This window comes from Streptomyces pinistramenti (assembly GCF_020564935.1).
Taxonomy (GTDB): domain Bacteria; phylum Actinomycetota; class Actinomycetes; order Streptomycetales; family Streptomycetaceae; genus Streptomyces; species Streptomyces pinistramenti.
In genome coordinates, this window is sequence record NZ_JAJCXB010000027.1 from 1 (window position 1) to 56,893 (window position 56,893).

Below are 56,893 nucleotides of genomic sequence, written 5' to 3' on the forward strand. Positions count from 1 at the left end.
GGCGGTAGCGGTGGCGGGGGCGGCGGGGGCGGTTCCGCGGGGCAGTACTACTCGTGCACGTTCAACGTGACCCCCGGCCAGAAGCTTCAGGTCAAGATCGGTTCGTCGTCGGGAAACGGAGAGCCAGGAGGCGGCGGCGCGGCTGGTGCGGGTGGCGACCCCGGGTCACTTTTCGTCAGTGGGGGCCCCGGCGCGGCAGGCGATGGGGGCGGCAACGCCGGCACGTCCTACGTCAGCAGCGGAGGGCCGACCTCGGTAATCGTCGGAGGACTCAGCCGCTACTTGGGGGCATACGCGGGAAGTCCTGGCGGTGGCACCGTCGGCTCGTCGGAGGCCAAGGGCGGCAGCAGCGGCGGCGGGGGCGGGGGCGGGGAGAACGGCAAGGTCGGCCAGAGCGGAGGCGCCGGAGGGCAGGGTGGCCAGCCGGGCTCGGGCGGAAGCGGCGGCGAGGGCGGCTATGGCGGCGGTAACGAAGGCCCATCCCGAGGGGGCCGGTGCCGGGGCGGAACCGACAGGGGGACCGGCGCCTCCGGGACCAGCGGCGTGGCCGGGGATTCCGGAAGGGGTGGTGGCCAGGGTGTGACCGGCGGCCGGGGGCTCGTCAACAGCGGTGGCAAGGGCGAGGCCGGGGGAGGCGGCGGTGGGGGCGGAGCCGGAGGCACGGCCGGAACGCGGCCGGCCGGTGTCGTCACGCCACCCGAAGGCGTCGCCCTCGGAGGCACAGGAGGCGTCGGCGGCAACGGCGGCAGCGGCGGAAGCGGTGGCGACGGCGACACCCCCGGCGGCAATGACCAGACTCCCGGCGACGCAGGAACCACCGGAACCTCCGGCCAACCCGGAGCCCCCGGAGGACCCGGCTACGCCCTGATCAGGTGGTAACCAGCCGCACCTGCACCTTCCAAGGGGTCCGGCCCCACCGCACTTCCACCAGAACTTCGAAGCCGTGCCCCCAGCACACAGGAGAAAGAGCCCTGTCACGACATCGCATGGCGAACGTTGCTTGATGCGGCACCAGGGCGTGTCCGCAACGCCCTGTCGTCCGCACGCTTCGGGGTGCCGTCCCGCTCACCCCTCCTCGCTCAGCCCCGCCAGCACCTCCTTCGCCAGGTCCGTCACGGCTGCCGTCGCCCGGCGCTGCAACCCCGGTCCGAAGGTCACGCGGGTGGCGCCCAGGGTGCCCAGTTCGCGGGGGGCGGGGCCGTCGGGAGTGGCCAACGCGTTGACGGGGAGGCCGATTTCGGCGGACAGGGCGGCCAGCAGCTCGGGCGGGGCGAAGATCGGGTAGACGCAGTCGGCGCCCGCCTGTGCGTACAGGCGGCCGCGGCGTACCGCTTCCCGCGTGCCTTCGGCGCCGTGCAGAAAGGTGTCGATCCGGGCGTTGATCACCAGCGCGTCGCCCGCCTCGGCCCGTACCTGTGCCAGCAGGTCGGCCTGTTCCTGCGCGTCACGGAGGGTGCCGGACGCGTGGTCGGTGTCCTCCAGGTTGCAGCCCACCGCGCCCGCGTCCGCGAGCCGGTCCGTCAACTCGCGTGCGGACAGCCCGTATCCGGCCTCCACGTCCGCCGATACGGGGACGTCCACGGCCCGCGCGATCCGGCGGACGGCGGCGAACATCTCGTCCGGCGGCGTCTGCCCGTCCTCGTAGCCGAGGGAGGCCGCGATCCCCGCGCTGGGGGTGGCGAGCGCGGGGAAACCGGCGTCGGCGAACACCTTCGCGGCGGCCGCGTCCCAGGGGCCCGGCAGGACCAGCGGCAGCCGCGGGCCGTGGTGCAGGGCGCGCAGCGCGGCGGCGCCGCTCATGAGGCCGCGTCCGCGGACGGGGCGGCCGTGCCGGGCAGAAGGCCGCCGATGGGGGTTCTCGCCGCGACATTCAGCCGGTTCCAGGAGTTCATCATGGTGATCACGGCGATGAGGTGGGCCAGCGCGGTGTCGTCGAAGTGGGCGGCGGCGCGGTCGTAGACGGCGTCGGGGACGAAGCCGTCGGTGAGGACGGTGACGGCTTCGGTGAGGGCGAGGGCGGCCCGTTCCTGCTCGGTGTAGTAACCGGTGGCTTCCTCCCAGGCGTCGAGGAGGCGGATGCGTTCCTCGGTCTCACCTGCTGCGCGGGCGTCCCTGGTGTGCATGTCGAGGCAGAAGGCGCAGTGGTTGAGCTGTGAGGTGCGGATCTGGAGCAGTTCGACGAGTGCCGGGTCGAGGTTCTTCTTGGCGGCCTTGGTGAGGGCCAGCATCGGGGCGTAGAGGTCGGGCGCCGCCGTCAGGAGGGAAAGCCGTGCGGTCGTCATGCTCACACCTGCCCCGGGGTCCGCCGGGTGGTCACGCCGAAGCGGTTCCAGGCGTTGATGGTGGTGATCACGGCGATGAGGTGGGCCAGCGCGGTGTCGTCGAAGTGGGCGGCGGCGCGGTCGTAGACGGCGTCGGGGACGAAGCCGTCGGTGAGGACGGTGACGGCTTCGGTGAGGGCGAGGGCGGCCCGTTCCTGCTCGGTGTAGTAACCGGTCGCTTCCTCCCAGGCGTTGAGGAGATAGATGCGCTCCTCGGTCTCGCCTTCCTCGCGGGCGTCCCTGGTGTGCATGTCGAGGCAGAACGCGCAGTGGTTGAGCTGCGAGGCACGGATCTGGACCAGCCCGACGAGCGCCGGGTCGAGGCCCTTCCTGGCCGCCGCGTCCAGCGCGATCATGGCCTTGAAGACGTCGGGTGCCTGCTGGGCCCAGTGCATCCGGGGGCCGCTGTGGGACGTGTCGGGCGCGGTGGGCGCCGATGAAGATGAAGTGGTCAAGGTCGTCATGAAGACGACGCTACGGCCCCAGTGGCGCAACTGTATGGTCCACTTCCATGGACGAATCCTGGGCCACTTTCGGGCGCGACCTCCATCTGGACCTCACCGGCCCCGGCGGGCTGCGGGCCGCCCTGACCCGCGCCCTGCGCGAGGCGGTACGCACCGGGCGGCTCGCCCCCGGCACCCGCCTGCCGTCCACCCGCTCACTCGCCGCCGACCTCGGCATCGCCCGCAACACCGTCGCCGAGACCTACGCCGACCTGGTCGCCGAGGGCTGGCTCAGCGCCCGCCAGGGCTCCGGCACCCACGTCGCCGACCGCGCCCTGCCGCGCGCCGTCCCCGCCCGCCGCACCCCGGGGCCCGGCCGCCGCGCCGCCCCGCGCTTCGACCTCACCCCCGGCACCCCGGACGTCTCCGCCTTCCCCCGCACCGCCTGGCTGGCCGCCGCCCGCCGCGCCCTGACCGCCGCACCCCACGAGGCATTCGGCTACGGCACCGCCCGCGGCCGCCCCGAACTGCGCGCCGTACTCGCCGACTACCTCGCCCGCGCCCGCGGCGTCCGCGCCGACCCCGAACGCATCGTCGTCTGCGCCGGATTCATGCAGGGCCTCGCGCTGGTCAGCCGGGCCCTGCGGGCGTCCGGCGGCGGGCCGGGCAGGACCGCAGGGCGACGCGGCGCGGCGGACCGCGGGCCCGGCACCACACCCGACGGCCCGCGGCCCGGCGGCGGCGCGGTGGCCACCGAGTCGTACGGCCTCGACTTCCACCGCCACGTCATCGGCCGCGCCGGACTGCGCACCGTCCCGCTCACCGTTGACGCACACGGCGCCCGCACCGCCGAACTGGCCGGCCTGGACGACGTCGGAGCGGCGCTGCTCACCCCCGCCCACCAGTTCCCCACCGGCGTGCCGCTGCACCCCGGCCGCCGGACCGAAGCCCTCAACTGGGCAGCCGAAAAAGGCGCGTTCATCCTGGAGGACGACTACGACGGCGAGTTCCGCTACGACCGGCAACAGGTCGGCGCACTCCAGGGGCTCGACCCCGACCGGGTCGTCTACATGGGCACGTCGAGCAAGAGCCTGGCGCCCGCCCTGCGGCTGTCGTGGATGGTGCTCCCCGACCGGCTCGTCGACCCGGTGCTCGCCGTCAAGAGCACCGGCGACTGGCAGTCCGGATCCCTGGACCAGCTCACCCTCGCCGAGTTCCTCTCCTCCGGCGCCTACGACCGCCATCTGCGCGGCATGCGGCTGCGCTACCGGCGCCGCCGCGACGCCCTGGTGGCCGCCCTCGCCGCCCACGCCCCGCACGTACGGGTCTCCGGCATCGCCGCAGGACTCCATGCCGTGCTCGAACTCCCGCCCGGCACCGAGCAGTCCATCGTCGAGGCCGCCCGCTGGCAGGGCCTGGCACTGGAGGGACTGAGCCGCTTCCGCGACCCGGCGGCCACCGAGCCCGCCCGCGACGGCCTGGTCGTGGCCTACGGGCGGCCGCCCGACCACTCCTTCGCCGGAGTCCTGGACGCACTGCTGCGGGCGCTGCCGCCACAACCGGCGGCGGGCTGAGGGCGGTTGGGGCGGCCGCCCGTTCCCGTCCTCGCGTGCAGGAGGCCGGGGGCTGTTCTCCTGACCGTTCGCCCGCGCCCCCGGCCCGGCGGTGGGAGACTGCCGCGATGACGACGACACATCTGATCGCGGTCGCGGGCAGCAGCCCGGGAGTCGGGAAGTCGACGCTCTGCACCGCCCTGGCCGGCCGGCTCGCCGCCACCGGCGCTGCGGTCGACCACTTCGAGGAGGCCGACATCCTCACCCGGCCCGCCTTCCGCCCGGTGGCCGACGAGTTCGCCGGCGGCAGCGGCTCGGTACGGCCCGCGACGCTGCTCGACGCCACCCGCGAGTACGTCGCCCAGGCCCGCGCGGACGGGACGGATGTCCTGGTGACGGACGCGCTGATCCCCTTCGTGCCCTCCCTGGTCGCCTGGGGCCACCGCGAGCCGGAGATCGCCGCCTTCGTGGCCGAGCTGGCCGGGGCGCTCGACCCCGCCCGGGTCAGCGTCCTCTACCTGCGCGACGACCCCGAGGCGGCGCTGCGCCGGGCCGTCGAGCGCGAGGGCCCGGCGTGGGCGGACTGGTACGTCGGCAAGCTCGGCGGCTCGCCCGGCACCCGCGCCGTCGACAGCCTCCGGGCCGCCGCCCGGCACCTGCGCGAGGAAGCCGCGCTGACTCTCGGGCTGCTCGCGGCGACCCCGTGGGACGTCCAGGTCGTGGACGTCGCGGGCCGCGGCCCGGACGAGGTGGCGGCGACCGCCTGCGCCCGGCTCGGCCTCGCCTGACCCGGCCCCTCCGGACCGCGCAGATCACGCTGCGGGCCTCCGCAAGCGGCCCCGCTCCGCACACCCCGCCGGATAGACTCGGTGCGCGTACCGCGACTGGCGTACGGGGAATCGACCCCGAGGGAGCGGTGCGCGGCGCTATCACGAGGTGTCGCCCCGCCTGGGCACCCCGGGAGCACGACCGGACCCGACCGATCGCCCCGGAGGACGCCATGACGCTGCCCCTTTCCCACCCCGCCCTACAGGCAACGGACCCCGAACTCGCCGCCCTGGTGGGCGCCGAGGAACGCCTCCAGGCCGACACGCTGCGGCTGATCCCCAGCGAGAACTACGTATCGGACGCCGTGCTGGAAGCCTCCGGCACCGTCCTCCAGAACAAGTACAGCGAGGGCTATCCCGGCCGCCGCTACTACGAAGGCCAGCAGCAGATCGACCGCGTCGAGACGCTGGCCGTGCAGCGTGCCAAGGCCGTCTTCGGCGTCGAGCACGCCAACGTCCAGCCGTACTCCGGATCGCCCGCCAACCTCGCCGCGTACCTCGCCTTCGCCGAGCCGGGCGACACGGTGCTGGGCATGGCGCTGCCGATGGGCGGCCACCTCACGCACGGCTGGGGCGTCTCGGCGACCGGCCGGTGGTTCCGCGGCGTGCAGTACGGCGTACGGCCCGGCACCGGTCTCACCGACCTCGACGAGGTGCGCGACCTCGCCCTCAAGGAACGCCCGAAGATCATCTTCTGCGGCGGTACGGCCGTCCCGCGCACCATCGACTTCGCCGCCTTCGGCGAGATCGCCCGCGAGGCGGGCGCCGTCCTGGTCGCCGACATCGCGCACATCGCCGGTCTTGTCGCGGGCGGCGCGCACCCGTCCCCCGTACCGCACGCCGACGTCATCTCCACCACCACCCACAAGACCCTGCGCGGCCCACGCGGCGCCATGCTGATGTCCCGCACCGCCCACGCCAAGGCCCTCGACAAGGCCGTCTTCCCCGGCCTCCAGGGCGGCCCGCACAACCACACCACCGCCGCCATCGCGGTCGCCCTGCACGAGGCGGCCACCCCGGCCTTCCGCAGCTACGCGCACGCCGTCGTCGCCAACGCCAAGGCCCTCGCCGACGCCCTGCTCGCCCGCGGCTTCGACCTGGTGTCCGGCGGCACCGACAACCACCTGGTGCTGATCGACCTGACGTCCAAGGACGTACCGGGCAAGACCGCTGCCAAGGCCCTGGACCGGGCCGGCATCGTCGTCAACCACAACACCGTCCCGTTCGACCCGCGCAAGCCGTTCGACCCGTCCGGCATCCGCATCGGCACCCCCTCGCTGACCTCCCGCGGCCTGGGCACGGACCGGATGCCGCTGGTCGCGGAGTGGATCGACCGCGGCGTACGGGCGGCGGGCGAGGGCGACGAGGAGGCCCTGGCCACGATCCGCACCGAGGTCGCCGAGCTGATGGCCGCCCACCCGGCACCGGGCCTCCCGGTGGGCTGACGCCGGGGCGGTGACGGCTGCGGCGGCGGGGGCGCGTCGGACGATCAAGCGGGGCCGGACGGCGCTCCGACGCGATCCCCGCGCGCGCCCCGGCGCTCCCGACTCCGCGCCCCCGCGCACCCGTTCCGGGGCCCCGGCGCTTCGGTTGCCCCGCCCCGTCGGCCACCTCGCGCAGGGCAGATTCCCGGACCTGAGACAATCAGTGGCATGGCTCTTGAACGCCCGCCCGTCGCCCACCACCGCCCTCAGGGGAATGGCTCCGCCATGCAGCGTCCTACGCGAGTACTTTCCGGAATCCAGCCCACCGCCGGCTCCTTCCACCTCGGGAACTACCTCGGCGCGGTCCGCCAGTGGGTGGCCCTCCAGGAATCGCACGACGCCTTCTACATGGTGGTCGACCTGCACGCGATCACCGTCCCGCAGGACCCCGCCGAGCTGCGGCAGAACACCCGCGTCGCGGTCGCCCAGCTGCTCGCGGCCGGTCTCGACCCGGAGCGCTGCACCCTCTTCGTGCAGAGCCATGTGCCCGAGCACGCGCAGCTCGGCTGGGTGATGAACTGCGTCACGGGCTTCGGCGAGGCGTCGCGGATGACCCAGTTCAAGGACAAGTCCGCCAAGCAGGGCCAGGACCGTACGACCGTCGGCCTGTTCACGTACCCGGTGCTGATGGTCGCCGACATCCTGCTCTACCAGGCCGACCAGGTCCCGGTGGGCGAGGACCAGCGCCAGCACCTGGAGCTGACCCGCGATCTGGCCGACCGCTTCAACACCCGGTTCGGCGACACCTTCACGATCCCGAACCCGTACATCGTCAAGGAGACCGCGAAGATCTTCGATCTTCAGGACCCGTCGGTCAAGATGAGCAAGTCGGCCTCGTCGCCGAAGGGCATCGTCGACCTCCTCGACGAGCCGAAGGTCACCGCGAAGAAGATCAAGAGCGCCGTGACGGACACCGACACCGTCATCCGCTTCGACCGCGAGGCCAAGCCCGGCGTCAGCAACCTCCTCACCATCCTCTCCACCCTCACCGGCACCGGCATCCCGCAGCTGGAGAAGGACTACGAGGGCAAGATGTACGGCGCCCTCAAGACCGACCTCGCCGAGGTGATGGTCGACTTCGTCACACCGTTCCGGGACCGCACGCGGGAATATCTCGACGACCCCGAGACGCTGGACTCGATCCTGGCCAAGGGCGCCGAGAAGGCCCGCGCGGTGGCCGCCGAGACCCTCGCCGCCACCTACGACCGGCTCGGATTCCTGCCGGCCAAGCACTGAGGCGACCGGCCGTCACCGGCCGCGCCGCCGCCCGAAGCCCCCGCTGTCGGGGGCCTTGGGGCCCGCGGTAACAGGACGGAGGGCGCTCCCGCGCGGGGTGCCCACACGTCACACTGAAGAACGGTGCGAGGTCTCGCGACAGAGCGCGGCGCACCACCGTCGTGCGGCCGCCCGCCAGGGGCCGCGCGGCGCCACCGAAGCACCCGGAGGGAGAACGCAGTGGGGACCGTAACGCTGGGCGTTTCGATCGCGGTCCCGGAGCCCTACGGCAGCTACCTCCAAAGGCAGCGCGAGGGCTTCGGGGACGTTGCCGCACACGGCATCCCCACCCACGTCACGCTGCTCCCGCCGACCGAGGTACCGAAGGACGCGCTGCCCGCCGTCGAGCGGCACCTCGCCCAGGTCGCGGCCTCCTGCCGCCCGTTCCCGCTCCGTCTGGAAGGCACCGACACCTTCCGGCCGCTGTCGCCCGTCGTCTTCGTGAAGGTCGTCGAGGGCGAGGCGGGCTGCGCCGCACTCCAGGCCCGCATCCGGGCCGCATCCGGACCGTGCGCCCGTGAGCTGCACTTCCCGTACCACCCGCACGTCACCGTCGCGCACGGCATCGACGAGGACGCGATGGACCGCGCCCAGGCCGGCCTGAAGGACTTCAGCGCCACCTGGACGATCGGCGGCTTCGCCCTCTACGAGCAGGGTGCCGACGCGGTGTGGCGTCTGGAGCGCGAGTACCCCTTCGGCCCGCAACAGGCGTCGGTACCCCGCCAGGCCGACCTCTCCCGGCCGCCCGCCCCGTCCTGCTGACGGACGGCGCCCGGCCCCGCGGCACACCTACAGCGACAGCTTGCGGAACGTCCTGCGCGGCACATGCCGCAACGCCGACATCACATAGCGCAGCACGCCCGGCACCCACACCATTTCGGCGCGCCGCCACAGGCCGGTCTCGACGGCCTCGGCGACCGCGTCCGGCGTCGTCGACAGCGGCCCGCCGACCGGCCCGAGCGTCAGCCTCGTCCGGACGAAACCGGGCCGGACGATCATGACGTGCACGCCCGAGCCGTGCAGGGAATCGCCGAGGCCCTGGGCGAAGGCGTCCAGGCCCGCCTTGCTCGACCCGTAGATGAAGTTCGAGCGCCTGGCCCGCTCGCCGGCCACCGATGACAGCACCACCAGCGAGCCGCGGCCCTGGCGGCGCAGCGCCTGCCCGCAGACCAGGGCGGCGGAGACGGCGCCGGTGTAGTTGGTCTGGGCGACCCGCACCGCGTGCGCCGGGTCGGCCTCGTCGCGCGGCTGGTCCCCGAGGACGCCGAAGGCCAGCAGCACCATGTCGATGGCGCCCTCGGCGAAGACCCTGCCGAGCGTCTCCTCGTGCCGCCCGGTGTCCAGCGCGTCGAACGCGACCGTACGGACGTGGGCGCCGAGGGCCCGCAGCCGGACCGCGGACTCCTCCAGGGCGGGCGACGGGCGGCCGGCCAGCCAGACGGTGCGGGTGCGGCGGGCGGCGAAGCGGAGGGCGGTGGCCAGCGCGATCTCGGAGGTGCCGCCGAGCACGAGCAGGGACCGCGGGTTGTCGAAGACGTCCTTCATGGCGGGGCTTCCTTCGCGGGGGAGGGGTGACACGGGGAATACGCGTCAACCGGGTCTGCGAGTGCGGTAGTTGGACGCGCCCCGGCGGCCGGCCGGCCGACGAGGGTTCTGGTGACACACCCGTGACCGTAATGTGTGAAGCCTCCCGATTCGCTCCCCTGTGGTGACGCCCGGCCGCCCCTCGCTGAAAAGGGTGATTATTGCGCTGTGCGGGCTATTTGTAGGGAAACTCGCCCGGCGGGCAGGGGAGTTGAGGGGCGAGGGGGTGGGCCACCCGCAGGGCCGAAGCGTCGGCCGATGCGGGAATCGGCACGGCGCCGGCTACCTCACGCCGATTCCCGGGTACGCGGAGGCTAGGGTTCCGGATCACTCGGGACACCGCCACACCGGACCGGACGCACGACGTAAGAGGGGAAGGCCATGGACTGGCTGAGCAGACTTCCGGTGATCGGACCGGCCGTGACCTGGCTGATGACCACACACCTCTGGCGCGCCTACGAGCGCATGCTGCGGGTGCACTGGACCCGGCTGGCCGCCGCGATCACCTTCACCAGCTTCGTCGCCCTCTTCCCGCTGCTCACCGTCGGCGCCGCGATCGGCGCGACAGTCCTCAGCGCGAGCCAACTGCACACCCTGGAAGGCAAGCTGGCCGAACAGATCCCCGGCATCTCCGGGCAGCTCGACCTGGCGGCCCTGGTCGACAACGCCGCCACCGTCGGTGTCATCGCCGGTGCCGCCCTGCTCTTCACCGGCATCGGCTGGGTCGAGGCGCTGCGCGACTGCCTGCGCGCCGTATGGGAGAAGTCCGACGAGGGCGGCAACTTCTTCCTCAGCAAACTCCGGGACGGCGCCCTGCTGCTCGGCCTCGGCGGCGTGGCCCTGCTCTCGGTCGCCTGCTCGGCCTTCGCCGCCTCCGCCGTCGGCAAGGTCGCCGACGCGCTGGGCCTCGCCGAGGGCGGCGCCGGCAGCGTGCTGCTCTCGGTCGCCGGCTTCTGCACCGCCGTCCTGGCCGACTTCCTGCTGCTGGCCTACGTGCTCACCAAACTGCCCGGCGTCGAACCCCCGCGCCGCGCCGTCGCCTTCGCGAGCCTGATCGGCGCGATCGGCTTCGAAGCGCTGAAGCTGCTGCTCAGCGGCTACCTTCAAGGCGTCGCATCGAAGAGCATGTACGGCGCCTTCGGCACCCCGATCGCCCTGCTCCTCTGGATCAACTTCACCGCGAAACTCCTGGTGTTCTGCTCCGCCTGGACGGCCACCCAGGACCGGGCGAGCGAGGGCCCGGAACGCGAGGCCCTGGAGGAGGCGGGGGAGGAGGCCCCGAAAAGGGAAGAACCGACGAGCGGAGGCGCCCACGCGGCCCCGCCGGAGCCGGGCAACGGGCGGGCGAACGGCCGCCGGACCACCGACGGCTGACCCTCCGAAGGCCCACCCCGGCGACCGGCGACCCGCCCCGCTCCGCCGCTCCCCGCGCTCAGCCCCGGGAGCCCCGGGAGCGGCGGCGCACCCCGAGGGCGACCAGGCCCAGCACGATCAGCAAACCGCCGGTGACCCCCACCGCGGTCCAGATGCCGCCCGAACCGTCACCGGATTCCAGCGCGGCCTGCGTCGTCCCCTTGCCCTGCTTCCCGCCGTCCGCGTCCTTGTCCGCCCCGACCGCCGTCGCGTCGCCCTCCTCGCTGCGCGGCCCGACGAGCCGGCCGACCGGCTCCACCTTGCCCGCGGCCGAGAAGCCCCAGTCGAAGAGCTGCGCGGTCTCCTTGTACGCCTCGTTGTGCTCCTTCTTCTCCGGGTTCATGACGGTGACCAGCAGCTTGCGGTCGCCGCGCTGCGCGAGACCGGTGAAGGTCGACCCGGCGTTCGTCGTCGAACCGTTCTTCACCCCGGCGATCCCCGGATACCGCTTGATGTCGTAGTCGCCGCTGAGCAGCCGGTTGGTGTTCTGGATGCCGAACGAGTCCCGTTTGCCGCCCTTGCCCTCGTCGCCCGGGAACTGCGCGCTCGCCGTCGAGCAGTACTCGCGGAAGTCGGGGTTCTGCAGCCCGGCACGGGCGAACAGGCTCAGGTCGTACGCGCTGGAGACCTGGCCCGGAGCGTCGTACCCGTCCGGCGTGACGACGTGCGTATCGGTGGCGTTCAGTTCCTTCGCGTGCTTCTGCATCTCGGCGACGGTCGCCTGCGTGCCGCCGTTCATCGCCGACAGCGTGTGCACCGCGTCGTTGCCCGACCGCAGGAACACCCCGAGCCACAGGTCGTGGACGGAGTAGGTGAGGTTCTCCTTTATGCCGACGAGGCTGCTGCCCGCGCCCATCCCCGCCAGGTCGGCCGGCTTGACCTTGTACTTCTCGGTCTTGGGGAACTTCGGCAGCACCGTATCGGCGAACAGCATCTTCAGCGTGCTGGCCGGCGGCAGCTGCCAGTGCGGATTCTTCGCCGCCAGCACCTCGCCGGAGCCCGCGTCGGACACGATCCACGAACGCGCCGTGATGCCGTGCGGCAGCTTCGGCGCCCCGTCCTTCAGCTGCACCTGGACGCCGGGCGCGCTCATCCGGCTTCCGCCGACGTGCGACATCTTGGCCGGCGGCGCGGGGGCCTTCGGCGGGGCCTCGCCCTCAACGGGCACCGCGTACGCGGTCCCGCCGGCCAGCACCACGGGCGGCACCACCAGAGCCGAGGCCGCGAGCACGGCAGCCACTCGGGCGGACAAAACCGTACGAAGGGGAGTAACTACCCGCGTCCGCCCGCCTGCTCGCGCAGGCGCGGACGCCGATGCGGACTCAGATGTGGACACGGAGGTGGACGCCGATGCGGAGGCGAATCGAGGCGTGGACGCGGGCGTGGATGCGTGGGAGGTCGTCGGCACGTCGGTGAACGTACCCGCACGCCGGCCGGTCATCGGCGGCACCCCACGGAAGAGTGCCCCTGCCGACCGCCGCCCGGATCCGCTGCCCATACTGGAACCCATGAAGCTCTCTCGCCCCGTGTCCTGGTTCCTGCTCGCCTTCGGGGTCTGGAGCTGGTTCATCTGGATCACTTTCGTCAAAAACCTCTGTCAGGACGGGAGCGGCCTCGCCTTCAACGACGCGGGTGACCCGACCGCCTACTTCTGGGTCCATCTGCTGCTCGCGGTGACGTCCTTTCTCTTGGGGACGGCGATCGGCGTGATCGGGTTCCGCGGCATCCGTGCGCTGCGCACCACTCCGCCCACCTCCTCCACCACGCCCCCCTCTTCCCCGTCCTCCACACCTCCCACTTCCCCCTCGTCCTGATCCCCGTACAGGGGGAGCCACAGCGCTCTTCCCCCTGCTCGCCCTACCCGTCCTGCCGACCCTGCTCGCCCTCCTGGCGCTCGGGCTGCCCGCCGGGGGCCACCGCTACCTGCGATGCCACCCGGCCCGCGACACTGTTCGCCGCCCGTACCGCAGCGCCCTCCCCTTCCAACAGGTGCTCGCCCGGCCCGGTTACCTCCGGCCCGCCAAGGTGCTCCATCTCACACCGGCACTCCTGAAGAGCCCGCCCGTCCGCGCCCTCATCCGCGCCGCACCCCACCGCGCGGCACCTGCCGCCGCCCGCCCCTCCACGTAAGGGAGTTGGGGATCCGTCCGCACCCGGGACGCGGGCGCCTGGGGCCCGCCCGTACGGCCCGGCACCCCGCCGGACGTGACGATCACCGAACTCGCGGCGCGGAGTGCATGGCAAGGAGAGAGGTTGCTGTGGCCCAGGTAACAATGCACCTACGAAACGTGTCGCGATCCGGCGCTAAATCGGACACATCGTGACTTTCGATCTTGCCATTGGGGGGATCGACTCCCTAGTCTTTGAATTATTTACGCCGCTCTTAACCGCGGGCTCGGGCAGGCCCGTACGAACGAGCGAACGGGGGAGTGAAGCAATGGGCGAACAATTCAAGGTCGACCTTGACGAGTTGGACGGCGTCGTGCGCCAGCTCAAGCATCTTCAGGGGGACATGGATGATCCCAGCCAGAAGATCAAATACAGCACGGCCATCCCGAAGTCGGCGTTCGGATCCGATTTTCTGGAGGCCACGGACATCAGCAAAGCGCACGACGAGATGCAGAGCTACATGACGGAGGTCATCACCGCCCTGCAGGATCTGATCAAGAACTTCGGCGAGAAGACCGAGCGGAGCCGGGGCGCGTACGAGGACCAGGAGCACGAGACCCGGTCCTCCATGACGGGGTGAGACCGGAGCGGGTGACGAAAGCCAGGAAGACGACTAAGGGGGAAGTCCGTGCCCGGCCCGATGGACCGTGACGGTAACAAGGCGTACGAGAAGCAGATCGACGAGAAGCACCGGTCGGAGCAGCTCCAGCAGTTCAAAGGGCACAAGCCGATCGAGAAGTCCGCATCGGACTTCCACCACCACGGGATCAACGCGCTCCGCAAAATGCTGGAGGGGGCCGACCCGCACGCGCTGGAGACCTCGGGGGACCACTGGCGCGGCTCGGCCGACCGGCTCGCGGGCCAGGACGGTCACGGCGGCATCCGCAAGTCGTTCCAGGACGCGGTGGACCACGCGTCGGCTCACTGGCGCGGCTCGGCCGCCGAGGCGTTCCGGCGGGAGGCAGGCAGGGTTCTGGAGAAGATCGACCGCACCTACGGCCATGCGCGGAACGTCGAGTCGATGCTCATCGGGAGCCGCGCGTCGGGCCCCAGGTCCGGCATCGCGTACAACCTGCGCGAGGCGCAGAAGACCATGTCGGGGATCAAGGACCCCGGCAAGGTCGAGAGCGCGTTCAACTCTTCGGGTGACGACACACAGTTCCACAAGGACATGGCCAATCCGAAGATGGACGCGAAGATGGCGCTCGAACTCAACCGGGACAAGCTCTCGTTGAGCAAGGAGCGCCAGGTCGAGGCCGTCATCGTGATGGAGGAGCTGGCGGCGCACTACCGCGCGCACAACGGACAGGTGGCACCGGGGCCGCCGCCCGGTGGCCCCGGCGACTGGCCAACGCGGCCGGATCCGTACTCGCCTCCGCCGCCGGTGAACATGCCGGTCGTGGGCGGCACGCATCCCAAGACATCCACACTCTCGCCGCACTCGCCGCTCTCGCGGCACAACGGTCAGGGCATCCAGCGCGATGAGCTCGGCAACATCAAGCCAGTCGCGCCGTCCGCCCGGACCGACCTCGACAGCGTCCAGGGCGGAACGCTGACACCGGCACACCCCGGCATCGGCGGGGGTACCGGCGGCGGTGGCAGCGGCTCGGGAAACAGCAATCCGGGTGGCGGCTCTGGGGTGTTCGTCCCGCCGGGTGCCATCGGCGGGCCCGGTGGCATGGGCGGAACGATGGGGCCCGGCCGCCGTGGCATCGGCGGCCGTACCGGAATGCCCGGGGGCGGCGCTGCCGGGCGCGGCGCACCGTCGCGTACGCCGGGCAAGCCGGGCGGTCCGGCAGGCGGGGCGAAGCAGGGCGGCTCCGCGCTGCACCGCAGCCGGGGCGGCACGCAGTCTCCGGCCGGCAAGACGGGCGGTGCAGGGATGCAGGGCGCAACGGGCAAGCGGGGCAAGGACGGTAAGGAGCGTCCCGGCAAGCAGCGGCCCGACTACCTTGTCGAGGATGAGGAGACCTGGACTCCGGAACGTAATGTGGCGCCTCGCGTGATCGAGTAGAACGGCGACATCGAGTAGAACGACGACGGAGTGCCGGCGCCCCGCCGGCCGAGGGGGTGCCCCGTGCAACCCGTACGGGACATCCCTTCAGGCGGCCGTATCCGCCCGGAACGGAAGTAGTGAGGAGCAAGGCATGAGGGTCACACGTACCCTGCGCGCGACCATCGGTGCTGCGCTGACGGGAGCGCTGTTCCTGACCACGGGCGGAATGGCCGCGGCGGACCAAGCAGTCGGTGAGCAGTGGCCGTTGACCGCCTTTGATGCGGCGAGTGTGCAGAAGCAGGCGACCGGCAAGGGCGTCACCGTCGCCGTTATCGATACCGGATTTTTCGCCGACAACCCCGACCTGACGGGCGTATTCCAGTCGGGCCACGAATTCCCCAACTCGGTGGGAAAATTCCCCGAGGCAAATCAGGGTGAAGATATTCGTACCCACGGAACCAGCATGGCCGCCCTCATTGCCGGGCACGGACACGGCCCTGGCGGGCAGGACGGGCTCAAGGGGCTGGCGCCCGATGCCAAGATTCTGCCCCTGACGGCGGACAAGAAGGCGCCGGACGCCACCCGTTATGCCGTCGATCACGGCGCCGATGTCATCAATATGTCGTTCGTCGCGGACAAGAACACACCGGACATGTGCGAATCGATCCACTACGCGATCGAAAAGGGCGTGGTGGTCGTGGCGGGTGTGGGCAACGACGGCCTGCCGGAGAAGCGGTACCCGGCCGCCTGCCCGGGTGCGATCGGCGTCGGCGCCATCGACGCATACGGAAAGTCCTGGGACGGCAGCAATTACAACTCCACCGTCGATCTGACCGCCCCCGGTGCCGACGTGCCGATCATGGGCGGCGACGGCACCCGCTACGGCAAAAGCAGCGGCACCTCCATCGCCACGGCCTACGCCTCCGCCACCGCGGCTCTTCTGCGGGAGAAGTACCCCGACCTCACACCGGGGCAGATCGCCAACCGGCTGGTGAAGACCGCCGGGCTGCCGGATTCGGTCAAGAGCCGGGGCCCCAAGCTCCCGGACGCGCATTACGGCTATGGCTACATCCAGCCGCTGGCCGCCCTGACCCACGAGATTCCCGCGGGGTCCAAGGAAGGGCCGCTCCCGATGCCGCAGGGCAAAGCGTCGGATCAGGCCGCGGCCCCGGGTGACGGGCAGGACCCCACCCCCCCCATGGGCGGCAAGCAGGCCATGCTGCTCTACGGCGGCATCGGGCTCGGTGTCGTCATCGTTGCCGGTGTCGTGATCGGCGTGGTGGCACTGGTGCGGCGCCGGAACGGCCGGGGGGGCCAGTCCTGGGGGTGAGCGGGAACGGGCCTCGGGCCTGACAACGGCAAAGAGGCGGGTTCGCGTGCGGCGGCCCGCCTTTTTCCATGTCAGGGGCGGGGCGGGGCGGCCCGGCCGGGGGAAACCCGGGCGACATGCCGCGCGCCCGCTGTTAGTTTTTTCCGCTATGGACCCCGTTGGCGAAAAAGAGATACGCGCGTCATTCGTGAACTGCTCGAAGGGCGAGGCGAGCCGGATCAGCCTCCCGGCGCGGATGACGGAGCTCCCCTGGGGGGACCTGGACTTTCTCGGGTGGCGTGACCCGGGTGCGCCGGACCGGGGCTACCTGGTGGCGCCGCGCGGGGACGGCCTGATGGGGGTCACGCTGCGGGTGCCGCAGGGCGTGCGGCGGAGTTTCACGAAGACGACGGTGTGTTCGGTCTGTATGACCGGGCACCCCGGCTCCGGCGTCAGCCTGCTCGCCGCGCGCCGCGCCGGGCCCGCCGGGCGTCAGGGGAACACCGTAGGGGCGTATTTCTGCGCCGACCTCGCGTGCTCGCTGTACGTACGCGGCAAGAAGCGGTCGCAGCTCGCCGCGCGGTACGAGGAGACGCTGCCGCTGGAGGACCGCATCGAGCGCCTTACGGGAAACCTGGAAGGGTTCCTGGACAAGGTGATGGAGAGGGAGCCGGCGCGGAGCTAGGGCGTGTGGATGAGGGAGTACGGATTCGGACCAACGGCGTCCAGGGGCGTCCGTGGTGCGTCCGGTATCCCGCTAGGGGGTGTTCTTCGCGTCCCGCCGTCCGGCTGGGGGATCCGGGGCCCTGTCCGTCGTCGGTAGCAGGAACTCGGCCAGGACGTCGGTGACTTCGCGGATCAGGGGGCGCAGCACGCGGAAGCGGGAGGCGGCGATGGCGCGGGCCACCAAGGGGGAGGTGCGTTCGACCAGGCGGCGGGTGCGGGCGCAGCCCGGGGAGCGGTCGTGGACCCAGAAGAGGACCACGCCCATCTGCTGGAGCCACAGCAACTGCGGTAGCTGGGCGGTGAGTTCGGGGTCCGCCGAGACCTTGGCGCCGGCCAGGACCTGGCGGTGCAGGGCGATGGCGGTGGCCCGCGGGCCCTGGGACTCGTCGGAGAACGGGCTGAGCGGGCTCGCCGGGTCGGCGGCGTTCTTGAAGAACTGTGCGGCGAACTCGTGGTACGGCGCGGCGATGTCGAGCCAGGTGAGCAGCACGCCGCTCAGCCGCCCCGCCAGATCCGTCTCGCGGGCCAGGACGTCCTCGACCGCCGCCGTGTGCTCCGCGGCGATGCGGTCGTAGAAGCCCTGGATGAGGTGTTCCTTGGAGGCGAAGTAGTAGTACGCGTTGCCCACGGAGACCCCGGCCTCCTGGGCGATGGCGCGCATGGTCGTCCGGTCGTAGCCGCGTTCCTGGAAGAGCCGCATCGCGGTCTCCAGGATCAGCGCCCGGGTCTGCTCGCTCTTGGCGGTGGGGCGGCCGGATTTCGCGGCGGGGGCGGACGGGGCGCCGGGGCCGGGCTTCGCGCCTGCCTCCGGCCCCGGCGCGGCCTCCGCCGGTGTCTTGCGCCGCGGCCGCTTCCGGGAGCCGGCCGGGCCCGGCGTCCGTTCCGCGCCCGCCGCCGTCTCGTCGCTCACGTCCGGTCCATGCCCCTGACCCGCCGGCGTCTCGTCGTTCACGTCCGCTCTACGCCCTCGTCCTGGTCCTCGTGCCGCCCATGCGCCCGCTCCCGTGCCTGCGGGCGGGCATGCCCCTGAGCCTAGAGGAGGGGCCCGGCACCGTGGTGGGCAGCAAGCCGTACGGGCGCGGGGAGCGGCCCTGTCGCCGGGCGCCGGGCTACAGGGACTGTTCAGCGAGGAAGCCGGTGATCAGGGCCGTCCACTCCTCGGGGCGCTCGACCATCGGGAGGTGACCGGTCGCGATCTCCGCGTACCGGGCGCCGGGGATGTGGTCCGCCAGGTAGCGGGACTGGGAGGGGTGGACCAGGGGGTCGAGGGTGGTGGCGATGACCAGGGCCGGTACCGCGATCTCGGGCAGGTCGGCGGTGGTGTCCACGGTCGCGACCAGTGCGGCCTGCTCGGCGGAGCCCGGCGGCGGGCCCGCCGGGTCGTCGTCGAGTGCGGCCGCCAGCGCGTCCGGGGGCAGTGCGTCGAGATGGTCGGGGGCGAAGGCGGCGAGCGTACGGGCCTGGGCGAAGCCCGTGTAGTCGCCGCGGTCCAGGAGGCGCAGCCACAGGTCGAGCCAGATGCGGATGCGCTGGTCGGGCCGGGCGAGGCCGGCGGTGAGCACCAGCCCGCGCACCCGCTCGGGGTGGCGTGCGGCGGCCCGTACGGAGACTGCCGTACCGAGCGAGTAGCCGACGAGGGTGAAGGTTTCCACGCCGGCCGCGACCGCCTCGGCGACGAGGGCGTCGGCGAGCGCGTCCAGGGACAGCGGGCCATCGGCGCGGGGGGTGGCGCCCGAGCCGGGGTAGTCGGGGGCGACGACGGTGTGACCGGAGTCGGCCAGCAGCGGTATCAGCGGGGCGAAGTTGTCGGCGATGCTGCCGGTGGCGCCGTGCGCGAGCAGGATGCCGGGGCCGGGCCCGTGGGGCGGTCCGGCTGCGGCCGGGGGGCGGGTGACCGATGTGGACAGCGGGGGGAGCGGCGAGATGGAGGGGGCCGGGGGTGCGGGAATGTGCGTCATGGGCGGCAGGTTGCCCCTTGACACCGGTGTCAAGGTCAAGTTGCAGGGCGCGCCCTCCCGATATTCGGGGGAATCCGGCGGAATCAGGAATGCAGGAGGGGCGCCGGGAGTGCTGTGGGAAGGGTGTGTCGTGCGGGGGGTTCAGCCGTGTGCGGGGGATGTGGCGGGGCTGTCCGCGGGAGCGGGAGGGCAGCGGCAGGAGGCATGGCGGATAGGGCAGTTGGCGAGCCGTACGGGTGTCAGCACGCGGTCGCTGCGCTACTACGAGCAGCAGGGGCTGCTGCGTGCCGAACGTGACGGGAACGGATACCGCCGCTATGGCCCGGAGGCCGCCGAGACGGTCCGGCGGATCCGTGAGCTGCTCGCCACCGGGCTGAGTACGGACACGATCCGTGAGCTGCTGCCGTGTGCGCAGGGCGGTCCCGGCCTGCAGGCGTGTGCCTTCTCCTGCGGGGTGGTGGAGGGACAGCTTGCGCGGCTGGACGCGGAGATCGCCGAACTCCTGCACCGTCGCGAGGCGTTGGGCCGGTACGCGGGTCTTATGCGCGAACGCCGCGCCCAGGACGAGGCGTTGGCGGCCCGCGCGCTCCGTTCGGCCTGAGAGACGCCGGAGGACCCGCCGCCGCGATCCGGGGAGTCCCCCGGGCCCAACCCCGCCCGCCGCCAACGGAATTCCCCGATCGTCGCCCGCGGGTTGCCGAAACCGGCCATGGAGTCGGATCCTCGTGTGCACCGTGCTCGGGGGAGTCGCGGGGGCCGGCGGCGGGTGGTTGGCGTGCTGCGAGTGCACTTCACGAGGCAGGATCTGGCGCGTACGCGACTGGCGGACGGTGCGGACCCGCTGTGGGAGACCGCGCTGAGCCTGCACAGTCTGCGGGGTTTCGGGGGCCGATCCGGCGCGGGATGCCTGGCGGCAGCATGCCGTACGGCACGGCCCAGGGCCGTTGCGGGCCCTGTTGCCCTGGTGCTGCGGCACGGCTACTTCCCGGACTTCCTTACCCCGTACGCCGGTTCGGAGGGTGTCGAGCCCGCGCTGCCGCCCGTGCTGGTGTATCCGGCGGGTGCGGACGCGGAAGGGCCCCGCCTCCGTACGTACGGAAGCGGGGCCCTCCGGGGCGTGCAGACCCGGATCGGTACCGGCATCGGCACCAGGACCGGGGCAGGATCAGAAGCGTCGCGTGATCAGCGCGCGCTTGACCTCCTGGATCGCCTTGGTGACCTCGATACCGCGCGGGCAGGCGTCCGTGCAGTTGAAGGTCGTACGGCAGCGCCAGACGCCGTCCTTGTCGTTGAGGATTTCGAGACGCTGCTCGCCACCCTCGTCACGGCTGTCGAAGATGAAGCGGTGCGCGTTGACGATCGCCGCCGGGCCGAAGTACTGGCCGTCGTTCCAGAACACCGGGCAGGAGGACGTGCAGGCGGCGCAGAGGATGCACTTCGTCGTGTCGTCGAAGCGCTCGCGGTCCTCGGCGGTCTGCCGCCGCTCACGGGTCGGCTCGTTGCCGTTCGTGATCAGGAAGGGCATCACGTCGCGGTACGCCTGGAAGAACGGCTCCATGTCCACGACCAGGTCCTTGAGGACCGTCAGGCCCTTGATGGCCTCGACCGTGATCGGCTTCTGCGGGTTGATGTCCTTGATCAGCGTCTTGCACGCCAGGCGGTTCTTGCCGTTGATGCGCATGGCGTCGGAACCGCAGATGCCGTGGGCGCAGGAACGGCGGAACGTCAGGGTGCCGTCCTGGTCCCACTTGATCTTGTGGAGGGCGTCCAGGACGCGCTCCTTGGGATCGATCTCCAGCTGGAAGTCCTGCCAGCTCGCCTCTTCCGAGACCTCCGGGTTGAACCGGCGGATCCGGAAGGTGGCGGTGATCATCTGCGAAGCGGTGTTCTCCGCCGCGTCCAGTGCCGCGGAGTGCTTCTCAAGCGTGGGGCTGCTCATCAGTACTTACGCTCCATCGGCTGGTAGCGGGTCTGCACGACCGGCTTGTAGTCGAGGCGGATCGACTCCGAGCCGTCTGCGCCCACCTCGCGGTACGCCATGGTGTGCCGCATGAAGTTGACGTCGTCGCGGTTGGGGTAGTCCTCGCGGTAGTGACCGCCGCGGGACTCCTTGCGGGCGAGTGCGGACACGGCCATGACCTCGGCCAGGTCGAGCAGGTTGCCCAGCTCGATGGCCTCCAGCAGGTCGGTGTTGAACCGCTTGCCCTTGTCCTGGACGGACACGTTCAGGTACCGCTCGCGCAGCTCGCCGATCTTCTCGACCGCGGTCTTGATCGTCTGCTCGGTGCGGAACACCATCACGTTGGCGTCCATGCACTCCTGGAGTTCCTTGCGGATCTCCGTGACCCGCTCGGTGCCGTTGGAGTCGCGCAGCCGCTCGACCTGGTCGATGACCTGCTGCGCCGGGTTCTCGGGCAGCTCGACGAAGTCGTGGTCGGCGGAGTACTCGGCCGCGGCGATGCCGGCCCGGCGCCCGAAGACGTTGATGTCCAGGAGCGAGTTGGTGCCCAGGCGGTTGGCGCCGTGCACGGAGACGCAGGCGACCTCGCCGGCGGCGTACAGGCCCGGCACGACGGTGTCGTTGTCGCGCAGCACCTCGCCCTCGACGTTGGTCGGGATGCCGCCCATGGCGTAGTGCGCGGTCGGCTGGATCGGGATCGGGTCCGTGTAGGGCTCGATGCCGAGGTACGTGCGCGCGAACTCGGTGATGTCGGGCAGCTTGGCGTCCAGCTGCTCCGGCGGCAGGTGCGTGAGGTCCAGGTAGACGTGGTCGCCTTCCGGACCGCAGCCGCGGCCTTCCCGGATCTCCGTGTAGATGGAGCGCGAGACGACGTCACGGGACGCGAGGTCCTTCATGACCGGCGCGTACTTCTCCATGAAGCGCTCGCCGTCCTTGTTGCGGAGGATGCCGCCCTCACCGCGGGCGCCCTCCGTCAGCAGGATGCCCATCCGCCAGATGCCGGTCGGGTGGAACTGGAAGAACTCCATGTCCTCCAGCGGCAGTCCGCGGCGGTAGGCCGCGGCCTGGCCGTCACCGGTCAGCGTGTGCGCGTTGGAGGTCACCTTGAAGAACTTGCCGGTGCCACCGGACGCGAAGATGATCGCCTTCGCCTGGAAGACGTGGATCTCGCCGGTCGCCAGCTCGTACGCGACGACGCCGGCCGACTTCTTCACGCCGTCGACGTCCTGGAGCAGCAGGTCCAGGACGTAGAACTCGTTGAAGAACTCCACACCCTCCTTGACGCAGTTCTGGTACAGCGTCTGGAGGATCATGTGGCCGGTGCGGTCCGACGCGTAGCAGGACCGGCGGACCGGGGCCTCGCCGTGGTTACGCGAGTGACCGCCGAAGCGGCGCTGGTCGATCGTGCCGTCCGGGGTGCGGTTGAACGGCAGGCCCATCTTCTCCAGGTCGAGGACGGAGTCGATGGCCTCCTTCGCGAGGATCTCGGCGGCGTCCTGGTCGACCAGGTAGTCGCCGCCCTTGATCGTGTCGAAGGTGTGCCACTCCCAGTTGTCCTCCTCGACGTTGGCGAGGGCGGCGGCCATGCCGCCCTGCGCCGCGCCGGTGTGGGAGCGGGTCGGGTAGAGCTTCGTCAGGACCGCGGTGCGGCTGCGCTTCGTCGACTCGATGGCCGCGCGCATGCCCGCGCCGCCGGCGCCGACGATGACGGTGTCGTACTTGTGGATCTTCATTGGTCGTTACCTCAGCCCCGGCTTCAGGCGATGTTCGGGTCGAAGGTGAAGATCACCAGCGTGCCCAGAAGGACGGTGAACACCGTGGCGGTGTAGAGCAGCATCTTCAGCCAGAAGCGGGTCGTGTCCCGCTGCGCGTAGTCGTTGATGACGGTGCGCAGGCCGTTGGCGCCGTGCAGCATGGCGAGCCACAGCATGCACAGGTCCCAGCCCTGCCAGAACGGCGAGGCCCAGCGGCCGGCCACGAAGGCGAAGCCGATCTTGGAGACGCCGCCGTCCAGCACGAGCTGGATCAGCAGGTGACCCAGGACGAGGACGACCAGCACGACGCCGGACAGCCGCATGAACAGCCAGCCGTACAGCTCGAAGTTGGTGCGCGTCGACTTCGGGGTCTTCTTGGTGCGCTTGCGCGGCGGCTCGATGACGGGCGCGGGGTTGTCCACGTCGTAAAGGCTGACGTCGTTCACGGTCGCACCTGCGGGGGAAGTTGTTTCAGCAGACATCTCGCGTCATCAGCTCCCGAACAGCGTGCGCAGGGTGTGCTGCAGCACGGGGTAGAAGGCACCGGCCATCAGCACGACCCAGACGCCCACGACGGTCCACAGCATCTGCTTCTGGTACTTCGGGCCCTTCGACCAGAAGTCCACCGCGATGACGCGAAGGCCGTTGAGCGCGTGGAAGAGGATTGCGGCGACGAGGCCGTACTCCAGCACGTTGACGATGGGTGTCTTGTAAGTCGCGACGACGTCGTCGTAGGCCTCGGGAGAGACCCTGACGAGAGCGGTGTCGAGGACGTGTACGAACAGGAAGAAGAAGATGAGGACGCCAGTGACTCGATGAGCCACCCAGGACCACATGCCTTCCCGGCCGCGGTACAGCGTTCCAGCCGGCACGGAAAAACCCTCCGGGAGCGGGGATTGGGGCCTGCCGGCTTCTCTGTCGGTCTGGCCCGGCCGGGTACGGTCCACCGGCCCTGGCCATCGTAGCGACGCGCTGTCGGTTCCTTACGCCGGGGCCCTTAGGTGTGATCAAACAGGCACCAACGGGCTATCACACAAGTGCGAATCAGGATGTTATGGACATTCGGCCGTAAGGCGTGACAGTCGGCCGCGGACCAGACGGCGCAGCTCGTCCGCGGTGACCGCGCGCTCCTCGTCCGGGTCGTTCCCCAGCCGGGTGCGGATACCGGCCAGCATCTGGTCCAGTCGCTCCTCGTCCTGGTAGTCGTCGAGGCAGATGACGAAGGCGTGCCGGAAGCGGCGCTCGTACTCGGCGTGCGCGGCGCGCAGGGCGGTGTGGGCGGCGAGGATGCCGGGGCCCGTGGCGACCGGCAGCGGCAGCGGGGTGGCCGACTCGGCGGCGAGCGCCTCGTCCAGATCGGCCGGGGTGAGGTCGTAACACGCCTCGTCGGACGCGGCGAGCAGCGCGCCCAGGTCGGGATAGGGCCGGTGCTCGGCGATCCGCGCGACCCACCTGCGGCTGCCGCAGCAGGACGGCAGCGCGGCCCTGGCGGCGTCCGGCGGCAGGGCGTTGAAGGCGACCGGTTCCGCGGTGTCCGAAAGTGGCGGGAGCGGGCCGGGGCTCTGCGAGGGTATGCCGCGCCGCGGAGCGTGGGACAGATGCAGCGTCGTCGGCCGGGCGGCCGGAATGTCGCCGGACAGCGTGGGCTCCTCGGACGGGACGGACGGGACGGGGGCGCGCCGGGTGGGTGCCGGGCGCGGGACCTGAGGTGCGTCGACGGGTGCGATGCGGACTGCTGACGGAAGCTGGACGGGCGGCGTACGGATCCCGGACGGGTACGGAAGCGGAGGTGGGAGCCGTGACGACTGGTGTGCGGCGCGCGGCCCCGGAGCGATTCCGGCGGTCCGGGAGCCCGGTGCGCGGGCTGCCGAACGGCGACGCCACCGTAACGACGAGCGTCGGGCACTGTCCGACGGATGCGCGGTTTTCACCCGGATGAGAGACGTTTCACGTGGGCGGTGGACGGCTGCCGGAGTGGTGATCCTGCGTTTCCGCAGCGTGCGCCGTCAATGCCGCGCACTTTCCATGTCTTCGCCCCGAAAAGTGAGGATTGCACGATGTTGAACCCGAGCCGGCCGAGGCGCCCCGAATGGCCGAAAGCGGCACCACGGGCCCAGCGGACCCCCACCCCGGTCCCGGACAAACCTTCAGGAACGGCGCGCACAACGCATTCCCCTCGATCCCGCGCCGCCCTCCCCGTCGCCCTGCTGGCCTCCGCGCTGACGCTGACCGGCTGCTCGAACGCCGCCGACGCCGATCCCCCCGGCAACACCGGATCCCCGCCGTCCGCCGCCCCCACCCCCACCTGGAAAGCGGTGACCGGCAAGCCCCGCACCATCCCCGCCGTACGGGACTTCCGACCGGCCGACGGGCGCGGCTGGCGGCCCTCCAAGGGTGCGCGGATCGTGGTGCCGGCCGGCGAGAAGAGCACCGTCGCCGACGAGGCCCGGCTGCTCGCGCAGGACCTCGGCGGCATCCCGGTGGTCTGGGGCAAGCAGACCGTACGGCCCGGCGACATCGAGCTGAAGCTCGCGGGCAAGGGCGGCAAGGCGCCCGAGCAGCTGCCGGACAACGCCCCGGCCCGCTCCACCGCGGACGAGGCGTACACCCTCACCGCCCGCAGCACCCGGCTCACCCTCAGCGCCCCCACCGACGCCGGCATCTTCCAGGGCACCAGGACCGTCAAGCAGGCCGTGCACGCCGCGGGCGGCCTGCCCGAGGGCACCATCGAGGACCGGCCGGACCGGCTGCAGCGCGGCATGCTGCTGGACAACGCCCGCAAGCCGTTCGACGCGCAGTGGATCGAGGCCAGGATCCGCGAGCTCGGCGACCTCAAACTCAACCAGCTCCAGCTGCACTTCTCCGACGACCAGGGCTTCCGCATCGAGAGCGACAGCCACCCGGAGATCGTCTCCAAGGACCACCTGACCAAGGCCCAGGTCCGTCACCTGCTGAAGGTGGCGCAGTCCCGGCACGTCACCGTCATCCCGGAGATCGACTCGCCAGGACACCTGGGCGCGGTGCTCGACAAGCACCCCGACCTCCAACTCCGCAACGCCCGGGGCACCGTGCTGCGCGGCGCCATCGACATCTCCAAGCCCGCCTCGGCCAAGCTCGTCGACGACCTGCTGCGCGAGTACGCCTCGCTGTTCGGCTCGCCCAAGGGCGCCCCCGCCTACTGGCACCTCGGCGGCGACGAGTACCAGGCGCTGATGGTCTCCGACCCCGCCGCCTCGTACCCAGGGCTCGCGCAGGCCGCGCGGAAGAAGTACGGGCCGCAGGGCACCATCGAGGACCTGGCGACCGGCTGGCTCAACGACCGTCAGAAGACGGTGGAGAAGGCCGGCAAGAACCGGATCGAGGCGTGGAACGACGGCTTCTTCCCGGACGCGAAGGTCAAGGCCGACAAGAACCGTACGGTCGGCTACTGGACCGGCAAGGAGATCGGCAAGCGCGACCCCGCGGAATTCCTGCGCGAGGGCCGCAACCTCGTGAACCTCAACGACGAGTACCTCTACTACGTCCTGGGCGAGCCCAACGAGTTCGTCTACCCGACCGGTGAACGCATCTACCGCAGCTGGACCCCGGCGGTGCTGCGCCACACCTCGCCCGTGAACGTCCCGAAGAGCATGACCGGGCCCGACCGGATCCAGGGCGCGCGGTTCGCGATCTGGTGCGACCTGGCCGGATCGCAGACCCCGGAGCAGATCGCGCGCGGGATCCGGATGCCGCTCGCGGCGCTGGCACAGAAGGTGTGGGATCCGCGGACCCCCGCGATGAGCTGGGCGGACTTCCGGACGCTGGCCGACAAGGTGTGAGCGGGCGGCGGCCCCGGACCAGGAAGGCGCGTGGGACGGCCGGGGCCGCCACCCCCCACAGGAGAGGCCCCGGCCGTCGTTCACGGAGGGGCCGGCGAGGGCCCCTATTCGATACAGCGCCGGACGGCCCGAAAGCGTCACAGGGGGTGTGGGCGGGGGCACCGCTCGTGGTCTGGACGGCGGCCGTGCCGGGCCCGTAACGTGCCACGGCCCGGCCCGGGTGCGGAGCCGATGACCAGGCGGGTTACCGTCAGCGGGAACATCCGGGTTACCGGCGGTTCCGGGGGCGCCGCGAGCTGCGGTGGGCCGCCCGGCGCCGTGGTGAGCGGGGAAGCAGTGAATCGGCAAGGACCGGGCAGCGGACGTTCCGCATGCGACAGGATGGATCCGTGCGAGGGGACGACATTCAGCCGGACGACAGCCGGCTGACCGTTGCCGTGCAAGCGGCACAGGACGGTGACGAAGCGGCGTTCCGCGTCGTCTACCGTGCCGTACATCCCCGACTTCTCGGATATGTACGGACGTTGGTGGGTGAAGCGGACGCGGAGGATGTCGCCTCCGAAGCCTGGCTGCAGATCACCCGCGATCTCGCCCGCTTCAGCGGAGACGCGGACCGGTTCCGCGGCTGGGCCGCCCGCATCGCCCGCAACCGTGCGCTCGACCACATACGGATGCGCGGCAGGCGCCCCGCGACCTGCGGCGACGAAAGCGAACTCGCCGATACGCCCGCCGCGTCCGACACCGCGGGCGAGGCACTCGAAGCCCTCGGCACCGGCCGCACCCTCGGGCTGATAGCCCGTCTCCCGCAGGACCAGGCCGAGGCCGTCGTGCTGCGGGTGGTGGTCGGACTCGACGCCAAGAGCACCGCCCAGGTCCTCGGCAAGCGGCCCGGCGCGGTACGGACCGCGGCCCACCGCGGACTGCGCAGGCTCGCCGAAATGCTCACCGGCGACCCCGGCACGGACGACGCCACGGAAGCGGCGGCCAACGGCGCGCAAGCGCCCTGCGACGGCCCGGCACCCGGCGCGAACGGCACCTCACCCGCCCCGCCCGGCGCCCCGGGCAACAGCACGGAACAGCGCGCAGGCACCCCGTCCGACCGGCCGGAACGCGGTCCGCGCGGGGGTGGTGGAACGATGGGCGGGGTGCCCGCACAGGGACGAAGACGCCGGGACGGCGTCGCGGAATCGTACGTACCCGGTGTGACGGAAACGGCCGCGCGAACGCAGAAGGACATGTGATGGCCGACGACCGGTACAGCTGGCTCGACGACGATGCCGCGGAGCGACTGCTGCGCGGCGAGCCGGTCGGCTCCACCGCGGGCGACGGCGCCAGGGAACTCGCACAGCTGCTGGACGCCGCGGCGGGCGCGGCCGGACCGGCAGCGTTGCCGGGGGAGGAAGCCGCACTCGCCGCCTTCCGCACGGCGCAGGCCGGGCCCGGCGGGGCCGGTACGCGGACGGCGGAGATCCGCACCGCTACCGGGGCCGGCCGGCCCGAACGCACCACATTCGCCCGCCCGTTCCGGCGCGCCCTGGTCGTGGCGCTGGCGGCCTGCGCCATCGGCGGGGTCGCCGTCGCCGCCGGTACGGGCGTGCTGCCCACGCCGTTCCGCGGCGGCGGCACGGACCCCGAGCCCGGAGCCAGCGTCTCCGCCGCGGTCACCCCCGGCACCCTGGAGAGCGAGGAGCCCGGCACGGTCCCCGAAGGCGGTACCCAGTCCCCGGAGACGACGCCCCCCGGCCAGGACCCGACCGACCCGGCGGCCTCGCAGTCACCCGACGTCCCGTCGGGCGGCACCTCGGGACCGCCCACCCCGGACCACACCCCAGGCGACGGCTCGGGCAAGGACGGCGCCACCGCGGGCTCGGGCAACGGCGGGCAGACCTCGGGCGAGGGCGGGGCCGACCGGCGTGCCTTCGTCGCGTCGCTCTGCCGCGACTACCAGGCGGGCAAGCGCGGCGAGATGGACCGCGACACCCTCCGGCGCCTCGAACGCGCCGCCGGCGGCCCGGCCAAGATCCACGCGTTCTGCCGCGCCTACCTCAAGAAGTACCCCGCCGGGTCCGGCTCGGGCAGCCACCCGGGCAACGGCCAGAACGGCGGCCAGAACGGCGGCCACGACGAGGACGACGACCACCACCCGACCCCCGGACCGGGCTCCACCCCAGGTCAGAGCGGGGGCACCGGATCGCCCGAGCCCTCCGGCAGCACCACCGTGCGGGCCCCGAGCCTCCCGGCGCTCCGTAAGGTGTGACGTTTTTTCGGCCCCCGGCGCAGTACTGAATGAAGCCGACTGGTCATCGGCTGCGCGCAGGCCCGGGTTCCCCCCGTACCCACGGCTTCGCGCACATGGCGCGGGCGGGGCACGTTCCCCCGGCCCTGCCCGCGCCCCCCACTTCCCCCGGTACCTCCGGCACCCCCGCCGTCCCGGTGTGCGCCGTGCCGCCCCTGCGGGCACGCTGGGAATGCGGCCCCGGCACGTCGCCCCGCACGGAGCGCCCCGGCCGTCCGGCAGGAGGCGGGAGGCATGGCAGGCGAGTCCGACGGCGTCCGGCGCACCGAGAGCGGTCTGCCGATCGCGCCGGTGTACGGGCCCGAAGCGCTCGACGGCTGGGATCCCCGGCGCAGCCTCGGCGACCCCGGCGGCTACCCGTTCACCCGCGGCGTCCATCCGTCGATGTACACCGGCCGCCCCTGGACCATGCGCCAGTACGCAGGCTTCGGCACCGCGGCCGAGTCCCACTCCCGTTTCCGGCAGCTGATCGCCCACGGCACGACCGGCCTGTCGGTCGCCTTCGATCTGCCGACGCAGATGGGGTACGACTCGGACGCGCCGCTCGCGAGCGGCGAGGTCGGCAGGGTCGGCGTCGCCGTCGACTCGGCCGATGACCTGCGGACGCTCTTCGACGGCATCCCGCTGGACCGCGTCTCGACGTCGATGACCATCAACGCCCCCGCCGCACCCCTGCTCCTCCTCTACCAACTCGTGGGGGAAGGACAGGGAGTGACGGGAGACCGGCTGACCGGGACCATCCAGAACGACGTGCTCAAGGAGTACATCGCCCGGGGTACCTACATCTTCCCGCCCGCCCCTTCCCTGCGGCTGACCGCCGACATCTTCCGGTACTGCCGGGCCGAGATCCCGCGCTGGAACACCATCTCCGTCTCCGGCTACCACCTGGCGGAAGCCGGCGCCTCGCCCGTGCAGGAGGTCGCCTTCACCCTCGCCAACGCCATCGCCTACGTCCGCACCGCCGTCGCCGCGGGCATGGACGTCGACGACTTCGCGCCGCGGCTCTCGTTCTTCTTCGTCGCGCGCACCACCCTCCTCGAAGAGGTCGCCAAGTTCCGTGCCGCGCGCAGGATGTGGGCGCGGGTGATGAGGGAGCGGTTCGGCGCGGAGAACCCCAGGTCGCTGATGCTGCGCTGCCACGCCCAGACCGCCGGCGTCCAGCTCACCGCCCAGCAGCCGGAGACCAACCTCGTACGGGTCGCCCTCCAGGGGCTCGCCGCGGTGCTCGGCGGCACCCAGTCGCTGCACACCAACGCCTTCGACGAGGCGCTCGCGCTGCCCACGGACACCTCGGCGCGGCTGGCGCTGCGCACCCAGCAGATCCTCCGGTACGAGACCGACGTCACGGCCACCGTCGATCCGTTCGCCGGGTCCTACGCGATCGAATCGATGACCGACGAGCTGGAGGCGGCGGCCCTTCAGCTCATGGAGAGGGTTGAGGAGTTGGGCGGTGCGGTGGCGGCTGTCGAGCAGGGTTTCCAGAAGGGGGAGATCGAGCGCAACGCGTACCGCATCGCGCAGGAGACGGACGCCGGTGAGCGGGTCGTCGTCGGCGTCAACCGCTTCCGGCTGGACGAGGAGGAGCCCTACGAGCCGCTGCGCGTCGACCCGGAGATCGAGGCCCGGCAGGTCCGCCGCCTGGCCGCCCTGCGGGCCGGACGGGACGGTGCCGCGGTGACGGCGGCGCTGTCCGGGCTGCGGCGGGCCGCCGACGGGACGGACAATGTGCTCTACCCGATGCGCGAGGCGCTGTGCAGGTCGGCGACGGTCGGCGAGGTCTGCGACGCGCTGCGCGAGGTCTGGGGGACGTATACGCCGCGGGACACCACTTAGGGGGAGCGCCACGTGCAAGGCGACGGAGGGGAGTTCGGGCAGGTGGGACGTGGGATCGGCGGGGATCCCGGCGAGGCGCTGGGCCGGTTCGCCGGAGTGCTGGGGGCGAGCTGTCCCGAGGGGCGGACCGAGCTGCGCGGCTCCCTGGCGTCGGGCACGTACGACCGCTTCAGCGACATCGACCTGCGGTGGACGGTCCCGGGTGAGCGGTTCGCCGCGCTGGTCGCCGGTGTGGGCGACCAGCTGGGGCGGGCGCAGCCGCTGCTGACCGCGCGCAGCGATCCGGACTTCCATGGCAGCGCCGACCGCAGGCTGCTGACCTACTTCTTCCGTGACCTGCCGCTGTTCCGGCGGCTGGATCTGGAGATACGGGCCGCAGGTCCCGCCCGGCCGCCGGCTCCGACGGGCGGTGGCTGGCCGCCTCCGGTGAGCGCGCTGGCCAACGCGGTCGGCGCGGTCAAGGCGGTCCGCAGGGGCCGTCCCGACGAGGTCGTCCGCGGGCTCCTGGACCGCGGCTTCGCGCGTACGGGCTCGGCGGAGCGGGCCTGCGGGGCGTGGGCGGCGGACCTGCTGCGTCTGGTGGCGGCCGCCGAGCGGACCGGGCTCGACGCGGACCCGGGCGCGTGGGCGCTGGCCGCCCGGGTCCGCGATCTGGTGACCTGTGAGCTGACCTGATCCGGGACTGCGTCAAACTGGTCTCATGTCGTCACCCCGCCGCGCGTGCCCCGTCTGCACCCGAGAGATCGCCGTTGTCGGCGGCCGCTTCGCCCGTCACGACCCGCCGGGGCGGCGGACGGTGCTGGAGCTGATCTCCTGCCCGGGGTCGCGCCGGATCGCCCCGATGATGGCTCCGGCGGAGAAGCTCTTCGATCCGGAAGAGCCGCCGATTCCCGGTCAGCAGCCGCTGTTCTGAGGCGGGACCTGTAGGGCCGCCGCCGCTTCAACTACGGTGCCAGGACGTCCAGTTCAGCCATCGCGCCCACCGTGATCTCCCGCGTCAGCGACTCGGCCCGCGCCGCGTCGCCGACCCGTACCGCCTCCGCCACCTGCACGTGCAGGGAGACCGCGGCGGGGTCGGGGTCGGTGAACATCACGTGGTGCTGGGTGCGGCCGGTCAGTACCGCGGCGACCACGTCGCCGAGCCGCGCGAACATTTCGTTGCCCGACGCGGTCAGCACCACATGGTGGAAGGCCATGTCGTGCACCAGGTATCTGTCGAGCTGCTGGCCGCGTGAGGTGGCGACCATGCCCATGGCCTGCTCGGTCAGGTCGGCGCACTGTTCGGGGGTGGCGTGGATGGCCGCGAGACCGGCCGCGACCGGTTCGACGGCCGAGCGCAGCACGGTCAGGGAGCGGAGCTGGCGGGGGCGGTCCCGGCCGGCCAGGCGCCAGCCGATCACCCTCGGGTCGTAGACGTTCCACTCCTCGGTGGGGCGGACGGTGACGCCGACCCGGCGGCGGGATGCCACCAGTTGCATGGACTCCAGGACGCGGATGGCCTCGCGGATGACCGTGCGCGAGACGTCGAAGCGCTCTTCGAGTTCGTCGGTGCGCAGGACCGTGCCCGGAGGGTAGTCGCCCGCGGTGATCGCCGGACCGAGGGATTCGAGCACCCGTCCGTGCAGTCCCTTCCCCTGGTTCTCCATGGGATCACCCTACTTTCCGGGCCGGGCGCCGTTAAGTATGACGTTTTCGCCACAAGGTCTTGAATAAGTCGTACCTAATGGGTTTCAGTGGGGTGTCATACCGAGGTCGAAGAAGACAGCGAGGTACACGGGATGAGCACGCCCCACGTCATCGTCGTGATGGGAGTGGCCGGCACCGGCAAGACGACGATCGGCCCGCTGGTGGCCGCCGAACTGGGTGTGACCTACGCCGAGGGCGACGACTTCCATCCCCCGGCCAACATCGCCAAGATGTCGGCCGGCACCCCGCTCGACGACACCGACCGCGGCCCCTGGCTGGACGCCATCGGCGCCTGGGCGCACGCACGGGCCGGCCAGGGCGGCGTGGTCAGCTGCTCCGCGCTCAAGCGCCGCTACCGCGACCGGCTCCGCGCCGCCGCACCCGGCCTGGTCTTCCTGCACCTGACCGGAGACCGCGCGCTGATCGAAGCGCGGATGACCGAACGACAGGGGCACTTCATGCCCACCGCGCTGCTCGACTCGCAGTTCGCCACCCTCGAACCGCTCGGGCCCGACGAGCGCGGCGTCTGCGTGGACGTCAGCGGCACGCCCGAAGAGATCGCCGCACGGGCCGCCGACGCGCTGCACGCTCCGGCGGTCTGAGCCGCCGAGGGCCTCCCTCCCCTTCCCCCCTTCAAGGAATCGCCGTGACTCATCTCAGCGTGGAGATGCTCGCAGCGGACGTGGCCCCGCCGATCACCTCGGCCGGTCATGCGCAGCTGGGCATCGCCGTTCTGGCCGGCATCGCCGTCATCGTCCTGCTCATCACCAAGTTCAAGCTGCACGCCTTCCTGTCGCTGATCATCGGCTCGCTGGTGCTCGGGGCGGTTGCCGGTGCGCCGCTCGACAAGGCCATCGCCAGCTTCTCCGCAGGTCTCGGGGACACCGTCGCCGGCACCGGCGTGCTGATCGCCCTCGGCGCGATCCTCGGCAAGCTGCTCGCCGACTCGGGCGGCGCCGACGTGATCGTCGACACGATCCTGGCCAGGGCGAGCCGGCGGTCGATGCCCTGGGCGATGGTGCTGATCGCCTGTGTCGTCGGGCTGCCGATCTTCTTCGAGGTCGGCATCGTGCTGCTGATCCCGGTCGTGCTGCTGGTCGCCAAGCGCGGCAACTTCTCGCTGATGCGCATCGGCATCCCCGCGCTGGCCGGCCTGTCGGTCATGCACGGCATGATCCCGCCGCACCCCGGCCCGCTGGTCGCGATCGACGCGGTCGGCGCCAACCTCGGTATCACCCTCGCGCTCGGCGTCGTCGTCGCGATCCCCACCGCGATCATCGCCGGCCCGGTCTTCTCCCGTTACGCGGCCCGCTGGGTCGACATCCCGGCGCCCGAGAAGATGCTCCAGCGCTCGGACGGTCCCGGCGACGGATCCGGGCGGCCTTCGGACGGGCTGACCCGGCGGCCCGGCTTCGGCGTCACCGTCGCCACCGTGCTGCTGCCGGTCGTGATGATGCTGGCCAAGGCGCTGGTGGACATCGTCGTCGACGATCCGAAGGACTCCGTCCAGCGGGTCTTCGACGTGGTCGGCTCACCGATGATCGCGCTGCTCGCCGGTGTCATCGTCGCGATGTTCACGCTGGGCCGGCCGGCCGGATTCACCAAGGGCAAGATCGCCTCGACCGTCGAGAAGTCGCTCGGACCGATCGCCGGTGTCGTGCTGATCGTCGGCGCGGGCGGCGGCTTCAAGCAGACGCTGGTGGACTCCGGCGTCGGCCAGATGATCCTGGAGATCTCCAAGGACTGGAACATCTCCGCGCTGCTGCTGGCCTGGCTGATCGCGGTCGCCATCCGGCTCGCGACCGGCTCCGCCACGGTCGCCACGATCTCCGCGGCCGGCCTGGTCGCCCCGCTCGCCGCGGACCTGAGCACCACCCATGTCGCCCTGCTGGTCCTGGCCATCGGCACCGGCTCGGTGTTCTTCAGCCACGTCAACGACGCCGGATTCTGGCTGGTCAAGGAGTACTTCGGGATGAGCGTCGGCCAGACGTTCAAGACCTGGTCGATCATGGAGACGCTGATCTCGGTCGTCGGGATCGGCTGCGTGCTGCTGCTGTCGCTGGTGTTGTAGGCGAGGCTCCGCACGGCAGGCCGCCGGTCCTCACGGCCGGCCCGAAACCCACCGGGCGGCACACCGGCCGCCCCGGGCGCCATCCCCCCGGCGCCCGTCCGCTCCGGGCCCTCGTTCCCCCGCGAGGGCCCGGAACCCCGCACGGGGCCGTACCGGCGACTTCGCCGGTACGGCCCCGTGCGCGTTGCCGGTTCCAGGGGCAGCCCCGCAGCGTGGCCTTACGTCATCCGTCCTTCCACGAGGTCACGGCGCCGCCGACGGGCGTTTCAGGAGGGTGATGCCGTCCTCCCGGGCGACCTCGCGGTATCCGTGGGCGCGGTAGAGGTCGAGCATGCGGGCGGTGCCGGCCGCCGGGCACGGGGTCTTGACGGTGGGGTCGTGCCGGTCGGAGACCACCCAGCCGGGCAGGTCGGCCGGGAGGCCGGTGGGCGCGGCCGGGTCGGGTCCGGTGCCGAAGCAGACCAGGCTGACGGTGGTGCGGCCGGTCAGCATCGGCGCCAGCCGGTTCGACGAGGCGACCCGCGCGCCGTCCGGAATCCGCTCCAGCACCCGCTCGGCGGCGCGGACATGGGCGGGGGTGCGCCAGGCGGATGGCAGCACCAGGTCGTGGAAGGGGTAGACGGCCGCGGCGATTGCCGTGAACGCGGCGGAGAAGGCCAGGACCTGGCGGCGCCTGCGGCCCGGCAGCAGCTCGGGCCGCCGGTGGAGTACGTCGATCAGGCCCGCGAAGACGATCGGCATCAGGACGGCGTTGTAGTGGAAATTCGGCTGCCAGTAGTGCTCGTTGCCGGCGAACAGCCGCCAGCAGAGGGTGGGCAGGCACAGCAGCGTCAGCGGCGAGCGCAGGCCGTAGAACGCGGTGGGCGCGGCGAGCATGAACAGCAGCAGCCACTTCATCGGCGGCCAGAAAAGGTGCAGCCCGGCCGATGCGAGGCCGCCCAGGCCGCCGGAGGGCGACCCGCCGCCCGGCATCTGCTGCCAGTAGTCGAAGCCGCCGTGCGGATTCATGGCGGGCAGCAGGACCAGCATCTCCACGGCCGTGCCCGCCACCCCGGCCACGACGACGGCGAGCCCGAGCCGGAACGGCCAACGGGGCTGATCCTCCGGTGCGTTGCGCCGGTCCCGCGCCGCCTGCCAGATCACGTAGCCGCCGATCGCGGCCAGCGTGAGCCCGAGGTCCTCCTTCACCAGGAGCAGCGGCAGCGCCCAGGCCACCGCCGCCCGCCATCGCCGCTGCCCCAGCGCCGTCACGCTGAAGGCGAGCATCGGGACCGCGAAGCAGATCTCGTGGAAGTCCTTGGTGACCGCCGCGGCGATGCCCCACGAGGCGCCCAGGCCGCAGCCGACGACCAGACCCGCGACCGGCCCGGCCGCGCGGTGCGCCCACCGGGTGAGCGGATAGCAGGCCAGCGCCATCAGGGCGGCCTGCACCACGAGCAGCGTGACGGCGCCGGGGAACAGCCGGTACACGGGGGCGACGAGCGCCAGGATCGGGTGGAAGTGATCGCCGAGCAGGTTGAACCCCGGGCCCTTCAGCTCCACGACCGGGGCCTGGCCGTGTGCGTAGGCGCGGATCGCCTGCTCGAATATCCCCAGGTCGTAGCCCGCGTTGAGCATGCGGTCGTTTCTGAGGAGCGAGACGAGGGTGTAGAGGACGAAGCAGGCCGCGGTGAGGGACCAGCCCATGGTGCGTGGCCCGGGAAGGCGCTCGCGGAACGCCGGGCGGCGCTCGCGGCGCTCTGCTGCTTCCCGGGCCCTGGGTATGCGGCCCGCCCCCGGACGTATGCCCTTCGCCCGCACCGGACGACGTGCGCTGATCCGACCGGGGTTCAGACACAGGCTCTCGCCTGTCCGTTCCGCTGACTCCGCCATCGCCCCACCTGTGCTCGGCCCGCCGGGAAGTTTCGCCACCCGTCGCGGGCTGACGGGATGTCCGGTGCTCGGCCGCCGCGGCGTGCGTGGCGATGCCGCCACGGGAGTTTAGGTCGCCAGTACGGGCCGTCGGCCGGGAAGGGACGCGCCGGGGGACCGTCCGTACGGTGTGACGTCGGCCGTTGGACGGCCCTCACGATTCCTGGTTGGCCGGCCGGCCCGGCTGGAGCAGCCCGGGTTGTTGTGCCGGCGGAGTCCCTGATGCCGGCGGTGCGTCCTCGCCGGGCATGCCGCCGCCCGGTGCACGAGAGTGGTCTACGGATGCACCCGCCATGTGAGAGGCATCGAAATGCCCGAGCCCGTCGCTCTGTCCTACGAGGTCCTCGTCTCGGACGGCGTTCCCAGGAAGACCGGTCTGCGACTGCCGAACGGGGACGGGATCGTCTCCTCGCCGATTTCGTCCACTCTGATCTACGGGGAGCAGGACGCGGTCCTGGTGGACCCGCCACTGACCCAAGGCCAGATCGCGCAGGTCGCGGAGGGCGTGGCACGCTCCGGCAAGCGCCTTGCGTGTGTGTACATCACCCACGGCCACCCCGACCACTGGTTCGGAACCGCGACGCTGCTGGAGCAGTTCGGCGACGCCGGCACCGTCGTATACGCCACCGAGGGCACCATCCGGCAGATGCGCGAACAGCTGAAGGGGAAGGAGGAGGGGTTCGCGAACTCCTTCCCCCAGGTTCCGGAGAACACCCCGGTGCTCGCCGTCCCCGTGCCGGCCGACGGCTTCCGGCTGGAGGGCCGGCTCCTGCGCGCGGTGGAGACCGGCCACACCGACACGGATGACAGCTCCGTACTCCACGTGCCGTCGATCGGCCTTGTCGTCGCGGGAGACGTCGTCTACAACGGCGTGCACCAGATGATGCTCGAAGGCGGCAACGGGGGCCTCCAGGCGTGGCTCGACGGGATCGACCGAATCGCCGGCCTCAACGCGCGCCACGTGGTCGCCGGCCACAAGAACAAGGACCTGCCCGACGACCCGAAGATCCTTGACGAGACCCGCCAGTACCTGCGGGACACGATCCGGCTCCTCGCCGACAACCCGACCCCGCTGGAATTCTTCGACGAGATGATGAAGCTCCACAGCAACCGGCTCAACCCGGGACCGCTGTGGTACAGCGGCCTGGGCCTACTCGCCTGAGACACGCCTGACCGTCATCAAACCAAGGCGGGCGGACCAGGGCGCAGCGTGGCCAACCATCGGTCGACGGGCCGGCCGACCAGGAATCAGCGCACCGGCCGGGTGCCGACGCCCGCGAGGTACGGGCGCAGGGCCTCGGCAGCGTGGGCGGTGGCCTCGTCGGCGGGGGCGGCCGTGGCGATGTAGCCGTCGGGGCGGATGAGGTAGAGGGCGGGGGCGGTGCCGTAGGCGTTGCCGAGGTGGCCGTCGGGGTCGAGGAGGTGGGGGGCGGGCCCGGCCGCGCGGACGGTGCGGAGCAGGGCAGGGTCGGCGGGGAGCGCGGTGGTGTCGAGATCGGTTTCGCCGAGGACCAGCAGGGTGAAGTGCGGGCCGCGGAAGAGGTCGAAGAGGCGGACGGGGGTGCCGTCGGGGGTGGTGCAGGGGGCGTCGGGCGCGCGGTCGCCGGCCCGCGCGGTGCCCCCGGGCACGGCCGGGCGCAGTTCGCGGGTGAGCGGGCCTTCCGGGTAGCCGATGTCGAGTTGGTGCAGGTCGCGGCCGCGCTTCATCGTGCCGGAGCGGTGCAGCCGGGTGCTGGTCTCCAGGATTCGGGCGGCGATCGGGCGGCGCTCGGCTTCGTAGCTGTCGAGCAAGGAGTCGGGGGCGCCGTGCCGCAGGACCTGGCCGAGCTTCCAGCCGAGGTTGTAGGCGTCCTGGACGCTGGTGTTGAGGCCCTGGCCGCCGGCCGGGGAGTGGATGTGCGCGGCGTCGCCCGCCAGGAAGACCCGGCCTGCGCGGAAGCTGTCGGCCATCCCGGCCTTGGGGCGGAACACCGAGGACCAGACGACCTCGCGGATCTGCGCCACCGTGAGGTGGGTGTGGGCGGCGACCGCGGCGCGGACCGCATCCGGGTCGGTGTCGGGCTCGGATCCGTCGACGACGTAGCACTGGAAGTGGTCGGTGCCGGCGAGCGGGAGGAGCATGACGAAGCCGCCGCCCGGCCGCTCCCAGCGGTGCCAGTGCTCGCGGTCCAGGCCGTCGATGGCCAGGTCGGCGAGGAGCGCTGCGCCCGACGGCAGCGAGGGGCCGCCCATCCCGACGCCGATCGTCCTGCGGACCGTGCTGCGGCCGCCGTCGGCCGCCACCAGGTAGCGCGCGTGGGCCGTGCGGACGCTGCCGTCGGTGGCGCGGAGCCGGCCGCGGACGCCGTGCGCGTCCTGCTCGAAGCCGGTGAGTTCGGTGTTCAGGAGCACGCTGCCGCCCAGCTCCGTCAGGCGGTCGCGCAGCACTTCCAGATTGCGCCACTGCGGGATCATCAGGGCGCTGGCATACGGCGCCGCGGGGGTCGGCTCGCTCCCGATGATCATGTCGGTCTCGGCGATCATGCGGCCGTCCGCCCAGTGGGCCATCTTCGGGTACCGGCCGCCGTTGGCCCGTGCGGCGTCGATGACGCCGAGGTCTTCGTAGACCTCCTGGGTGCGCGGCTGGATGCCGGTGCCGCGGGCTCCGGGGGAGAGGCGGTCCTGGCGTTCGACGAGGAGGGCGGTGACGCCGCGCCTGGCGAGGTCGATGGCGAGGGCGATGCCGGTGGGGCCCGCGCCGGAGATCAGTACGTCCACGGGTGATTCGGCGGTGGCGGACGGTTCGGTGGTCCGGGTGGCGGCAGCGTCTTCAGCGTCCTTAACATTGTTAAGTTCCATGTTTCGAGCGTGCGCTTAACGGTGTTAAGTTGTCAACATGGCATCGCGAATTGACCGGAAACGGGTGGTCGATACCGCCCTGCGGCTGCTGAACGACGTGGGCCTCGACGGCCTCACCCTGCGCCGCATCGCGAAGGAGCTGAACGTCCAGGCGCCCGCGCTCTACTGGCACTTCAGGAACAAGCAGGAGCTGCTGGACGAAATGGCCACCGAGATGTTCCGGCGGATGTCGGAGCGGTTCATGGCCGGGGAGGGCGACGGCGCCCCCGACCTGCTCGGCGCGACCTGGCAGGACGCCCTGCACGTCACCTGCTCGGCGCTCCGCCGCGAACTGCTCGGCCACCGCGACGGCGGCAAGGTCTTCAGCGGCACCCGGATGACCGACCAGAGCTACGCGGCGCCGCTCGACGCCATCCTGCACCGCTTCACCGACGCCGGATTCACCCTGCCCGACGCGGTCCACGCCTGGTGGACCGCGTACAACTACACGATCGGCGTGGTCATCGAGGAACAGTCGGTCTACCCGGAGCCCGGTGCCCCGGAGCAGCGCAGGCCCGAAAGCCGCGACCCGGCCTACGACCTGGACGACCGCGAACGCCGGATCGGCGCCACCTATCCGCTCGCCGCCCGTGCCGGGCGGGTGTTCTTCGGCGACCTGGACGACGGCTTCGACAAGGGGCTGCGGATCATCGTGGCCGGGGTGGCGGCCACCCTGGCGCCCGGGGCGGGCGGCTGATCCGCGCGCTCCGGCGGCCGGATCCGGTCAGCGGCGCGGGTTGACGGCCCGTTTCAGCGCGGGAGTCAGCGGGCGTTCCACCCAGCGGTGCAGCACCCACGCGAGCGCCAGCATCGTGGCGAGGGTCAGGACCAGCGTCGCGTACGACGGCAGTCCCGCGCCGACGTGCAACGCGCGGACGACGACCCAGCCCAGGTGCTCGTGCACGAGATAGAACGGGTAGGTCAGTGCGCCCGCGACGGTCAGCCAGCGCCAGTTCGCCCAGTGCAGCTTGCCCAGCGCGACGGCGGCGACCAGCGCGAAGCCGACGGTGACGACCGCGATGATGCCGGTCGCCGAACGGTAGGAGAAGCCGCCCGTGGACGCCGGGTGCCACAGTCCCGCGACCGCGTAGTGCTGCCCGATCAGCCAGCTGACCAGCACGATCGCCCAGGCGATCGGATCGCGGGCGCCGTAGCGGTGCAGCAGGTAGAGGCCGACGCCGCCGATGAAGAACGGGGCGTATTCCGGCATCAGGACGACGTCCAGGAACGGCTGGTGGGCGGCCTGCGCGAGCGCGGCGGCCAGCGTCCAGCCGGCGCAGAAGAGGACGACGCGGGTGCGGGTGGCGCCGGGCAGCACGACGCAGAGGGCGAACAGCGCGTAGAACCGCATCTCGGCCCAGAGTGTCCAGCACACGCCGAGCACCCGGTGGACGCCCAGCGGCATTTGAAGCATCGTCAGGTTCGTCAGCACATCACCCGGCGGCAGTGCCTTGTACGCCACCCAGGGCAGCGCGAAGACGGCGGTGACCAGGAGGACGGCGACCCAGTACGCGGGGTAGAGGCGCGAGACGCGGGAGGCGATGAAGGCGCGCAAGTGTGCCAGACCGGGCGAAGTCCGGCCCGATGAAGGGTGGCGGCGGGCGACGGGTGGGGCCCAGCCGCTGAGGCAGATGACGAAGCCGCTGATCACGAAGAAGATCTGCACGCCCAGGCAGCCGTACGCGAACAGGCCGGAAACGGTGGGGAATTGGTGGGCGGGCGAGCTGCCCCAGGCCGTCGCGATCTCGCCGTCCCGGCCACCGTAGTGGTACCCGGCGACCATCAGCGCGGCCAGCAGCCGCAGCCCGTCCAGCGCCCGCAGCCGGGACGGGCCCCGGGTGCCGGCCGGCGGGCCGGCCGGTGCGGCCGCCGCTTCCGGGGCCGCGGGCGCCGCGGCCGTCAGCTGACTCGTCATCCGAATGCGGCCCGCTTCTTCAGGCGCCGCTGTACGGCCCGCGCGCGGCGTGCCACCCGGCGGACGGCGGCGTTGCGCGGCAGGAACGACAGCTGCGAGGGGATCGCGCCGGGCAGCCCCAGCGCGGTGAGCCTGCGGCGCTTGAAGTAGCGCCAGGTGTACTGGTCGAGATGGGCCGTCAGGTAGCGCTCGGCGGCCGGCCGCAGGCCCGGGTGGATCTGGTGCTGCATGGCGTAGCCGACCGCCTGGACCAGGCCGGTCGGCGGTGCGGCGGCCCGGCGGGCGCCGCCGTCCGCGTCGCCGATGTCGGGGACCAGCGCGTCCACGATCGTCACCGGCATGCGGTTGCTGTTCTGGTACGGCGTGAGCCGCTCCAGCAGGAGGCCGGTGCCGGTCCGTGCGGTCGGCAGGCCGTAGAAGGCGGACGCGGTCAGCAGCGCGGTGGAGAAGCAGCCGACGACCAGTGCGGGCCGCATCCGCTCGTAGAGCACCTCGGCGAGCACCGGCTGCTCCAGCACCGTCAGCGTCACGTCCAGCTTCTCGGCCTCCCGCTCAAGGAGCCGTGACCAGCGGGCCGGTGCCGAGGGGTGCGGCTTGAAGACCACCTCGCGGTGGCCGCGCGTCACGGCGCCGCGCACCATCCGCACGTGCAGGTCCTCTTCTTCCTGCGGCGTGAGGATGCCCAGCGCGGAGAGGTACTGCCCCAGGAGCAGCGCGCCGCCCTCCGGTACGTCCAACTCGCCGCTGGCCTGGCCGAGTTCGGTGAGCACCTTGGTGAACGCGGCGGTCGGCACGGTGTGCGCTTTCACCCCGAACTCGGTGAGCAGCAGCGGTGTCAGGCCCGGCACCAGGTCCAGGTGCAGCAGGCGGCCGATCCGGGTGCCGACGAGCGGATCGAGCTTGTTGCGGGTCGGGCCGTAGCTCATCAGGCCGTCCGCGTAGACGTCGATCGGCGCGTCCGGGAACAGCTGGGAGACCGCGAGGGCGGGGTTGACCTGGATGGACTCGACGACCAGCTCGACGCGGTCGTCGCCAAGGCCCCACAGCAGCCGCAGGTACCGCTCCCACAGCGGCACGTCGTCGGGGCGTGGCGACCAGCCGCCGGGGTGGAAGGGGCTGATCGTCTCGTTCCACGACAGCACCCGGTCGAACCGGCCGCGCAGCCGGTCGAAGCCCGGCATGGTGTCCACGGCCGGGGCGGTCTCGGGCGTCGTCGCGTTGTTGCAGACCAGCAGCAGCCTGCGGTCGGCCGGGGCGAAGGCGTCGCTGTCCAGGGCCGCGGCGAGGGTCGCCGCGCCGTACAGGGTGGACACCAGGAAGATCCGGGTCAGGGAGCGGCCGGTCATCAGGCGGCGACCCCCGTGGCGACGGGCCTGCGGCGCAGCCGCCGCAGCCGGGACGCACGCTGCACATCCATCGATTCCAAGGCTTCCTTCAGTAGGTCCTGCGGCATGCGTTTCATGGCCGCGGCGCTCATATCGCGCAAAGTGCGGGCGACCTGCGGTTCGAACCGTTCGATCGAACCGAGATGGTGGGAAATGATCGCGCAATACGTACGGACCGCCTTCGGCAGCAATTCCGCCGCGTCACGGTCCCGCGCGGTTTCCTCGATGACCTGGTCGAATGCGCGGATGAAGTCCAATTGCCGCACATCCCCGATCTGCGTCAGCGAAGACGCCACCCCGCGCCGGTAGAAGACGCCGAGCAGTCCGACCACCGCCATCGACGACGCCTCGCGGTGCAGCCGCCAGATCCACGGCCGGTCCTCCGCGGTGCGCAGCCCGTCCCGGAAATGCAGCACGCCGTCGTCGAGGAGCCTGCGGTGGTACATGCCGGCCCAGGCGTAGGCGTAGTCGACGGACGTGGAGCGGTCGGCCGGCAGGATCACCGCGCGCGGGTCCATGACCACCCCGCGCCTGCCGTGCGGGACGCGGTGCACGGTGCGGGTGCGCCCGGTGCACTGGACGTGGTCGGTGCGCACGAAGTCGCAACCCAACTCCTCTATTACGGCCAGGAGTTCGGCGAAGTGGCCGGGCGCGAGCCAGTCGTCGCCGTCGAGGAAGGCGAGGTACTCGCCGCGGGCCGCGTCCAGGCCGGTGTTGCGGGCGGTGGCGAGGCCGCCGTTCTTCTCGTGCCGCAGCAGCCTGGCACCCGGCAGCTCGCGCTCGGCGCGCTGGAGGATCTGCGGTGTCTCGTCGCGCGAGCAGTCGTCGACGAGCAGGAATTCGAAGTCCTCGCGGGCATTGGCCGCGAGGCTTTTCAGGGTGTCGGGCGCGTATGTCTGCACGTTGTAGAACGGCACGATGACGGAGAGCTTAACCACCCGGGTGACGTTAGGTGCGCCGCCGCCATTCGTCTTTACGGGAGGTGAACTTCGCGGTGAACGAAGAATGGCTGGATGGTTAACCAGGCTGCTTCCGGGGTCGGTTCGCCATTCGTCGGCCCGCTGTTAACCCTTTGTTGATTCCCGGTTGGCCCGCCGAGCGTCGTGCCTTCCTAGCGTCATCGACGTGCCCTCACGTACCACTTCTACGCCGCGAGTTGCCGTACTCGCCGACTCGGACACCCGATGGAAATGGGGCGCTTTGACAGCGTACCGAATCCAGCCGGACGTCCGGCTCGACGGCTACCTCCTGCGCGGCCGCGCCACTCCCACGGTCCGCCAGCTCGACGAAGTCGGCGCCCGTGCGGAGCAGCTGCGCGAAATCCGCGGCGTCGACTTCCTCGACCTGATGAGGGACGACGCCGCCTCCGACGCACCGTACGACGTCGTCGTGCTGGCCTGCGTCGGCGGTGCGGTGCAGGCGATGCTGCACGGCCTCGCCCGCGCCTGGGAGAGCGGCACCGCGGCGGCCGCCCGCCGTCCCGTCGTGGTCACCGGATACGTCGGCGTGGTCTACGAAAAGCTCGCCGACGGGCTGCTGCTGCGGCACGGCGCGGACGTCGTACTCGCCAACTCCCGGCACGACGCGGACCGTTTCCGCGCGGTCTACCGCGGCGTCGGCGCCGATCCGGGCAGCGTCGTCGAATGCGCCCTGCCCTTCCTCGGCGGCGCGCCCTACACCGGCGCCCCCGACGGCACGGACCGCCCCTGCACCGTGGTGTTCGCCGCCCAGCCCTCCGTGCCCGACAGCCGCGCGGACCGTACGTACCTGCTGCGCAGGGCCGTCGAGCACGCCCGCAGGCACCCCGGCCGCGAGGTGCTGATCAAGCTCCGCAGCAAGCCGGGCGAGCACACCACACACATCGAGGAACTGCCGTACCAGAAGCTCGCCGCCAAGATCCCCGGCGGACTGCCCGCCAACTGCCGCCTGGTGTACGGCAACATGGGCGAGATCCTGGACCGCACCGACCTGATGGTCACGGTCAGCTCCACCGCCGCCCTGGAATCCCTGCACCGCGGCATCCCCACCGCCGTCCTCACCGACCTCGGCATCCGCGAGGCGCTCGGCAACCACCACTTCCTCGGCTCCGGCTGCCTCGCCTCCTGGGACGAACTCGACGCCGGACACCGGCCCGAGCCCGACCCCGCCTGGCTCGCCCGGCAGGGCGTCGCGGCCGACGGCGGATACGAGCGGGCCTTCGACGCCGCCCGCGACCGGGTCACCGCGCTGCGCACCGCAGACCGCCTGCCGCCGATCACCCCGTACTACACGCCGCGCACCGCCCCCGGTTACCTCCCCGGCATCCTCGCCCGGCACGGCCTTGACCCGCACGGCGCCCCGCTCGCCGGATACGCGGCCGACGGCCCGCAGACCCCCGGCGGCCTGCGCAAGGTCGCCCGCGACACGGTCCGCGACGCCGCCCGCGGCGCCTACCGCCACGGCGTGCAGCGCGTCGCCCCCGCCATCCGCCGCTGGGGGCAGCTGTGAGCACACCGCCCGCCCGCACCCGCAGCCCGCACGGCCCCCGGAAGGAGCCCGACATGCCGCACAGTCCGCAGAGCAGCCCGCCGACCGTCGTCGCCGTCATCCCCGCCCGCGGCGGATCCAAGGGCGTACCCGCCAAGAACCTCGCGGCCGTCGGCGGCGTCCCGCTCGTCGCCCGCGCGGTCCGCGCCTGCCGCGCCGCCCGCCTGGTCACCGACGTCGTCGTCTCCACCGACGACAGCGGCATCGAGGCCGCGGCCCGCGGCGCGGGAGCCGTCGTCGTCCGCCGCCCCGGCGAGATCGCCGGCGACACCGCCACCAGCGAGGCCGCGGTCCTGCACGCCATGGACGCCTACGAGGCCGAACGCGGCACCCGGATCGACACCGTCCTCCTCGTCCAGTGCACCAGCCCCTTCCTCACCGGCGACGACGTCGACGGCGTCGCCGCCGCGATCGTCGAGGACGGTGCGGACAGCGCGCTGACCGTCGCCCCCTTCCACGGCTTCGTCTGGCGGGACGCCGACGCGGTGGCCGAAGCGGTGGACGCGCTGGAGCCGGCCGGCGGGCGCGGCGAGTCCTTCGGCGCCGGGTCCATACCGTCCCAGCAGGTCACCGCCACCGCCACGGCCCTCGCCACGTCCGGCGGCTACGGCGTCAACCACGACTCGTCCTTCCGGCCGCGCCGCCAGGACCGCCCGCAGGACCTCCTGGAGACCGGCGCCGCCTACGGCATGGACGCCGCCGGATTCCGCGCCGCACGGCACCGCTTCTTCGGCCGCACCGAACTCGTCCGCACCGACCCGGCCCGCGTCCTGGAGATCGACGACCCGCACGATCTGGCCCGCGCCCGCGCCCTGGCGCCGCTGCTCGACGGGCAGCTGCCCGTCGCGCTGCCGAGCGCCGACGACATCGACGCGGTCGTCCTGGACTTCGACGGCACCCAGACCGACGACCGGGTGCTGATCGACGCGGAGGGACGGGAGTTCGTCTCCGTGCACCGCGGCGACGGGCTCGGCATCGCCGCGCTGCGCAAGGAAGGGCTGAAGCTGCTGATCCTGTCGTCGGAGCAGAACCCGGTCGTCGCCGCCCGCGCCCGCAAGCTGCGGATCCCGGTCCTGCACGGCATCGACCGCAAGGACCTCGCGCTCAAGCAGTGGTGCGAGGAGTCCGGCGTCGCCCCCGAGCGGGTGCTCTACGTCGGCAACGACGTCAACGACCTGCCCTGCTTCGACCTCGTCGGCTGGCCGGTCGCGGTCGCCGGGGCGCACGACGTGGTGCGCGGCGCGGCCCGCGCGGTCACCGCGACCCCGGGCGGCAGCGGAGCGATCCGCGAGATCGCCTCCTGGCTGCTGGGCCCGTCCCTCTGACCCACCCGCAACACCTGCAACACCTGTCCATGCAGGCCCTTTTCACCACCTGTACCCCCGCACGACCCACGACGAAGGAACCTCCCCATGAGCAGCACCTCCCGCCTCCGCACCCTCGGCAACCGCGAGGCCGGCCCCGGCCGCCCCGTCTACGTCACCGGCGAGATCGGCATCAACCACAACGGCGACCTGGAGAACGCGTTCGCGCTGATCGACGCCGCCGCCGAAGCCGGCTGCGACGCCGTCAAGTTCCAGAAGCGGACCCCGGAGATCTGCACCCCGCGCGACCAGTGGGACATCGAGCGCGACACCCCCTGGGGCCGGATGACCTACATCGACTACCGCCACCGCGTCGAGTTCGACGAGGACGGCTACCGCGCCATCGACGAGTACTGCAAGAAGCGGAACATCGCCTGGTTCGCCTCCCCGTGGGACGTCGAGTCCGTCGCCTTCCTGGAGAAGTTCGACGTGCCCTGCTACAAGGTCGCCTCCGCCTCCCTCACCGACGACGAGCTGCTGCGCGCCATGCGCGCCACCGGCCGCACCGTCATCCTCTCCACCGGCATGTCCACCCCCAAGCAGATCCGGCACGCCGTCGAGGTCCTGGGCAGCGACAACATCCTGCTCTGCCATGCCACCAGCACCTACCCGGCCAAGGCCGAAGAGCTGAACCTCCGCATGATCAACACCCTTCAGGAGGAGTACCCGAACGTCCCGATCGGCTACAGCGGCCACGAGACCGGCCTCCAGACCACCCTCGCCGCGGTCGCACTCGGCGCCGCCTTCGTCGAGCGCCACATCACCCTCGACCGCGCCATGTGGGGCTCCGACCAGGCCGCATCCGTCGAGCCGCAGGGCCTGACCCGCCTGGTCCGCGACATCCGCACCATCGAGGAGTCCCTCGGCGACGGCATCAAGAAGGTCTACGAGAGCGAGCTGGGCCCGATGAAGAAGCTGCGCCGCGTGAGCGGCGTGGTCGCCGAGGCGGAGGCCGCCGACCGCGCCCCGGCCTCGGTCTGACCGGCGGGAAGGACGGCGGGAGAACACTGTGAGCGCATCCGAAGGGGCCTGCGCCACGCCGCCCGACGGCGACGAAGCGGCGGCCCCGCCCCAGGAGACCGTGGACCCTCCCGCCCACGGTCTCCTGGGGGTGCCCCGGCAGCGCAGGAGACCGGGCACCGGCGGCCCGGCACCGGAGCCGGGCGGCGGCACGCTCGCCTTCGTCGAGAGCCCCGTCCAGCTGCTCAACGTCCTGGAATGGGCGCACACCCAGCAGGCCGCCCAGGTCACCGTCGTCGTCCTCGCGCCGTACGACCCCATGACCCGCGGCCAGCTCCGGCGGATGGCCGAACTCGCCCGCGAAGAAGGCCACACCGTGCGCTGGGAAGAGGCCCGCGGCGGCGCGAGCGCCCCGCTGCGCACCATCGGCGGACTCACCCCGCTGCTGCGCCGCGCCCGGCGCGTCGTCATCGGCGATCCCTTCTCGCGTTACGTCCAGCTGCTGCTCACCCTCGCCCGCGCCCGCGACCTGGTGGTCGTCGACGACGGCACCGCCACCATGGAGTTCATCGTCCAACTGGCGCGCGGCGAACGGCTGGTGCGCTGGCACCGGCACGGCAGCGGACGCGGCGCGCGCGACCTGCTCTTCGCGCCGTTCTCGGCCACCGCACGCCGTCGGCTCACGCCGGCTCCCGACGGCGGCCGGCGCTCCGTCGGCCTCTTCAGCTCGATGTCCGTCGAACCGCCGCCCGGCGTCCGCGTCACCGCCAACGAATTCGCCTGGACCCGCGGCCGTTTCGGCCCGCCCCGGCTCACCCGCGCCGCCGACATCGTCGGCACCTCACTCGTCGAGACGGGGGTGGTGGACACCGAGCGCTACCTGGAAGCGGTCGGCGCCCTGGCCCGTACGCACGGCGCCACCCGCTACTTCGCGCACCGCAGGGAGCACACCGACAAACTGCACCGGCTCGCGACCGAGACCGGTCTGGAGGTGGTACGCCCCGACCTGCCACTGGAGTTGATCGCCCGGCGCGGCCCCATCGGGAAGCTGATCCTCAGCTTCCCCTCCACCGTCGTGCACACGCTGCCGCTCGCCCTGCTCGGCACCGGGGTACGGGTCGCGGTCTGCGACGTGGACCCGGCATGGCTGACGAGCAAGGCGTCACCGCGGGCCCAGGGCTTCCTCGACGGCGTCACCGGCACCGCCCGTGACGTGCAGCGACTGCCTCCGGGCGAGCCCTGAGCCGGGGATGGTGAAGCCCCGGATCCGTCGAATGAAGCGGTAAGGGATACCCCTCGGACAGATGGCCCATGCGCCGGGCGGCCCTGAAATTCTCCCCTATGGGGTTGAACTTTTGTTGATCTAGGGTCAGTTGCCCCGGCCGGGCCCGTAACCTTCCCCGCGTGAACCAACTGAAGTCCCGCGCTGCCGATACCGACGACGTCCCCGCGAAGGAGTTGTTCCCCGGCGCCCTGCCCGACCCGCTGCGCGGCGAACTCATCGCCTTCCGCCGCGACTTGCACATGCACCCCGAGCTGGGGAACCAGGAATTCCGGACCACCGCGGCGATCAAGGCCCGGCTGGAACAGGCCGGTCTGCGGCCCCGCGTCCTGGACATCGGCACCGGCCTGGTGTGCGACATCGGCACGGACCCGGGCGGCCTCGCCGACGAGCCCGCCGCCCGCCCCGTACTCGCCCTGCGCGCGGACATCGACGCGCTGCCCATCCCGGACACCAAGACCGTCTCCTACCGTTCCACGGTCGCCGACCGCGCGCACGCCTGCGGCCACGACGTGCACACCACCGTCGTGCTCGGCGCCGGCCTGGTGCTGGCCGGCCTCGCCCGCGAAGGGCTGCTGCCGCACCCGGTCCGGCTGATCTTCCAGCCCGCCGAAGAAGTCCTGCCCGGCGGCGCGTCCGACGCCATCGAGTCCCGCGTACTGGACGGCGTCGGCCGCATCCTGGCCGTGCACTGCGACCCTGGTGTCGACGCCGGACGGATCGGCCTGCGCACCGGCCCCATCACCTCGGCCTGCGACCGCCTTGAGGTCGCCGTGGACGGCCCCGGCGGCCACACCGCACGCCCGCACCTGACCACCGACCTGGTCACCGCCGCCGCCCGGATCGCCGTCGACGTCCCGGCCCTGGTCGCCCGCCGCGTCGACGCGCGCTCCGGACTCGCCGTCACCTGGGGCCGGCTGGACGCGGGCCACGCCTGCAACGTCATCCCGCAGCACGCCGAACTGTCCGGAACGGTGCGCTGCCTGGACCTGGACACCTGGCGCCGGGCCCCCGACCTCCTGCACGCCGCCATCGACGAGACCGCCGCGCTGCACGGCGCGAAGTCCCAGATCACCTACGTCCGCGGGGTGCCGCCGGTGGTCAACGAAGCCGGTTCGGCTCAGTTGCTGCACGACGCGATGGCCGTCCGGCACGGCGCCGCCGCCATCGAGGACACCGAACAGTCCCTGGGCGGCGAGGACTTCTCCTGGTACCTCGAACACGTACCGGGCGCGATGGCCAGGCTGGGCGTACGGCCGCCCGGCGATCCCGTACGGCACGATCTGCACCGCGGCGACTTCGACGTGGACGAGCAGGCGATCCAGGTGGGTGTGGAGCTGTTCACGGCGGCGGCACTGCTGGACGCGGCGCGCTCCTAGGGGCTGTCGCCCTCCCGGCCGGGGCGCCCGCCGCGCTCCCCGGCCGCCGCGTCCGCCCGGCCGCCAAGGTCATGCCGACGCATGGATGAAGTAAAGAGAAACCCATGGCGTGTTAAAGCGCGTCTGACGAACCATCGGATACACATGCCCTGGCCCGCTCTTCACGCGAGCGGGCCGCCGCGGCGCCGGGAGCTACCGCGCGCCTTCGAGCGTGCCCGTATCCCGGGCCGTGTACCCCGCCGGTTCTGTCAGGAGCAGCTTCATGCGTTATGGACAAGCACTGCGTCATGAGATCGCGTCCGAGGGGACGACACCCCTCATCGGCGTCTACGACATGTACTCGGCGTCGGTCGCCGCCGGCCACTACAACGGTTTCTTCGTGTCCGGCTTCGGATTCGCCGCGTCGCACTACGGACTCCCCGACATCGGGTTCATCGCCTGGCCCGACATGGTGGCCTTCGTGGAACGCCTGCGCGGCGCCTTCCCGCGCCACCACCTGCTGGTCGACATCGACGACGGCTACGTCGACCCCGAGGTGGCCTGCCACGTCGTGCGGCGCCTGGAGCGGATCGGGGCGAGCGGCGTCATCCTGGAGGACCAGAAGCGCCCCCGCAGATGCGGGCACGCGGACGGCAAGGTGGTGCTGCCGCTGGAGGAGTACCTGGAGAAGCTCGACCTCGTCCTTGCCAGCCGCAGTGACCTGCTGGTCGTGGCGCGGACGGACGCCACGGAAGAGGACGACATCCTGCGCCGGGCCGCGGCGCTGGCCGCGACCGACGCGGACGTGGTGCTCGTCGACGGGGTGCGCAGCGTCGACTGGATCCGCCGCATCCGCAAGGTCGTCGGCGACAAGCCGGTGCTCTTCAACCAGATCGCCGGCGGGAAGTCCCCACGCCTGTCGCTGACCGAGCTGACCGAGCTGGGCATCGATGTGGCCATTTACAGCACCCCCTGCCTGTTCGCCGCGCACCGCGCGATGGAAACGGCCATGGCGGAGCTGAAGTTCGCCGACGGCAGGCTTCCGGCCACCGGGGCGGGCGGCGGCGACATCGGCGTCAAGGAGGCCACCGACCTGCTGGCTCAGAACATCGGGCGGCAGCACCCGCAGCGACAGGCCGTCCTGGCATGACGCCGGGAGCCGGCCCGCGGCACGCACGGCCGCGGCGCCTGAAGCGCCTGGCGGGCGGGGCCACCGTCGCCGCTGCGGTGGTCGGGGAGGTGCTCGGCGCCGGCGCACTGACGGCCGACGCCGCGGGCCGCTCCCTGATCCTGATCGACAACTCCCACGCGGATTCCTGGCTGGAGATCGACCGGGCCTTCAACCTCCAACTGGGCGGCGGCGTCACCGGCAGTGACCTCGACGGTGGCGGGACGCACCTCACGTACACCCTGCTGTCCCCGCTGACCCGAGAGGATCGGGGCAACCACGGCGAGCCGGCCTCGGCGGGGGAGAAGGAAGAGGAGTGACCCGGTGACCAGGCGGCTTTCCCGGCCGCTATGACCTGACGACCCCGAGGGGGCGGTGGCGCAAGCCTCCGCCCCCTCGCGCGTGCCGGGCGCGTGCGCCCGGCGCCGCCCCTTCGCGACGAATCGATAACGGCCGCGTCGTGGAGGGTTTTGCGCCATGTCTACGCGCGTTAATCTCCCGCTAAGCCGGCGCCACCGAAGGTGCCGGGAGCGAAGGGAAGGCCCCGTGCGTCGGGTCACCAGGATTGCCGCCGCGGCCAGCGCCACCGCTGTCCTCGCGCTCACCGCCACCGCGTGCGGGCAGAGCTTCGCCGAGGCCAACCGCGCCAAGCACGCCGGCGTCGGGCTCGCCTTCGACATCGGAGGCCGGGACGACCATTCGTTCAACGAGGCGGCGGCGCGCGGTACGGAGAACGCCAGGAAGGCGCTCGGTGTCAACGTCAAGATGCTGACGGCCAAGAACGGCGAGACCGAGGCCGACCGCGAGCAGCGGCTGACGTCCTTCGCCGAAGCGGGCTACAACCCGGTCATCGGCGTCGGCTTCGCCTACAGCCAGTCCGTGCAGAACGTCGCCAAGGACTTCCCCGCCACCACGTTCGGCGTGGTCGACGCGGTGCCGACGGGCAAGAACGTCGACGCGATGGTCTTCGCCGAGCACGAGGGCTCCTATCTGGCCGGCGTCGCCGCGGCCCTGAAGAGCAAGAGCCACGAGGTCGGCTTCATCGGCGGCGTCAACAACGCGCTGATCCAGAAGTTCCAGGCCGGCTTCGAGCAGGGCGTCCGGGCCACCGACCCGAAGGCCAAGATCACCTCGCAGTACCTCTACCCGAACAACGACAAGGGCTTCAACGACCCGGCCGCCGCGAAGGCCAAGGCCGCCGGCATGCTCGACAGCGGGATCGACGTGATCTACTCCGCGGCCGGACAGTCGGGCGCCGGAGCCATCGAGGCGATCAGCAAGCGCAAGGGCGCCTGGGCGATCGGCGTGGACTCCGACCAGTACCGCCAGGCGGGTCTGGCGAAGTACCGGAACTGCATCCTCACGTCCGTGGTCAAGAACGTCGACGTCGCGGTCTACGACCTGATCAAGAGCGTCGAGCACGGCAAGCCGCTGACCGGCGTGCACAGCTACGACGTGCGCAGGAACGGCGTCACGCTCGCCACGTCCGGCGGCTTCATCAAGGACATCCAGCCGCAGATCGACGCGGCCAGGAAGAAGATCGTCGAGGGCAAGGTGAAGGTCAAGGAGACGCCCTAGACGAGTGAGTCCGGGAACCGGGCGGCACGGCGGCGGCCCCCGAGGCCCGGCCCGCGTCCCCATCCGACCTTCCGCACCACACCCGCCCCTTCCGCTCCTTCATCCCCGAGGGGAGTGCGCCATCAACGCAGCACCCACGAGCAGCAGTCCGGCGAGCCCGGACGCCCCTGCCGTAGAACTCCGCGGCATCACCAAGCGGTTCCCCGGCGTCGTCGCCAACCACGACATCCACCTCACCGTGCGCCGCGGGTCCGTCCACGCCCTGTGCGGCGAGAACGGCGCCGGCAAGTCCACCCTGATGAAGATCCTCTACGGCATGCAGAAGCCGGACGAGGGCACCATCACGCTGGACGGCCACGAGGTCACCCTGCACACACCGGGCGACGCCATCGCCCGTGGCATCGGCATGGTGCACCAGCACTTCATGCTCGCCGACAACCTCACCGTCCTGGAGAACACCGTCCTGGGCGCCGAGAAACTGCACGGCATCTCCGGCGGCGCCCGCGCGAAAATACGCGAGATCTCGGACGCGTACGGGCTGAACATCCGGCCCGACGTGCTCGTCGAAGACCTCGGCGTCGCCGACCGCCAGCGCGTGGAGATCCTCAAGGTCCTCTACCGCGGCGCCCGCACCCTCATCCTCGACGAGCCGACCGCGGTCCTCGTCCCGCAGGAGGTCGACGCGCTCTTCGACAACCTGCGCGAGCTGAAGTCCGAGGGTCTGACCGTCATCTTCATCTCCCACAAGCTCGGCGAGGTGCTGTCGGTCGCCGACGACATCACCGTCATCCGGCGCGGCACGACCGTCGCGTCCGTCGAACCGGCCGCCACCACCCCCAAGCAGCTCGCCGAGCTGATGGTCGGCAGCGAACTGCCGTCCCCCGAGACCCGCGATTCGACCGTCACCGACCAGCCGATGCTGGAGGTCGACGGCCTCCACCTGACGGCAACCGACTCCGACGGCGTGGTCCGCACGGTCCTGGACGGCGTCGGCCTGACCATCCACAAGGGCGAAGTGCTGGGCGTCGCAGGTGTGGAGGGCAACGGCCAGGCCGAACTGGTCGAGGCCATCATGGGCACCAGGGCACCCGACCACGGCACCGTCACCCTCGACGGCACCGACATCTCGCGCACCACCACCCGCAGGCGCCGTGAGGGCGGCATCGGCTACATCCCCGAGGACCGGCACCGCCACGGCCTGCTGCTGGAAGCCCCGCTGTGGGAGAACCGCATCCTCGGGCACGTCACCGAACGCCCCAACAGCAAGGGCAAGCTCCTCGACATCCCCGGCGCCCGCAAGGACACCGCACGCATCGTCGACGCGTACGACGTGCGCACCCCCGGCATCGAGGTCACCGCGGCCTCGCTCTCCGGCGGCAACCAGCAGAAGCTGATCGTCGGCCGCGAGATGAGCCACCACCCCAAGCTGCTGATCGCCGCCCACCCCACCCGCGGCGTGGACGTCGGCGCGCAGGCGCAGATCTGGGAACAGATCCGCGAGGCCCGCCGCGAGGGCCTGGCGGTGCTGCTGATCTCCGCCGACCTGGACGAGCTGATCGGCCTGTCCGACACCCTGCGGGTGATGTACCGCGGCCGGCTGGTCGCGGACGCCGATCCCGCCGTCATCACCCCGGAGGAGTTGGGCTCCGCCATGACCGGTGCCGCCAGCGGCCACCTCACAGCGGACGGGGACACCGGCACCGGCCGCCCCGCGTCCGGCGGCGCGGCCGCGACGGGCGGTGACCAGGAATGAGCACCGCGACCAAGCTCCCCACCGGGGACGCGGCCAGGAGCGCCACCCGCGAGAAGGTGATCCTCGCCGTCGCCGCGCCGCTGCTGGCCATCGTCGCCGCGATAGTCATCAGCTCGCTGGTCTTCCTGGCGTCCGGCGAGAACCCGTTCCGTGCCTACGGGATCATGGCCGATTACGGCCACTACAGCGACAGCCAGGTCTGGATCATCAACAAGGCGGTGCCGTACTACCTTTCGGCACTGGCGGTCGCCATCGGCTTCCGGATGAACCTCTTCAACATCGGCGTCGACGGCCAGTACCGCCTCGCCGCCTTCGCCGCGGCGGCCGTCGGCGGTGCCGTCGTGCTGCCGGGCGCGCTCCAGATCATCCTGCTCATCGTCATCGCGATGCTGGTGGGCGCCGTCTGGTCCGGCATCGCGGGGCTGCTCAAGACCACCCGCGGCGTCAGCGAAGTGATCACCACGATCATGCTGAACTCCATCGCCGCATCGGTCATCGGCTACTTCCTCCAGGACGGCCGCCTCGCCGTCAAGGACGGCAACCTCCTGCACACCAAGTTCCTCCCGGAAGCCGCCCACTTCTTCTCCTTCCCCACCCACCCCAAGCCCGTCTACGGCTTCGTGGTGATCGCGGTGGTGGCCGGCGCGCTGTACTGGTTCCTGCTCTCCCGCACCCGCTTCGGCTTCGACCTGCGGGCCGTCGGCGCCTCCGAGCCGGCCGCCGAGGCCAGCGGCGTCAGCGTCAAGCGGATGGTCGTCATCTCCATGCTGCTGTCCGGCGCAGCGGCCGGCCTGGTCGGGATGCCCACCCTGCTCGGCGAGTCCTTCCAGTACGGCACGGACTTCCCGGCCGGCATCGGCTTCACCGGCATCGCCATCGCCCTCCTCGGCCGCAACCACCCCCTCGGCATGGCCTTCGGCGCCCTGCTGTGGGCCTTCCTCGACCGCACCGGCTCCCGCCTGGAGTTCGAGGGCTACGCCCAGGAAATCGTCGGCGTCATCCAGGGCGTCATCGTGCTGTGCGTGGTCATCGCGTACGAGATCGTGCGCCGCTACGGACTGCGGCTCCAGCAGCGCAAGGTCGGCGAGGAACTGGCGGCCGCGGCCCGTACCGCGGGTGCCGACAACAACGACAAGCCGGAGGTGTCGGCGTGAGTGCGGACCTCAAGCCCGCGGCGCAGCCCGCGGCCCCCGCGACGGCCGGCCGGCGCAGGCTGACCTACCCCTGGGTCCTGCTGATCATCGCCGTCGCCCTGCTCGCGGTCTCCGCGCTGCGGGCGATCACCGGCACGGCGGACCTCACCTCCACCGGCCAGTTCGGCGCCGCGCTCGGCGCCGCCGTGCCGATCGGCCTCGCGGGCCTGGGCGGCCTGTGGTCCGAGCGGGCCGGCGTGGTCAACATCGGCCTCGAAGGCATGATGATGCTCGGCTCGTTCGCGGCCGGCTGGATCGGCTGGCAGCACGGGCCGTGGGCCGCGGCGCTGGCCGGCATCATCGGCGGCGCGCTCGGTGGCCTGATCCACGCGGTCGCCACCGTCACCTTCGGCGTCGACCACATCGTCTCCGGCGTCGCCATCAACATCCTCGCCCTCGGCGCCACCCAGTACCTCGCCACCCTGTGGTTCGGCGCGGAAGGCAGCGCCGCGCAGGCCGCGGGCGGCAACGACAAGCAGTCCCCGCCGATGCCGGACATGCCGACCTTCACCGTCCCCGGCCTCTCCGACTGGCTCAACTCCATCGAGGCGCACCACTGGTTCGCCGTCTCCGACCTCGCCGGCATCCTCGGCGCCGCCGTCACCAACGTCTCCTGGCTGACGGTGGCCACCATCGGCCTGTTCGTCGGCAGCTTCTACCTGCTGTGGCGCTCGCCGTTCGGCCTGCGGCTGCGGTCCTGCGGCGAGGCCCCGCTGTCCGCCGAGACCCTGGGCGTCAACGTCTACCGGTACAAGTACGCGGCCGTCCTGGTCTCCGGCGCGCTCGCCGGACTCGGCGGCGCCTTCCTCTCCATCGGCGTGCACTTCTACCAGGACGGCCAGACCGGCGGCCGCGGCTACATCGGCCTGGCCACGATGATCTTCGGCAACTGGCGTCCCGGCGGCGTCGCGATGGGCGCCGGACTCTTCGGCTTCATGGACGCCATGCAGCTGCGCAGCGGCGGCCCCACCGTGCACGCCCTGCTGCTCGGCCTCGCCGCCCTGCTCGCCGTCCTCGCGCTGCTGCGGCTGCGCGCCGCCAAGCGCGGCCAGGCAGCGGCGGCCGCCGTCGTCGCCGTCGCGCTGGTCGTCTGGTACTTCCTCGCCGACACCGTGCCGCTCGAACTCGTCGAGGCCAGCCCCTACAT

General features: G+C 71.8%; 51 protein-coding genes and 1 riboswitch (1 of these 52 cut by a window edge). Of the genes, 33 read left to right on the forward strand and 18 right to left on the reverse strand.

The features are described 5' to 3' along the window. Nucleotides 1–1,065: 1,065 nt before the first annotated feature. From LIU39_RS19465 to LIU39_RS19475, 3 genes are read right to left on the reverse strand one after another with little or no spacing between them, the layout of a single operon-like run. On the reverse strand, nt 1,066–1,800 hold the full coding sequence (locus LIU39_RS19465; RefSeq protein ID WP_227048045.1) for an isocitrate lyase/PEP mutase family protein: 735 nt from the start codon (nt 1,798–1,800) through the stop codon (nt 1,066–1,068). Next, complete coding sequence (locus LIU39_RS19470) at nt 1,797–2,282, reverse strand: carboxymuconolactone decarboxylase family protein (RefSeq protein ID WP_227048046.1); 486 nt, start codon at nt 2,280–2,282, stop codon at nt 1,797–1,799. Before LIU39_RS19470 ends, LIU39_RS19465 begins: the two co-directional genes overlap by 4 nt. Before the next feature lie 2 nt (nt 2,283–2,284). After that, complete coding sequence (locus LIU39_RS19475) at nt 2,285–2,785, reverse strand: carboxymuconolactone decarboxylase family protein (protein WP_227048047.1); 501 nt, start codon at nt 2,783–2,785, stop codon at nt 2,285–2,287. Nucleotides 2,786–2,832: 47 nt separating this feature from the next. On the opposite strand from LIU39_RS19475, the gene LIU39_RS19480 reads away from it, so the two are divergent. The 5 genes from LIU39_RS19480 (at nt 2,833) to LIU39_RS19500 (ending at nt 8,665) form a co-directional block, all read left to right on the forward strand. Next, nucleotides 2,833–4,338, forward strand: a complete 1,506-nt coding sequence (locus tag LIU39_RS19480; protein WP_227048048.1) for an aminotransferase-like domain-containing protein — start codon at nt 2,833–2,835, stop codon at nt 4,336–4,338. A gap of 107 nt (nt 4,339–4,445) precedes the next feature. Continuing rightward, nucleotides 4,446–5,105, forward strand: a complete 660-nt coding sequence (locus tag LIU39_RS19485; RefSeq protein ID WP_227048049.1) for a hypothetical protein — start codon at nt 4,446–4,448, stop codon at nt 5,103–5,105. Nucleotides 5,106–5,187: 82 nt separating this feature from the next. Continuing rightward, a riboswitch (ZMP/ZTP riboswitch) is annotated at nt 5,188–5,278 on the forward strand. A gap of 39 nt (nt 5,279–5,317) precedes the next feature. Continuing rightward, nucleotides 5,318–6,589 carry a serine hydroxymethyltransferase gene (gene glyA / locus LIU39_RS19490; RefSeq protein WP_227048050.1) on the forward strand — a complete coding sequence of 424 codons (1,272 nt, stop codon included), beginning with the start codon at nt 5,318–5,320 and terminating at the stop codon, nt 6,587–6,589. A gap of 264 nt (nt 6,590–6,853) precedes the next feature. Then, complete coding sequence (gene trpS, locus LIU39_RS19495) at nt 6,854–7,864, forward strand: tryptophan--tRNA ligase (RefSeq protein WP_227048116.1); 1,011 nt, start codon at nt 6,854–6,856, stop codon at nt 7,862–7,864. Nucleotides 7,865–8,083: 219 nt separating this feature from the next. Continuing rightward, nucleotides 8,084–8,665, forward strand: a complete 582-nt coding sequence (locus LIU39_RS19500) for a 2'-5' RNA ligase family protein (protein ID WP_227048051.1) — start codon at nt 8,084–8,086, stop codon at nt 8,663–8,665. Nucleotides 8,666–8,692: 27 nt separating this feature from the next. On the opposite strand, the gene dprE2 is transcribed toward LIU39_RS19500, so the two are convergent. After that, the gene (dprE2, locus tag LIU39_RS19505) at nt 8,693–9,448 is read right to left on the reverse strand and encodes a decaprenylphospho-beta-D-erythro-pentofuranosid-2-ulose 2-reductase (protein ID WP_227048052.1); all 756 of its coding nucleotides are present in this window, start codon (nt 9,446–9,448) and stop codon (nt 8,693–8,695) included. A 420-nt stretch (nt 9,449–9,868) separates the two neighbouring features. Here dprE2 and LIU39_RS19510 point away from each other — a divergent pair, with 420 nt between their 5' ends. Continuing rightward, nucleotides 9,869–10,861, forward strand: coding sequence for a YihY/virulence factor BrkB family protein (locus LIU39_RS19510; RefSeq protein WP_227048053.1), 993 nt, complete (start codon nt 9,869–9,871; stop codon nt 10,859–10,861). 58 nt (nt 10,862–10,919) lie between these two features. On the opposite strand, the gene LIU39_RS19515 is transcribed toward LIU39_RS19510, so the two are convergent. After that, the gene (locus tag LIU39_RS19515) at nt 10,920–12,410 is read right to left on the reverse strand and encodes a D-alanyl-D-alanine carboxypeptidase family protein (protein ID WP_227048054.1); all 1,491 of its coding nucleotides are present in this window, start codon (nt 12,408–12,410) and stop codon (nt 10,920–10,922) included. Here LIU39_RS19515 and LIU39_RS19520 point away from each other — a divergent pair. From LIU39_RS19520 to LIU39_RS19540, 5 genes are all read left to right on the forward strand, one after another. Continuing rightward, on the forward strand, nt 12,409–12,714 hold the full coding sequence (locus LIU39_RS19520; protein WP_227048055.1) for an SCO4848 family membrane protein: 306 nt from the start codon (nt 12,409–12,411) through the stop codon (nt 12,712–12,714). The genes LIU39_RS19515 and LIU39_RS19520 overlap by 2 nt on opposite strands. Before the next feature lie 623 nt (nt 12,715–13,337). Beyond that, entirely contained in the window at nt 13,338–13,649 is a 312-nt protein-coding gene (locus LIU39_RS19525) for a hypothetical protein (protein WP_227048056.1), read from the forward strand. Nucleotides 13,650–13,697: 48 nt separating this feature from the next. Continuing rightward, on the forward strand, nt 13,698–15,083 hold the full coding sequence (locus tag LIU39_RS19530; protein WP_227048057.1) for a hypothetical protein: 1,386 nt from the start codon (nt 13,698–13,700) through the stop codon (nt 15,081–15,083). 208 nt (nt 15,084–15,291) lie between these two features. Continuing rightward, nucleotides 15,292–16,395 (forward strand): S8 family serine peptidase, encoded by a 1,104-nt coding sequence (locus tag LIU39_RS19535; protein ID WP_227048058.1) that lies wholly within the window; start codon nt 15,292–15,294, stop codon nt 16,393–16,395. Between the two features lie 148 nt (nt 16,396–16,543). Further along, nucleotides 16,544–17,059 carry an FBP domain-containing protein gene (locus tag LIU39_RS19540; RefSeq protein ID WP_227048059.1) on the forward strand — a complete coding sequence of 172 codons (516 nt, stop codon included), beginning with the start codon at nt 16,544–16,546 and terminating at the stop codon, nt 17,057–17,059. Between the two features lie 72 nt (nt 17,060–17,131). On the opposite strand, the gene LIU39_RS19545 is transcribed toward LIU39_RS19540, so the two are convergent. Beyond that, nucleotides 17,132–18,010 carry a TetR/AcrR family transcriptional regulator gene (locus LIU39_RS19545; RefSeq protein WP_227048060.1) on the reverse strand — a complete coding sequence of 293 codons (879 nt, stop codon included), beginning with the start codon at nt 18,008–18,010 and terminating at the stop codon, nt 17,132–17,134. Between the two features lie 199 nt (nt 18,011–18,209). Beyond that, nucleotides 18,210–19,058, reverse strand: a complete 849-nt coding sequence (locus LIU39_RS19550; protein ID WP_227048061.1) for an alpha/beta fold hydrolase — start codon at nt 19,056–19,058, stop codon at nt 18,210–18,212. A gap of 220 nt (nt 19,059–19,278) precedes the next feature. Between LIU39_RS19550 and LIU39_RS19555 the strand changes: the two genes are divergently transcribed. After that, nucleotides 19,279–19,659 (forward strand): MerR family transcriptional regulator, encoded by a 381-nt coding sequence (locus tag LIU39_RS19555; RefSeq protein ID WP_264483008.1) that lies wholly within the window; start codon nt 19,279–19,281, stop codon nt 19,657–19,659. Between the two features lie 564 nt (nt 19,660–20,223). Here the strand turns inward: LIU39_RS19555 and LIU39_RS19560 are convergent. The 5 genes from LIU39_RS19560 to LIU39_RS35625 all read right to left on the reverse strand — a co-directional run bounded on the left by LIU39_RS19560 (nt 20,224) and on the right by LIU39_RS35625 (nt 24,703). Next, complete coding sequence (locus LIU39_RS19560) at nt 20,224–20,997, reverse strand: succinate dehydrogenase iron-sulfur subunit (RefSeq protein ID WP_227048063.1); 774 nt, start codon at nt 20,995–20,997, stop codon at nt 20,224–20,226. Next, nucleotides 20,997–22,751 (reverse strand): succinate dehydrogenase flavoprotein subunit, encoded by a 1,755-nt coding sequence (sdhA, locus tag LIU39_RS19565; RefSeq protein WP_227048064.1) that lies wholly within the window; start codon nt 22,749–22,751, stop codon nt 20,997–20,999. The genes LIU39_RS19560 and sdhA overlap by 1 nt, the downstream gene beginning before the upstream one ends. 23 nt (nt 22,752–22,774) lie before the next feature. After that, on the reverse strand, nt 22,775–23,254 hold the full coding sequence (locus LIU39_RS19570) for a succinate dehydrogenase hydrophobic membrane anchor subunit (RefSeq protein ID WP_227048065.1): 480 nt from the start codon (nt 23,252–23,254) through the stop codon (nt 22,775–22,777). A gap of 9 nt (nt 23,255–23,263) precedes the next feature. After that, nucleotides 23,264–23,644 carry a succinate dehydrogenase, cytochrome b556 subunit gene (sdhC, locus tag LIU39_RS19575; protein WP_037678497.1) on the reverse strand — a complete coding sequence of 127 codons (381 nt, stop codon included), beginning with the start codon at nt 23,642–23,644 and terminating at the stop codon, nt 23,264–23,266. Nucleotides 23,645–23,824: 180 nt separating this feature from the next. Further along, the gene (locus tag LIU39_RS35625) at nt 23,825–24,703 is read right to left on the reverse strand and encodes a 2-oxo-4-hydroxy-4-carboxy-5-ureidoimidazoline decarboxylase (protein WP_372463974.1); all 879 of its coding nucleotides are present in this window, start codon (nt 24,701–24,703) and stop codon (nt 23,825–23,827) included. A 126-nt stretch (nt 24,704–24,829) separates the two neighbouring features. On the opposite strand from LIU39_RS35625, the gene LIU39_RS19585 reads away from it, so the two are divergent. The 6 genes from LIU39_RS19585 (at nt 24,830) to LIU39_RS19610 (ending at nt 31,632) form a co-directional block, all read left to right on the forward strand. After that, nucleotides 24,830–26,590 (forward strand): family 20 glycosylhydrolase, encoded by a 1,761-nt coding sequence (locus LIU39_RS19585; RefSeq protein ID WP_227048066.1) that lies wholly within the window; start codon nt 24,830–24,832, stop codon nt 26,588–26,590. 404 nt (nt 26,591–26,994) lie between these two features. Continuing rightward, nucleotides 26,995–27,831 (forward strand): RNA polymerase sigma factor, encoded by an 837-nt coding sequence (locus tag LIU39_RS19590; protein WP_227048118.1) that lies wholly within the window; start codon nt 26,995–26,997, stop codon nt 27,829–27,831. Further along, a complete protein-coding gene (locus LIU39_RS19595) occupies nt 27,831–28,847 on the forward strand; it encodes a hypothetical protein (protein WP_227048067.1) in 1,017 nt (338 codons plus the stop codon). Before LIU39_RS19590 ends, LIU39_RS19595 begins: the two co-directional genes overlap by 1 nt. A gap of 273 nt (nt 28,848–29,120) precedes the next feature. Further along, a complete protein-coding gene (locus LIU39_RS19600) occupies nt 29,121–30,719 on the forward strand; it encodes an acyl-CoA mutase large subunit family protein (protein WP_227048068.1) in 1,599 nt (532 codons plus the stop codon). Nucleotides 30,720–30,761: 42 nt separating this feature from the next. Beyond that, complete coding sequence (locus LIU39_RS19605) at nt 30,762–31,394, forward strand: hypothetical protein (protein ID WP_227048069.1); 633 nt, start codon at nt 30,762–30,764, stop codon at nt 31,392–31,394. 25 nt (nt 31,395–31,419) lie between these two features. Continuing rightward, complete coding sequence (locus LIU39_RS19610) at nt 31,420–31,632, forward strand: hypothetical protein (protein WP_030981280.1); 213 nt, start codon at nt 31,420–31,422, stop codon at nt 31,630–31,632. Nucleotides 31,633–31,663: 31 nt separating this feature from the next. On the opposite strand, the gene LIU39_RS19615 is transcribed toward LIU39_RS19610, so the two are convergent. Beyond that, nucleotides 31,664–32,365 (reverse strand): FadR/GntR family transcriptional regulator, encoded by a 702-nt coding sequence (locus LIU39_RS19615; protein ID WP_227048070.1) that lies wholly within the window; start codon nt 32,363–32,365, stop codon nt 31,664–31,666. Between the two features lie 132 nt (nt 32,366–32,497). On the opposite strand from LIU39_RS19615, the gene LIU39_RS19620 reads away from it, so the two are divergent. Both LIU39_RS19620 and LIU39_RS19625 read left to right on the forward strand, forming a co-directional pair. Beyond that, entirely contained in the window at nt 32,498–33,007 is a 510-nt protein-coding gene (locus LIU39_RS19620; RefSeq protein ID WP_227048071.1) for a gluconokinase, read from the forward strand. Nucleotides 33,008–33,051: 44 nt separating this feature from the next. Then, nucleotides 33,052–34,476, forward strand: coding sequence for a GntP family permease (locus LIU39_RS19625; RefSeq protein ID WP_227048072.1), 1,425 nt, complete (start codon nt 33,052–33,054; stop codon nt 34,474–34,476). Nucleotides 34,477–34,719: 243 nt separating this feature from the next. Here LIU39_RS19625 and LIU39_RS19630 read toward each other — a convergent pair whose 3' ends face one another. Then, nucleotides 34,720–36,162 (reverse strand): DUF2079 domain-containing protein, encoded by a 1,443-nt coding sequence (locus tag LIU39_RS19630; RefSeq protein ID WP_227048073.1) that lies wholly within the window; start codon nt 36,160–36,162, stop codon nt 34,720–34,722. 535 nt (nt 36,163–36,697) lie between these two features. Between LIU39_RS19630 and LIU39_RS19635 the strand changes: the two genes are divergently transcribed. Beyond that, a complete protein-coding gene (locus LIU39_RS19635) occupies nt 36,698–37,549 on the forward strand; it encodes an MBL fold metallo-hydrolase (RefSeq protein ID WP_227048074.1) in 852 nt (283 codons plus the stop codon). An 86-nt stretch (nt 37,550–37,635) separates the two neighbouring features. Here the strand turns inward: LIU39_RS19635 and LIU39_RS19640 are convergent, their stop codons facing one another. Further along, nucleotides 37,636–39,225 carry an FAD-dependent monooxygenase gene (locus tag LIU39_RS19640; RefSeq protein ID WP_227048075.1) on the reverse strand — a complete coding sequence of 530 codons (1,590 nt, stop codon included), beginning with the start codon at nt 39,223–39,225 and terminating at the stop codon, nt 37,636–37,638. A gap of 37 nt (nt 39,226–39,262) precedes the next feature. Between LIU39_RS19640 and LIU39_RS19645 the strand changes: the two genes are divergently transcribed. Then, nucleotides 39,263–39,961: a TetR/AcrR family transcriptional regulator C-terminal domain-containing protein gene (locus tag LIU39_RS19645; RefSeq protein ID WP_227048076.1), complete on the forward strand. Its 699-nt coding sequence runs from the start codon at nt 39,263–39,265 to the stop codon at nt 39,959–39,961. Nucleotides 39,962–39,988: 27 nt separating this feature from the next. Here the strand turns inward: LIU39_RS19645 and LIU39_RS19650 are convergent, their stop codons facing one another. From LIU39_RS19650 to LIU39_RS19660, 3 genes are read right to left on the reverse strand one after another with little or no spacing between them, the layout of a single operon-like run. Then, the gene (locus LIU39_RS19650) at nt 39,989–41,179 is read right to left on the reverse strand and encodes an acyltransferase family protein (RefSeq protein ID WP_227048077.1); all 1,191 of its coding nucleotides are present in this window, start codon (nt 41,177–41,179) and stop codon (nt 39,989–39,991) included. After that, nucleotides 41,176–42,525 carry an alpha-2,8-polysialyltransferase family protein gene (locus LIU39_RS19655; protein ID WP_227048078.1) on the reverse strand — a complete coding sequence of 450 codons (1,350 nt, stop codon included), beginning with the start codon at nt 42,523–42,525 and terminating at the stop codon, nt 41,176–41,178. Before LIU39_RS19655 ends, LIU39_RS19650 begins: the two co-directional genes overlap by 4 nt. Continuing rightward, nucleotides 42,525–43,502 carry a glycosyltransferase family 2 protein gene (locus LIU39_RS19660; protein ID WP_227048079.1) on the reverse strand — a complete coding sequence of 326 codons (978 nt, stop codon included), beginning with the start codon at nt 43,500–43,502 and terminating at the stop codon, nt 42,525–42,527. The genes LIU39_RS19655 and LIU39_RS19660 overlap by 1 nt, the downstream gene beginning before the upstream one ends. Nucleotides 43,503–43,689: 187 nt before the next feature. Between LIU39_RS19660 and LIU39_RS19665 the strand changes: the two genes are divergently transcribed. The 11 genes from LIU39_RS19665 to LIU39_RS19715 all read left to right on the forward strand — a co-directional run. Next, a complete protein-coding gene (locus LIU39_RS19665) occupies nt 43,690–45,051 on the forward strand; it encodes a DUF6716 putative glycosyltransferase (protein ID WP_308409400.1) in 1,362 nt (453 codons plus the stop codon). 53 nt (nt 45,052–45,104) lie between these two features. After that, complete coding sequence (locus tag LIU39_RS19670) at nt 45,105–46,415, forward strand: acylneuraminate cytidylyltransferase (protein ID WP_227048081.1); 1,311 nt, start codon at nt 45,105–45,107, stop codon at nt 46,413–46,415. An 87-nt stretch (nt 46,416–46,502) separates the two neighbouring features. Next, nucleotides 46,503–47,435, forward strand: coding sequence for an N-acetylneuraminate synthase family protein (locus LIU39_RS19675; protein ID WP_227048082.1), 933 nt, complete (start codon nt 46,503–46,505; stop codon nt 47,433–47,435). A gap of 28 nt (nt 47,436–47,463) precedes the next feature. Continuing rightward, nucleotides 47,464–48,657, forward strand: a complete 1,194-nt coding sequence (locus LIU39_RS19680; RefSeq protein ID WP_443742999.1) for a hypothetical protein — start codon at nt 47,464–47,466, stop codon at nt 48,655–48,657. A 161-nt stretch (nt 48,658–48,818) separates the two neighbouring features. Further along, complete coding sequence (locus LIU39_RS19685; protein WP_372463975.1) at nt 48,819–50,075, forward strand: amidohydrolase; 1,257 nt, start codon at nt 48,819–48,821, stop codon at nt 50,073–50,075. Between the two features lie 262 nt (nt 50,076–50,337). Continuing rightward, entirely contained in the window at nt 50,338–51,204 is an 867-nt protein-coding gene (locus LIU39_RS19690) for an isocitrate lyase/PEP mutase family protein (RefSeq protein WP_227048083.1), read from the forward strand. Further along, nucleotides 51,201–51,542 carry a hypothetical protein gene (locus LIU39_RS19695; protein ID WP_227048084.1) on the forward strand — a complete coding sequence of 114 codons (342 nt, stop codon included), beginning with the start codon at nt 51,201–51,203 and terminating at the stop codon, nt 51,540–51,542. Before LIU39_RS19690 ends, LIU39_RS19695 begins: the two co-directional genes overlap by 4 nt. 226 nt (nt 51,543–51,768) lie before the next feature. Beyond that, nucleotides 51,769–52,800 (forward strand): BMP family lipoprotein, encoded by a 1,032-nt coding sequence (locus LIU39_RS19700; RefSeq protein ID WP_227048085.1) that lies wholly within the window; start codon nt 51,769–51,771, stop codon nt 52,798–52,800. Nucleotides 52,801–52,921: 121 nt separating this feature from the next. Next, nucleotides 52,922–54,553 carry an ABC transporter ATP-binding protein gene (locus LIU39_RS19705; protein ID WP_372463977.1) on the forward strand — a complete coding sequence of 544 codons (1,632 nt, stop codon included), beginning with the start codon at nt 52,922–52,924 and terminating at the stop codon, nt 54,551–54,553. Then, a complete protein-coding gene (locus LIU39_RS19710; RefSeq protein ID WP_227048086.1) occupies nt 54,550–55,707 on the forward strand; it encodes an ABC transporter permease in 1,158 nt (385 codons plus the stop codon). Before LIU39_RS19705 ends, LIU39_RS19710 begins: the two co-directional genes overlap by 4 nt. Further along, nucleotides 55,704–56,893, forward strand: partial view of an ABC transporter permease gene (locus tag LIU39_RS19715; RefSeq protein WP_227048087.1) — the 5' portion only. 91 nt of this gene lie beyond the right edge of the window; 1,190 of the gene's 1,281 nt are visible here — the first part of the coding sequence; the start codon lies at nt 55,704–55,706; the stop codon falls past the right edge of the window. The genes LIU39_RS19710 and LIU39_RS19715 overlap by 4 nt, the downstream gene beginning before the upstream one ends.

Bases quoted from the DNA above. Each gene is read 5' to 3' on its own strand.
- LIU39_RS19465 (WP_227048045.1), bottom strand. From the start codon at position 1,800: ATGAGCGGCGCCGCCGCGCTGCGCGCCCTGCACCACGGCCCGCGGCTG.
- LIU39_RS19470 (WP_227048046.1), bottom strand. From the start codon at position 2,282: ATGACGACCGCACGGCTTTCCCTCCTGACGGCGGCGCCCGACCTCTAC.
- LIU39_RS19475 (WP_227048047.1), bottom strand. From the start codon at position 2,785: ATGACGACCTTGACCACTTCATCTTCATCGGCGCCCACCGCGCCCGAC.
- LIU39_RS19480 (WP_227048048.1), top strand. From the start codon at position 2,833: ATGGACGAATCCTGGGCCACTTTCGGGCGCGACCTCCATCTGGACCTC.
- LIU39_RS19485 (WP_227048049.1), top strand. From the start codon at position 4,446: ATGACGACGACACATCTGATCGCGGTCGCGGGCAGCAGCCCGGGAGTC.
- glyA (WP_227048050.1), top strand. From the start codon at position 5,318: ATGACGCTGCCCCTTTCCCACCCCGCCCTACAGGCAACGGACCCCGAA.
- trpS (WP_227048116.1), top strand. From the start codon at position 6,854: ATGCAGCGTCCTACGCGAGTACTTTCCGGAATCCAGCCCACCGCCGGC.
- dprE2 (WP_227048052.1), bottom strand. From the start codon at position 9,448: ATGAAGGACGTCTTCGACAACCCGCGGTCCCTGCTCGTGCTCGGCGGC.
- LIU39_RS19510 (WP_227048053.1), top strand. From the start codon at position 9,869: ATGGACTGGCTGAGCAGACTTCCGGTGATCGGACCGGCCGTGACCTGG.
- LIU39_RS19520 (WP_227048055.1), top strand. From the start codon at position 12,409: ATGAAGCTCTCTCGCCCCGTGTCCTGGTTCCTGCTCGCCTTCGGGGTC.
- LIU39_RS19515 (WP_227048054.1), bottom strand. From the start codon at position 12,410: ATGGGTTCCAGTATGGGCAGCGGATCCGGGCGGCGGTCGGCAGGGGCA.
- LIU39_RS19525 (WP_227048056.1), top strand. From the start codon at position 13,338: ATGGGCGAACAATTCAAGGTCGACCTTGACGAGTTGGACGGCGTCGTG.
- LIU39_RS19535 (WP_227048058.1), top strand. From the start codon at position 15,292: ATGGCCGCGGCGGACCAAGCAGTCGGTGAGCAGTGGCCGTTGACCGCC.
- LIU39_RS19540 (WP_227048059.1), top strand. From the start codon at position 16,544: ATGGACCCCGTTGGCGAAAAAGAGATACGCGCGTCATTCGTGAACTGC.
- LIU39_RS19550 (WP_227048061.1), bottom strand. From the start codon at position 19,058: ATGACGCACATTCCCGCACCCCCGGCCCCCTCCATCTCGCCGCTCCCC.
- LIU39_RS19560 (WP_227048063.1), bottom strand. From the start codon at position 20,997: ATGAGCAGCCCCACGCTTGAGAAGCACTCCGCGGCACTGGACGCGGCG.
- sdhA (WP_227048064.1), bottom strand. From the start codon at position 22,751: ATGAAGATCCACAAGTACGACACCGTCATCGTCGGCGCCGGCGGCGCG.
- LIU39_RS19570 (WP_227048065.1), bottom strand. From the start codon at position 23,254: ATGTCTGCTGAAACAACTTCCCCCGCAGGTGCGACCGTGAACGACGTC.
- LIU39_RS19585 (WP_227048066.1), top strand. From the start codon at position 24,830: ATGTTGAACCCGAGCCGGCCGAGGCGCCCCGAATGGCCGAAAGCGGCA.
- LIU39_RS19595 (WP_227048067.1), top strand. From the start codon at position 27,831: ATGGCCGACGACCGGTACAGCTGGCTCGACGACGATGCCGCGGAGCGA.
- LIU39_RS19600 (WP_227048068.1), top strand. From the start codon at position 29,121: ATGGCAGGCGAGTCCGACGGCGTCCGGCGCACCGAGAGCGGTCTGCCG.
- LIU39_RS19610 (WP_030981280.1), top strand. From the start codon at position 31,420: ATGTCGTCACCCCGCCGCGCGTGCCCCGTCTGCACCCGAGAGATCGCC.
- LIU39_RS19615 (WP_227048070.1), bottom strand. From the start codon at position 32,365: ATGGAGAACCAGGGGAAGGGACTGCACGGACGGGTGCTCGAATCCCTC.
- LIU39_RS19620 (WP_227048071.1), top strand. From the start codon at position 32,498: ATGAGCACGCCCCACGTCATCGTCGTGATGGGAGTGGCCGGCACCGGC.
- LIU39_RS19630 (WP_227048073.1), bottom strand. From the start codon at position 36,162: ATGGGCTGGTCCCTCACCGCGGCCTGCTTCGTCCTCTACACCCTCGTC.
- LIU39_RS19635 (WP_227048074.1), top strand. From the start codon at position 36,698: ATGCCCGAGCCCGTCGCTCTGTCCTACGAGGTCCTCGTCTCGGACGGC.
- LIU39_RS19640 (WP_227048075.1), bottom strand. From the start codon at position 39,225: ATGGAACTTAACAATGTTAAGGACGCTGAAGACGCTGCCGCCACCCGG.
- LIU39_RS19645 (WP_227048076.1), top strand. From the start codon at position 39,263: ATGGCATCGCGAATTGACCGGAAACGGGTGGTCGATACCGCCCTGCGG.
- LIU39_RS19650 (WP_227048077.1), bottom strand. From the start codon at position 41,179: ATGACGAGTCAGCTGACGGCCGCGGCGCCCGCGGCCCCGGAAGCGGCG.
- LIU39_RS19655 (WP_227048078.1), bottom strand. From the start codon at position 42,525: ATGACCGGCCGCTCCCTGACCCGGATCTTCCTGGTGTCCACCCTGTAC.
- LIU39_RS19670 (WP_227048081.1), top strand. From the start codon at position 45,105: ATGCCGCACAGTCCGCAGAGCAGCCCGCCGACCGTCGTCGCCGTCATC.
- LIU39_RS19675 (WP_227048082.1), top strand. From the start codon at position 46,503: ATGAGCAGCACCTCCCGCCTCCGCACCCTCGGCAACCGCGAGGCCGGC.
- LIU39_RS19690 (WP_227048083.1), top strand. From the start codon at position 50,338: ATGCGTTATGGACAAGCACTGCGTCATGAGATCGCGTCCGAGGGGACG.
- LIU39_RS19695 (WP_227048084.1), top strand. From the start codon at position 51,201: ATGACGCCGGGAGCCGGCCCGCGGCACGCACGGCCGCGGCGCCTGAAG.
- LIU39_RS19710 (WP_227048086.1), top strand. From the start codon at position 54,550: ATGAGCACCGCGACCAAGCTCCCCACCGGGGACGCGGCCAGGAGCGCC.